The sequence below is a fragment of the Streptomyces sp. ISL-10 genome, assembly GCF_018614575.1.
GTDB lineage: Bacteria > Actinomycetota > Actinomycetes > Streptomycetales > Streptomycetaceae > Streptomyces.
Genome location: NZ_JAGGOJ010000035.1, coordinates 56197 through 113003, shown reverse-complemented (window position 1 = coordinate 113003; position 56807 = coordinate 56197). Strand labels below are relative to the sequence as shown.

General features: G+C 72.1%; 48 protein-coding genes and 4 pseudogenes (2 of these 52 only partly in view). 34 read left to right on the top strand and 18 right to left on the bottom strand.

What is annotated here, in order from left to right:
- The 5 genes and pseudogenes from J7E88_RS31345 to J7E88_RS31325 form a co-directional block, all read left to right on the top strand.
- Positions 1-757, top strand: a pseudogene (locus J7E88_RS31345) (ABC transporter substrate-binding protein) (its annotated part extends 268 nt beyond the left edge of the window); the annotation flags it as partial.
- 73 nt (positions 758-830) lie between these two features.
- Positions 831-2117: a glycosyltransferase family 4 protein gene (locus J7E88_RS31340; protein WP_215186824.1), complete on the top strand. Its 1287-nt coding sequence runs from the start codon at positions 831-833 to the stop codon at positions 2115-2117.
- On the top strand, positions 2114-2905 hold the full coding sequence (locus J7E88_RS31335; protein WP_215186823.1) for a hypothetical protein: 792 nt from the start codon (positions 2114-2116) through the stop codon (positions 2903-2905). Before J7E88_RS31340 ends, J7E88_RS31335 begins: the two co-directional genes overlap by 4 nt.
- 72 nt (positions 2906-2977) lie before the next feature.
- Positions 2978-3955: a YafY family protein gene (locus tag J7E88_RS31330; protein WP_215186822.1), complete on the top strand. Its 978-nt coding sequence runs from the start codon at positions 2978-2980 to the stop codon at positions 3953-3955.
- A 293-nt stretch (positions 3956-4248) separates the two neighbouring features.
- A complete protein-coding gene (locus J7E88_RS31325; protein WP_215186821.1) occupies positions 4249-4464 on the top strand; it encodes an I78 family peptidase inhibitor in 216 nt (71 codons plus the stop codon).
- Between the two features lie 89 nt (positions 4465-4553).
- Here the strand turns inward: J7E88_RS31325 and J7E88_RS31320 are convergent, their stop codons facing one another.
- Entirely contained in the window at positions 4554-5558 is a 1005-nt protein-coding gene (locus J7E88_RS31320; RefSeq protein WP_215186820.1) for a phosphatase PAP2 family protein, read from the bottom strand.
- A 435-nt stretch (positions 5559-5993) separates the two neighbouring features.
- Between J7E88_RS31320 and J7E88_RS31315 the strand changes: the two genes are divergently transcribed.
- Both J7E88_RS31315 and J7E88_RS31310 read left to right on the top strand, forming a co-directional pair.
- Entirely contained in the window at positions 5994-7793 is a 1800-nt protein-coding gene (locus tag J7E88_RS31315; RefSeq protein WP_215186819.1) for an MFS transporter, read from the top strand.
- Between the two features lie 320 nt (positions 7794-8113).
- Positions 8114-9304, top strand: coding sequence for an acyl-CoA dehydrogenase family protein (locus J7E88_RS31310; RefSeq protein WP_215186818.1), 1191 nt, complete (start codon positions 8114-8116; stop codon positions 9302-9304).
- A 40-nt stretch (positions 9305-9344) separates the two neighbouring features.
- On the opposite strand, the gene J7E88_RS31305 is transcribed toward J7E88_RS31310, so the two are convergent.
- On the bottom strand, positions 9345-9779 hold the full coding sequence (locus J7E88_RS31305) for a cell division protein SepF (protein WP_215186817.1): 435 nt from the start codon (positions 9777-9779) through the stop codon (positions 9345-9347).
- A gap of 287 nt (positions 9780-10066) precedes the next feature.
- Here J7E88_RS31305 and J7E88_RS31300 point away from each other — a divergent pair, with 287 nt between their 5' ends.
- The 3 genes and pseudogenes from J7E88_RS31300 (at position 10067) to J7E88_RS31290 (ending at position 13453) form a co-directional block, all read left to right on the top strand.
- Positions 10067-11257 (top strand): DUF5685 family protein, encoded by a 1191-nt coding sequence (locus J7E88_RS31300; RefSeq protein ID WP_215186816.1) that lies wholly within the window; start codon positions 10067-10069, stop codon positions 11255-11257.
- 224 nt (positions 11258-11481) lie between these two features.
- A pseudogene (locus J7E88_RS31295) lies at positions 11482-12282 on the top strand (DUF1684 domain-containing protein); the annotation flags it as partial.
- Positions 12283-12544: 262 nt separating this feature from the next.
- Positions 12545-13453 carry a S1 family peptidase gene (locus J7E88_RS31290; RefSeq protein ID WP_215186815.1) on the top strand — a complete coding sequence of 303 codons (909 nt, stop codon included), beginning with the start codon at positions 12545-12547 and terminating at the stop codon, positions 13451-13453.
- A 122-nt stretch (positions 13454-13575) separates the two neighbouring features.
- On the opposite strand, the gene J7E88_RS31285 is transcribed toward J7E88_RS31290, so the two are convergent.
- On the bottom strand, positions 13576-14442 hold the full coding sequence (locus J7E88_RS31285) for an alpha/beta hydrolase (protein ID WP_308307674.1): 867 nt from the start codon (positions 14440-14442) through the stop codon (positions 13576-13578).
- Positions 14443-14824: 382 nt separating this feature from the next.
- Between J7E88_RS31285 and J7E88_RS31280 the strand changes: the two genes are divergently transcribed.
- The gene (locus tag J7E88_RS31280) at positions 14825-15910 is read left to right on the top strand and encodes a S1 family peptidase (RefSeq protein ID WP_215186814.1); all 1086 of its coding nucleotides are present in this window, start codon (positions 14825-14827) and stop codon (positions 15908-15910) included.
- A 444-nt stretch (positions 15911-16354) separates the two neighbouring features.
- On the opposite strand, the gene J7E88_RS31275 is transcribed toward J7E88_RS31280, so the two are convergent.
- On the bottom strand, positions 16355-16558 hold the full coding sequence (locus J7E88_RS31275) for a hypothetical protein (RefSeq protein WP_374196346.1): 204 nt from the start codon (positions 16556-16558) through the stop codon (positions 16355-16357).
- Between the two features lie 11 nt (positions 16559-16569).
- A complete protein-coding gene (locus J7E88_RS31270; RefSeq protein ID WP_215186870.1) occupies positions 16570-16755 on the bottom strand; it encodes a hypothetical protein in 186 nt (61 codons plus the stop codon).
- A gap of 130 nt (positions 16756-16885) precedes the next feature.
- Here J7E88_RS31270 and J7E88_RS31265 point away from each other — a divergent pair, with 130 nt between their 5' ends.
- The 3 genes from J7E88_RS31265 (at position 16886) to J7E88_RS31255 (ending at position 22371) form a co-directional block, all read left to right on the top strand.
- Positions 16886-20380, top strand: coding sequence for a DNA polymerase III subunit alpha (locus J7E88_RS31265; protein ID WP_215186813.1), 3495 nt, complete (start codon positions 16886-16888; stop codon positions 20378-20380).
- Positions 20377-21357, top strand: a complete 981-nt coding sequence (locus tag J7E88_RS31260; protein ID WP_215186861.1) for a hypothetical protein — start codon at positions 20377-20379, stop codon at positions 21355-21357. The genes J7E88_RS31265 and J7E88_RS31260 overlap by 4 nt, the downstream gene beginning before the upstream one ends.
- A gap of 144 nt (positions 21358-21501) precedes the next feature.
- Positions 21502-22371 carry a triacylglycerol lipase gene (locus tag J7E88_RS31255; protein ID WP_215186812.1) on the top strand — a complete coding sequence of 290 codons (870 nt, stop codon included), beginning with the start codon at positions 21502-21504 and terminating at the stop codon, positions 22369-22371.
- A gap of 72 nt (positions 22372-22443) precedes the next feature.
- Here the strand turns inward: J7E88_RS31255 and J7E88_RS31250 are convergent, their stop codons facing one another.
- The gene (locus J7E88_RS31250) at positions 22444-23463 is read right to left on the bottom strand and encodes a lytic polysaccharide monooxygenase (protein ID WP_215186811.1); all 1020 of its coding nucleotides are present in this window, start codon (positions 23461-23463) and stop codon (positions 22444-22446) included.
- 804 nt (positions 23464-24267) lie between these two features.
- Here J7E88_RS31250 and J7E88_RS31245 point away from each other — a divergent pair.
- Both J7E88_RS31245 and J7E88_RS31240 read left to right on the top strand, forming a co-directional pair.
- Positions 24268-24465: a hypothetical protein gene (locus J7E88_RS31245; RefSeq protein WP_215186810.1), complete on the top strand. Its 198-nt coding sequence runs from the start codon at positions 24268-24270 to the stop codon at positions 24463-24465.
- Between the two features lie 418 nt (positions 24466-24883).
- Positions 24884-25078 (top strand): annotated as a pseudogene (locus tag J7E88_RS31240) (VOC family protein); the annotation flags it as partial.
- Between the two features lie 169 nt (positions 25079-25247).
- Here the strand turns inward: J7E88_RS31240 and J7E88_RS31235 are convergent.
- Positions 25248-25934, bottom strand: a complete 687-nt coding sequence (locus J7E88_RS31235) for a response regulator (RefSeq protein ID WP_215186809.1) — start codon at positions 25932-25934, stop codon at positions 25248-25250.
- A gap of 131 nt (positions 25935-26065) precedes the next feature.
- Here J7E88_RS31235 and J7E88_RS31230 point away from each other — a divergent pair, with 131 nt between their 5' ends.
- The 5 genes and pseudogenes from J7E88_RS31230 (at position 26066) to J7E88_RS31210 (ending at position 30650) form a co-directional block, all read left to right on the top strand.
- The gene (locus J7E88_RS31230; protein WP_215186808.1) at positions 26066-27049 is read left to right on the top strand and encodes a tripartite tricarboxylate transporter substrate binding protein; all 984 of its coding nucleotides are present in this window, start codon (positions 26066-26068) and stop codon (positions 27047-27049) included.
- Positions 27046-27573, top strand: coding sequence for a tripartite tricarboxylate transporter TctB family protein (locus tag J7E88_RS31225; RefSeq protein ID WP_215186807.1), 528 nt, complete (start codon positions 27046-27048; stop codon positions 27571-27573). Before J7E88_RS31230 ends, J7E88_RS31225 begins: the two co-directional genes overlap by 4 nt.
- Positions 27573-29069 (top strand): tripartite tricarboxylate transporter permease, encoded by a 1497-nt coding sequence (locus J7E88_RS31220; protein WP_215186806.1) that lies wholly within the window; start codon positions 27573-27575, stop codon positions 29067-29069. The genes J7E88_RS31225 and J7E88_RS31220 overlap by 1 nt, the downstream gene beginning before the upstream one ends.
- A pseudogene (locus J7E88_RS31215) lies at positions 29066-29501 on the top strand (GNAT family N-acetyltransferase). Before J7E88_RS31220 ends, J7E88_RS31215 begins: the two are co-directional and overlap by 4 nt.
- A 51-nt stretch (positions 29502-29552) precedes the next feature.
- Entirely contained in the window at positions 29553-30650 is a 1098-nt protein-coding gene (locus J7E88_RS31210) for a methyltransferase domain-containing protein (protein WP_215186805.1), read from the top strand.
- Here the strand turns inward: J7E88_RS31210 and J7E88_RS31205 are convergent.
- Positions 30631-31113, bottom strand: coding sequence for a DUF402 domain-containing protein (locus J7E88_RS31205; protein WP_215186804.1), 483 nt, complete (start codon positions 31111-31113; stop codon positions 30631-30633). The genes J7E88_RS31210 and J7E88_RS31205 overlap by 20 nt on opposite strands.
- Positions 31094-32014, bottom strand: a complete 921-nt coding sequence (locus tag J7E88_RS31200) for a GNAT family N-acetyltransferase (RefSeq protein ID WP_215186803.1) — start codon at positions 32012-32014, stop codon at positions 31094-31096. Before J7E88_RS31200 ends, J7E88_RS31205 begins: the two co-directional genes overlap by 20 nt.
- Positions 32015-32084: 70 nt before the next feature.
- On the opposite strand from J7E88_RS31200, the gene J7E88_RS31195 reads away from it, so the two are divergent.
- Positions 32085-32465, top strand: coding sequence for a GntR family transcriptional regulator (locus J7E88_RS31195; RefSeq protein ID WP_215186802.1), 381 nt, complete (start codon positions 32085-32087; stop codon positions 32463-32465).
- A gap of 19 nt (positions 32466-32484) precedes the next feature.
- Here the strand turns inward: J7E88_RS31195 and J7E88_RS31190 are convergent, their stop codons facing one another.
- Positions 32485-33594, bottom strand: a complete 1110-nt coding sequence (locus tag J7E88_RS31190; RefSeq protein ID WP_215186801.1) for a DUF5925 domain-containing protein — start codon at positions 33592-33594, stop codon at positions 32485-32487.
- A gap of 488 nt (positions 33595-34082) precedes the next feature.
- Here J7E88_RS31190 and J7E88_RS31185 point away from each other — a divergent pair, with 488 nt between their 5' ends.
- Positions 34083-34892 carry an SGNH/GDSL hydrolase family protein gene (locus tag J7E88_RS31185; RefSeq protein ID WP_215186800.1) on the top strand — a complete coding sequence of 270 codons (810 nt, stop codon included), beginning with the start codon at positions 34083-34085 and terminating at the stop codon, positions 34890-34892.
- A gap of 169 nt (positions 34893-35061) precedes the next feature.
- On the opposite strand, the gene J7E88_RS31180 is transcribed toward J7E88_RS31185, so the two are convergent.
- The gene (locus J7E88_RS31180) at positions 35062-36054 is read right to left on the bottom strand and encodes a serine/threonine-protein kinase (RefSeq protein WP_215186799.1); all 993 of its coding nucleotides are present in this window, start codon (positions 36052-36054) and stop codon (positions 35062-35064) included.
- Positions 36055-36337: 283 nt separating this feature from the next.
- Here J7E88_RS31180 and J7E88_RS31175 point away from each other — a divergent pair, with 283 nt between their 5' ends.
- Positions 36338-36601 carry a hypothetical protein gene (locus J7E88_RS31175; protein ID WP_215186798.1) on the top strand — a complete coding sequence of 88 codons (264 nt, stop codon included), beginning with the start codon at positions 36338-36340 and terminating at the stop codon, positions 36599-36601.
- 37 nt (positions 36602-36638) lie between these two features.
- On the opposite strand, the gene J7E88_RS31170 is transcribed toward J7E88_RS31175, so the two are convergent.
- The 4 genes from J7E88_RS31170 to hmgA all read right to left on the bottom strand — a co-directional run bounded on the left by J7E88_RS31170 (position 36639) and on the right by hmgA (position 41432).
- Positions 36639-37835, bottom strand: a complete 1197-nt coding sequence (locus J7E88_RS31170; RefSeq protein WP_215186797.1) for a CaiB/BaiF CoA-transferase family protein — start codon at positions 37833-37835, stop codon at positions 36639-36641.
- 250 nt (positions 37836-38085) lie between these two features.
- Positions 38086-39306 carry a type ISP restriction/modification enzyme gene (locus tag J7E88_RS31165; RefSeq protein WP_215186796.1) on the bottom strand — a complete coding sequence of 407 codons (1221 nt, stop codon included), beginning with the start codon at positions 39304-39306 and terminating at the stop codon, positions 38086-38088.
- A gap of 14 nt (positions 39307-39320) precedes the next feature.
- Complete coding sequence (locus J7E88_RS31160) at positions 39321-40073, bottom strand: GntR family transcriptional regulator (protein WP_215186795.1); 753 nt, start codon at positions 40071-40073, stop codon at positions 39321-39323.
- A gap of 24 nt (positions 40074-40097) precedes the next feature.
- Positions 40098-41432, bottom strand: a complete 1335-nt coding sequence (gene hmgA, locus J7E88_RS31155; RefSeq protein ID WP_215186794.1) for a homogentisate 1,2-dioxygenase — start codon at positions 41430-41432, stop codon at positions 40098-40100.
- 100 nt (positions 41433-41532) lie between these two features.
- Here hmgA and J7E88_RS31150 point away from each other — a divergent pair, with 100 nt between their 5' ends.
- From J7E88_RS31150 to J7E88_RS31120, 7 genes are all read left to right on the top strand, one after another.
- Positions 41533-42165, top strand: coding sequence for a TetR/AcrR family transcriptional regulator (locus J7E88_RS31150; protein WP_215186860.1), 633 nt, complete (start codon positions 41533-41535; stop codon positions 42163-42165).
- Positions 42166-42401: 236 nt separating this feature from the next.
- Positions 42402-44648: a molybdopterin oxidoreductase family protein gene (locus J7E88_RS31145; protein WP_215186793.1), complete on the top strand. Its 2247-nt coding sequence runs from the start codon at positions 42402-42404 to the stop codon at positions 44646-44648.
- Positions 44649-44766: 118 nt separating this feature from the next.
- Positions 44767-46182, top strand: coding sequence for a CitMHS family transporter (locus J7E88_RS31140; RefSeq protein WP_215186792.1), 1416 nt, complete (start codon positions 44767-44769; stop codon positions 46180-46182).
- A gap of 1 nt (position 46183) precedes the next feature.
- A complete protein-coding gene (locus J7E88_RS31135) occupies positions 46184-47425 on the top strand; it encodes an MFS transporter (protein WP_215186791.1) in 1242 nt (413 codons plus the stop codon).
- 962 nt (positions 47426-48387) lie between these two features.
- Positions 48388-49782 (top strand): aldehyde dehydrogenase family protein, encoded by a 1395-nt coding sequence (locus tag J7E88_RS31130; RefSeq protein WP_215186790.1) that lies wholly within the window; start codon positions 48388-48390, stop codon positions 49780-49782.
- Positions 49783-49799: 17 nt separating this feature from the next.
- Positions 49800-50879, top strand: a complete 1080-nt coding sequence (locus tag J7E88_RS31125; RefSeq protein ID WP_215186789.1) for a zinc-binding dehydrogenase — start codon at positions 49800-49802, stop codon at positions 50877-50879.
- A gap of 379 nt (positions 50880-51258) precedes the next feature.
- A complete protein-coding gene (locus tag J7E88_RS31120) occupies positions 51259-52623 on the top strand; it encodes an MFS transporter (RefSeq protein WP_215186788.1) in 1365 nt (454 codons plus the stop codon).
- Here the strand turns inward: J7E88_RS31120 and J7E88_RS31115 are convergent.
- The 3 genes from J7E88_RS31115 to J7E88_RS31105 form a co-directional block, all read right to left on the bottom strand.
- Positions 52544-53530 (bottom strand): DMT family transporter, encoded by a 987-nt coding sequence (locus tag J7E88_RS31115; protein ID WP_215186787.1) that lies wholly within the window; start codon positions 53528-53530, stop codon positions 52544-52546. The genes J7E88_RS31120 and J7E88_RS31115 overlap by 80 nt on opposite strands.
- Before the next feature lie 61 nt (positions 53531-53591).
- Positions 53592-54302 (bottom strand): helix-turn-helix transcriptional regulator, encoded by a 711-nt coding sequence (locus J7E88_RS31110; protein ID WP_215186786.1) that lies wholly within the window; start codon positions 54300-54302, stop codon positions 53592-53594.
- Positions 54303-54316: 14 nt separating this feature from the next.
- Positions 54317-54973, bottom strand: a complete 657-nt coding sequence (locus J7E88_RS31105) for a TetR/AcrR family transcriptional regulator (RefSeq protein WP_215186785.1) — start codon at positions 54971-54973, stop codon at positions 54317-54319.
- 64 nt (positions 54974-55037) lie between these two features.
- On the opposite strand from J7E88_RS31105, the gene J7E88_RS31100 reads away from it, so the two are divergent.
- From J7E88_RS31100 to J7E88_RS31090, 3 genes are all read left to right on the top strand, one after another.
- Positions 55038-56189 (top strand): acyl-CoA dehydrogenase family protein, encoded by a 1152-nt coding sequence (locus J7E88_RS31100; RefSeq protein ID WP_215186784.1) that lies wholly within the window; start codon positions 55038-55040, stop codon positions 56187-56189.
- A gap of 83 nt (positions 56190-56272) precedes the next feature.
- Entirely contained in the window at positions 56273-56560 is a 288-nt protein-coding gene (locus tag J7E88_RS31095; RefSeq protein ID WP_215186783.1) for a YiaA/YiaB family inner membrane protein, read from the top strand.
- A 55-nt stretch (positions 56561-56615) separates the two neighbouring features.
- On the top strand, positions 56616-56807 hold the beginning of the coding sequence (locus J7E88_RS31090) for a TetR/AcrR family transcriptional regulator (RefSeq protein WP_215186782.1). 435 nt of this gene lie beyond the right edge of the window; 192 of the gene's 627 nt are visible here — the first part of the coding sequence; it begins with the start codon at positions 56616-56618; its stop codon lies beyond the right edge, outside the window.

The window sequence follows — 56807 nt, the reverse complement described above, 5'->3', positions numbered from 1 at the left end:
TCTACCGCTACTTCAAGCGCGCCCAAGGCACCCGTACCGCTGCCGTCGTCTCCTACAACCAGGCCGCGTCCGCCGCGTACGCCCGCCTCCTGGAACACGGCCTGGAGAAGGAGGGCTACGCGTGGTGCCCGAGCAGGTCGACTTCGCGCTGCCCAACTTCCGTGCGGTGGCCGCCGACATCGGCCGCAGTCGCGCGGACGTCGTCTTCGACGCCATGGACACACACGGCAACGCCCAGCTGTGCAAGGCCATGGACGACATCGGCGTGCACGTCACCGCCAAGGTGACCAACGTCCAGAACTTGTCCTCCTTCGTGGCCCGCCACTACAAGGACGCGCCCCCGGTGCCGCAACGCGCTGTGGGTGACCGGTTCGAGCCGCAACTACGAGGACACCGGCCACCCGCCGTACGGGAGTTCCGCGACGCGATACGACGGACCGTCAAGAAGGGGACCCCGCTTTCCCCAAGGGCAGCTGGAGGGCTGGGCCGCGGCGATGTGGTTCACCGACGCAGCCCGCTCCTGCTCCGCGGCCCTGACCAGGGACTGCGTGGAGCGCGCTACCTGCAACGGCCCGAGCCGTACACGGCCCGCGGGCTGCTGCTCCCCGTCTCGTTCGAGCGCCTGGCCGAGCCGCCGGCGAGCCGCCGCGCGTGCCTGTCCGTCGCGCGCCGGCAGGACGGCCGGGGGTGGATCACGCAGGGCGGGGACATGACCCGGAACTGCTTCACCGTGCCCCAGCTCCCGTACCGCCCCTGACCGGCCAGTACAGTTCTGACGGGGCGCCCTCAGGACCGGGGGAGCGAAGCACATCAGGGGGACGCGGCGACGCATGCGTATTTCATTTCTGCTCCACAACGCCTATGGCATCGGGGGAACCATCCGGACGACGTTCAACCTCGCCCGGACGCTCGCGGAACGGCACGAAGTCGAGATCGTCTCCGTCTTCCGCCACCGCGACGAGCCCACCATGGGCGCTCCGGAGGGCGTGACGATGAAGCACCTCGTCGACCTGCGCAAGAAGAGCCCCGGCTACGACGGTGACGACCCGCTCGCCGCGCGGCCCGCGAAGGTCTTCCCGCGCGGCGACGGGCGGCACAAGCAGTACAGCCGCCTCACCGACCTCCGGATCGGGGCCCATCTGCAGTCGCTGGACGCCGACGTCGTCGTCGGCACGAGACCAGGCCTCAATGTGCACATCGCCCGCCAGGCCCCGCGCGGCATCGTGCGGATCGGCCAGGAGCATCTGACGCTGGACAGCCACGGCTACCGGCTGCGCCGGGAGATCGCCCACCGCTACGCGGTCCTCGATGCGGTCACCACGGTCACCGACGCCGACGCACGCGCCTACCGCGAGCAGCTGGACCTGCCCGGCGTCCGTATCGAGGCGGTGCCCAACAGCGTGCCGGCGCCGCAGGTGGCGCCCGCGGACTCGACCGCCAGATGGGTCGTGGCGGCCGGCCGGCTCACCCGCGTCAAGCGCTACGACGTGCTCATCGAGGCCTTCGCCCAGGTGGTCGCCGCCCGGCCCGACTGGCGGCTGCGGATCTACGGCAGCGGCGACGCGACCGGCAACGAGAAGAAGGCCCTGCGTGCCCTGATCGACAAGCGCGGCCTGCACAACCACGTCTTCCTCATGGGTACGGCCAACCCGTTGGAGGCCGAGTGGGTCAAGGGCTCCGTGGCCGCTGTCACCTCGACCCTGGAGTCCTTCGGCATGACCATCGTGGAGGCCATGCGCTGCGGCCTCCCCGTCGTCTCGACCGACTGCCCCCACGGGCCGCGCGAGATCATCGAGGACGGCGTCGACGGCCGGCTCGTGCCGGTCGGCGACGTGGACGCGATCGCGGCCGCGCTGCTCGGGCTGATCGAGGACGACGAGCTGCGCCGGCGCACCGGGCAGGCGGCGCTGGCCGCCTCCGCACGGTTCGACCCGGCCCGTATCGCCGAGCGGCACGAGGCGCTGTTCGCCGACCTCGCGGCCCGGGACGTGCGGCACAAGGGGGGCGGCTCGCTGCGCGAAGCGCTGCACCGCGGCAGGAGCGCGCTCTATGACGGGGCTTATGGGCTGCGTTATGTTGCCGCGGACGTGATCCGCCGAGGGAAGAAGAGCACATGAGCACGTCCACCACGGCAGGCGGGCGGCGGACCCCGCGGGCGCACTGCGTCGCCGACGCCTCGGGAGCCGTCGTCTTCGAGGTTGTCGGAGCCGGCGCCGCGCTCGTCCTGCGGCGGGCAGGAGCCGGCAGCGCTGGTCAGGAGGTCCGGCTGCCCCTGACCGACGCCGGCGACGGCACGGCGAAGGCGGTACTGGAGGCCGGGACCGAGCTCGCCGAGGGCCGCTGGGAGGTCTTCACCGCGTCCGGGGAGGCCGTCGAGCCCGGTGTGCGGGACCTGCGGGCCCTGGTCGACCTGACGCCCGAGGCCGACCGGATAGCCGTACGGGTCCCGTATCCCACGGCGGCGGGCGGCCTCGCGGTCCGCTGCTGGCTCCGCGCCCCGCACGCCGAGGCGGGTGACATCGGTCTCCCGCCGGGGCGGGGCTCGATGTCCGTGGAGGGGCTCCTGTACGGCACGGAGCTGGGGGACGGCGCCGTGGCGGAGGCCCGCCTCAGCTCGGGCGGCCGGGTGCACGCGGTTCCCGTGACGGGCGAGGGCCGTGCCTTCGGCTTCACCCTTCCCTATGCCTCCATCGCCGACTCCGCGGGCGGCAAGGAGCAGCTGTGGGAGCTGTGGCTGCGTCCCACCGCGGACGCCGAGGGCATCCGGGTCTCCCGGATCCTCGACGACGTCTGGGACAAGAAGGGCATCTTCGTCTACCCGAAGCAGCGCACGGACAGCGGTCTGGCCGGGCCCTGCTACACGGGCGACAACGACCTCTGCGTACGCGTCACGGCGACGGACTGATCCGCTCGCTCATCCCCGCGCTGCCCGGCCTGCGGACAGAAGCTGTCCGCAACGGCTGGCAGACTCGGGCCCATGGTGGAGACCTCGGCACGACTCCTGCGCCTTCTCTCGCTGTTGCAGGCCCATCGCGAATGGTCGGGGGCCGCTCTCGCCGAACGGCTCGGCGTCACCCCGCGCACCGTGCGCCGTGACGTCGACAGGCTGCGGGAGCTCGGCTATCCGGTCAACGCGAGTCCCGGCACGGGCGGCGGCTATCAGCTCGGCGCGGGCGCCGAACTGCCGCCACTGCTGCTCGACGACGATGAGGCGGTGGCCGTCGCCGTCGGGCTGCGCACGGCGGCCGGCCAGGGCATCGAGGGCATCGGTGAGACCTCCGTACGCGCGCTCGCCAAACTGGAGCAGGTGCTGCCGGGCAGGCTGCGCCGCCGGGTGAGCGCACTCAACGCCTTCACCGTGCCGATGCTGCGGACGCCCCAGACACAGCTCGACCCGTCGGTGCTGACCGAGCTCGCGAACGCCTGTCGCGACAGCGAGCGGCTTCGGTTCGAATACCTCGACCACGCCGGCACCGCGACCCGCCGCACCGTCGAGCCGCACCGGCTGGTGTGCACCGAGCGTCGCTGGTACCTCGTGGCCTGGGACGTGGACCGGGCCGACTGGCGGACGTTCCGCGCGGACCGGATCACGCCCAAGCCCCCGCACGGCCCGCGCTTCGCCCCGCGCACGCCACCGGCCGACGACCTGGCCGGCTACGTCTCCCAAGGCGTCTCCACCACCGCCTACGCGGCCCGCGCGGTGATCAGACTCCATACCTCCGCCGAGCAGGCGGCGCGGACCATCGGGCCCTCCGACGGGGTGCTGGAGGCGATCGACGCGTCCCACTGCCTGCTGCGCACCGGGGCAGCCGGTCTGGACGTGCTGGTGATCCACGTGATGCTGATGGGCGTGGACTTCGAGGTGGTCGAGCCGCCCGAGCTGACCGACCGCATCAGGGACGTACGCGACCGTCTCTCTCGTGCGCTGGCATCGGGACCGATCGCGCCGGGGTAACGGATGAGGGGATTTGGTAAGGAAGCGGTGAATTCACCGTCTGCGTGAATTCGGCCCGCCGGCCGCTCAGGTAATTCCGCAGCCGAAATCGGGCATGATCGCCAAGGCTCCCCGTCGCATTATTCGGCGAACACCCTCACAGCACCCGTTCGGGTGAACGGGCTCACGCGGAACTCCACCGGAACGGTGTCGAGATCCTGTGACAGAAGCGTGACCGGTGAGGTACACGGGGCTGCTGGGGTGATCGAGTTCCCCGCTTCCGTCACCGTCCGCTGCCGCCTACGGTGGAGTGCATGGCACCCATACCGACACCTCCCGAGCAGCCCGACGACGCGCCGGATTCCTATGTCGGCCTCGGCGCGCAGGCCGCCGAGCAGCAAGCCCGTGAGCGTGGCTGGACGACTGTGAGGGCCCTGCCGCCCGGATCGATCATCACGATGGAGTACATGGCGGGCCGCCTCAACTTCGAGGTGCGCGACGGCACCGTCATCCGCTGCTGGAAGGGCTGAAGCGGCGCACGGCCGGCAAGGACCCACGTACGGCGAAAGGCCCCGGCACGTTGTGTGCCGGGGCCTTCTTCGTTGATCGATGCCGCTGCTCAGCCGCCCGTGACGGTCCGCGAGTGCGGCGGGCGTCTGCTGCCCGACGGGGTGACGGGCGAGCGCTCGGAGCGCACCGCGTGCGGGCGCTGGGGGTGTGTCGCCGTCGGGTACGCCGTCGTCCTCGTGCCGGCCGGCGGACCGGGCCGGGCGCCACCGACCATGGCAACCGGCTCCCGTGACGGATCGTCCGCCGTGGGCGCGTGCACCCGCGGCGGGAACACCGCGGGCCTCGGGCCCCCGGCAGCGACCGGGCGGGAGGGGGACAGTGTCCGGCGCGCACGCCACTGGTCGCGGAGCGCCAGGATGAACCGCTCGGCGCGGGCGATGACCGGCTCGCACCAGGGCAGCCCCAGCAGGATCAGCAGTCCGGCGGCCCAGCCGAGCAGGACGTCGCTCAGCCAGTGCGTACCGAGGTAGACGGTGGTCAGTCCGACACCGAGGGAGACCACGGCCGACAGGGCCGACAGATACCGGCGGGCCCTCGGCGTGGTGGCCAGATACGCCAGAATGCCCCAGGTCACCACGGCGTTGGCGGTATGTCCGGAAGGAAATATATCGCCGCCGGCGAAGAGTTCGGCCGAGCCGATCTGCGTCGCGTAGTGAGGGCCGAGCCGGCCGAGTCCGATCTTGACCGCGCCCACGGTGGCGTTCAGCAGCAGCAGAGCCGCGCCGAGCGCCAGCAGGGGCCTGAGGGTGTGCTGACGCCAGGAGCGCCAGCCCAGCCACGCCGCGACCATGACGGCCGTCGGGCCGCGCTGGCCGAGTACGACGAAGTAATCGAGAAACGCGTGCTGTTCGGGCCATTGCTCGTACGGACGGAAGAGCATGAGCTTCCAGTCCAGGGCCACGAGCCAGGTCGATGCCAGCACGGCGACGACGATGGCCACATAGAACGCGGACGTCCCGCCGAAGAGCGCGAGACGTGTGCGGCTCATCCGCGGGATCTCTATCTTCGGCGGTTCCGGCTCCCGGTCCAGCCGGGCAAAGATGTCGGTACGCACCCAATCGACGTTACAGCGAGTGAGTGCCGCGTCAGGTCGATCCACTCCTTTCGTGATGCCTATGTGATGTGGAGTTTGTCTCAGATCCTCTTCTATTCAAGGCCCGTCAGGAAAAACCGCTGACCTTGTTCCCTATTTATCGGACGGTCTTCCCGGGGTGATTCCTGGAGGGCATCGGGAAATGGTTCACCGGGGCACCGCGTGGAATTTTCGTGCCGTTCAGGAGTGCTCGGGATCCGCCCGTGCCGGTGGCCGGAGTGGCGTACGCCACACCGGCCGTGAGCGCGGGTGAGAGATCGGCCACGCGCACCCCGCTGGAACTCGCGTACGCTGGCGCTCACTCGCCCGTCGATGCCGGGCCGCCTGCGGGGACCTGCCAGCAGCACCGTCCCCGGCCGGTCCACCGAGCGCGAGGCTTCACTGGGAGGTTCGTACATGTCCGTGACGACCACGGCCGGGGCACGCCTGCGCGCCGCCGGCGGCGGTGCCAACCGCTGGGTCGTCCTGCTGGTCCTGTGCGTCAGCCTGCTGTTCGTCGCCCTGGACGCGACCGTCCTGCACGTCGCCGTCCCCGCCGTCACGGAGGACCTGCGGCCGAGCGGTGTCGAGCTGCTGTGGATCGTGGACGCCTATCCCCTCGTCTGCGCCTCGCTGCTGATCATGTTCGGCACGCTGGGCGACCGGGTCGGACGCAGACGGCTGCTGCTCATCGGCTACGCGCTCTTCGCGCTCGCCTCCGCCGTCGCCGCCTTCGCGCCCACCCCCGAAGTGCTGGTCGGCGCCCGTGCCCTGCTCGGCGTCGGCGGCGCGATGATCATGCCCGCGACGCTCTCCATCCTGCGCGCCGTCTTCCCCGACCGGCGCGAGCGTGCCACGGCCATCGGCATCTGGACGGCGGTCGCCGCCGTCGGCGCCGCGACCGGACCGGTGCTCGGCGGCTTCCTCGTCGAGAACTTCTGGTGGGGCTCCGTCTTCCTCATCAACATCCCGCTGATGGCGTTCATCCTGCCCGTCGGCCGCTGGCTCCTGCCCGAGTCGCGCGGCGGACACGACGGTCCGTGGGACGTGCTCGGCGCGCTGACGGCCGCGGCTGGTGTCCTCGGGGTGGTCCTCGGGGTCAAGCGGCTCGGCGCCGGCGCCGAACTGCTGGACATCAGGGCCGTCGGACCGCTGCTCGTCGGCGCCGTGCTCCTGGTGACGTTCGTGCGGCGGCAGAAGCGGCGTGAGCATCCGCTCATCGACATGCGCATGTTCGCCCGGGCCGCGTTCTCCACGTCCGTCGGCTGCATAGTCCTCGCGATGCTGGCGCTGGTCGGCCTGGAACTGATCGCCGTCCAGTACCTCCAGCTGGTCCTCGGGCTCAGCCCGCTGGAGACGGGGCTGCGGCTGCTGCCGCTGACCTTCGCCGCGATGGCCGCGGGCGCCACCGGCTCCTACACCCTGCGCCGCACAGGGCCGCGCCGGATGGTGGGCTGGGGCTTCGTCCTGACCGCCGCGGCCGTGCTGCTGCTGGTCCTGATGGGGCAGCAGGACCGGCCGCTGCTGCTCACCGTGGGCTTCGTCCTGCTCGGCTTCGGCCTGCAGACCACGCTGTTCGCCGCGTACGAGTCGATGCTCAGCGAGGCGCCGCCCGAGCAGGCGGGGGGAGCGGCCGCCATCGGTGAGACCTCCTATCAGCTCGGCGCGGGCATGGGCATCGCGCTGCTCGGCAGCGTGATGAACGCGGCGTACGGGCCCGCCGTCGCCTCTGTGGCGGGTGTGCCCGCGTCCGCGAGCTCCGCCGCCGCGCACTCGCTGGGCGAGGCATACCAGGAGGCCGATCGCCTCGGCGGCCCCGTCGGTGACCTGCTGCGCACCGCCGCCCGTCACTCCTTCGTCCACGGCCTGCACGTCGCGTTGCTGGTCAGCGCGGGCCTGCTGCTCCTCGGCGCGGTCGCCGCGCTGCGACTGCCGAGGGCGATGGACTGCGCGGCCCCCCGCCCTGACGCGCCCGCCCGCCCCGACGCGGCCCCCCGCCCCGACGCGGCGATCCCGTCGTGCCGCGAGCCGTCGTCCCGCGCCGGACGCGACGAGGCGCGCCACGAGAACGCCGGCGAACGACTGCCGGCCGCGGCAGCCGTCCGCGCCGGAACCGGCGAGCTCCGCTCCACGGCGGGCATCCCGGGGAGCCGCGGGCCGGGAGGACCGCTGACCACCCGGTCTGCGCCGCAGGACGACGTCGCCGGACACGTCTGAGCGGGTGGCCCCGATTCCGGGGCTGCCCAACCGGCCCCGCCGCGGGGTGACGTCGGCGAGCGTGGCTGAGCGGGTGGCCCCGGCCCCGGGTCCACCCGGGCCCCGCCCGCGTCGGTCGCAGTGCGCGCCGGCCCGGGCACGGGAGCGCCCTCGCGCACCGGTCGCCGTGCGCCGCCGCCCGGCAGCCGTCGGGTCTGGACGCGCGGCACACTGAGCCGTAACGTCGGGCCAAGCCGTAACTAGCGCTGCTAGTTTTCGAAACGGCCCGTCATCAGTGTTCCGCAGCGCCGAGCTGCCGGAGAGCCGTCGGAGGCCACCTCATGTCCGCATCCTCGAAGCTCCCGCCCTTCGACCCGGCCGATCCGCTCGGCGTCGACGACCTGCTCGACGCCGAGGACCTCGCCATCCGCGACACCGTCCGCGCCTGGGCCGCCGACCGCGTCATGCCGCACATCTCCGACTGGTACGAGCGCGGTGAGCTGCCCGGTATCCGCGAGCTGGCCCGCGAACTCGGTTCCATCGGCGCGCTCGGCATGTCCCTCGACGGCTACGGCTGCGCGGGGGCGACCGCCGTTCAGTACGGACTGGCCTGCCTGGAGCTGGAGGCCGCCGACTCCGGCATCCGCTCCCTCGTTTCCGTGCAGGGGTCGCTGGCCATGTACGCGATCCACCGCTTCGGCTCCCAGGAGCAGAAGGAGCGCTGGCTGCCGGGCATGGCCGCGGGCGAGATCATCGGCTGCTTCGGCCTCACCGAGCCCGACCACGGCTCCGACCCCGCCGCCATGCGCACCTACGCCAAGCGCGACGGCTCGGACTGGGTGCTCACCGGCCGCAAGATGTGGATCACGAACGGCTCTGTCGCCGGCGTCGCGGTCGTGTGGGCGCAGACGGACGAGGGCATCCGCGGCTTCGTCGTGCCCACCGACAGCACCGGATTCTCCGCCCCCGAGATCAAGCACAAGTGGTCTCTGCGCGCGAGCGTGACCAGCGAACTGGTCATGGACGACGTACGGCTGCCCGCCGACGCGGTGCTGCCCGAGGTCGCCGGTCTGCGCGGACCGCTCAGTTGTCTGAGCCACGCCCGCTACGGGATCGTGTGGGGTGCGATGGGCGCCGCGCGCTCCAGCTTCGAGGCGGCGGTGGCGTACGCGAAGACGCGCGAACAGTTCGGCCGGCCGATCGGCGGCTTCCAGCTCACCCAGGCCAAGCTCGCCGACATGGCCGTAGAGCTGCACAAGGGCATTCTGCTCGCCCACCACCTCGGCAGGCGGATGGACGCCGGGAAGCTGCGGCCGGAGCAGGTCAGTTTCGGAAAGCTCAACAACGTGCGCGAGGCGATCGAGATCTGCCGCACCGCACGTACCATCCTCGGCGCGAACGGGATCTCCCTGGAGTACCCCGTCATGCGGCACGCCACCAACCTCGAGTCGGTGCTCACCTACGAGGGCACCGTCGAGATGCACCAGCTCGTGCTGGGCAAGGCGCTCACCGGCCTCGACGCGTTCCGGTAGGCCCGCTGCCGGCCCAGGTGCCGACCGGCGAGGGCCCTGCTCAGCTCTGGTTGAAAAAGCCGTCCTGCGAACGGCCCGCGGGATCCCCGCTGACGATCTGTGTGTCGGCGGGGGTCAGCAGGAAGACCCGCGTCGCCACGCGCTCGATGGAGCCGCGCAGGCCGAAGGCGAGGCCCGCGGCGAAGTCGACGACGCGCTTGGCGTCGGTCGGCTCCATCGCCGTGAGGTTCACGATGACGGGAACGCCGTCGCGGAACAGCTCACCGATGCCCCGGGCGTCCCGGAACCCGTCAGGGGAGACCGTGGCGATCCGGCGGCCCTCCTGCTGCGCGGATTCGGAGGCCACACGCACCCGGGGGTCGGTGACCCATGCGTCACCCGTCTCCGCGCCCTCGGCGTACTCGTCGTCGTAGTAACGCCCGTCGTTGTCCTCGACGAGTCCCAGCCAGGCGCTCGCCTTGCGTACCGAACCCATGGACGCCTCCTTCCGTGCTGCAGTGGTCTCACTGCGGTCTGTCGTTCCGCACCCCTATGGTCGTCCATCATGCGGATCGCGCGCCAAGTGGATAGCCGCCGCGCAGAGGATTCGTGACGGTACTGGTGCAGAAGATGTGGCGATTCGTCAAGGTTCTTGCTGCACAGGCGGCATGAGGGGATCAAAATACAAAAGTCGGACCAGACGGGTGACCTTGGGGACGTACGGGTGAACGGCCCGTCGGTACGATTGCCCCCGATCTGTCGAACGACTCACGGGGGACCCACTTGTTCGGAATAGTCAGGCCGTGCTCGCACCGGCTCGGTGACGCACTGAAGACCGAGTGGATGGCGCACTTGTGCGGGCTGTGCCTGGCGCTTCGCGCCGACCACGGCCAGTTCGCCCGCATCGTGACGAACTACGACGGCCTGATCGTCTCCGTTCTGACGGAGGCTCAGAGCGAACGCACCCCCGCACAGCGGCGCACCGCGGGGCCCTGCCCGCTGCGTGCCATGCGCACCGCGCCTGTCGCCCGGGGCGAGGGCGCGAAGCTGGCCGCGGCCGTCTCGCTCGTCCTCGCCTCTGCGAAGGTGCGCGACCACGTCGCCGACAGGGACGGCGTGTTGGCCCGCAGGCCGGTCGCCGCAGCCGCCCGCCGCGTCGCCGCGGGCTGGGACAGGGCCGGCGCGCGCTCCGGTGCCGCCCTCGGGTTCGACACGGCGCTCCTCGTCGACGCCGTCGACCGGCAGACCGGGATCGAGGCGTTGGCCGGGCCCGGTACCTCCCTGCTCACCGTCACCGAGCCGACCGAGACCGCGACCGCCGCCGCGTTCGCGCACACCGCGGTGCTCGCCGGCCGCCCCGAGAACACGGCCCCGCTCGCCGAGGCCGGGCGGCTCTTCGGGCGGCTCGCGCATCTGCTGGACGCCGTGGAGGACAAGGAGACTGACGCGGCGTCGGGCGCCTGGAACCCTCTCACCGAGACCGGCACCTCCCTCGCCGAGGCGCGCCGCCTCGCCGACGACGCGGTGCACGGGATCAGGCTCGCGCTGAAGGACGTCCGCTTCGTGGACGACCGGTTGGTGCATGTGCTGCTCGCGCATGAGCTGCGCAACTCCGTTGACCGGTCCTTCGGCACGACGACCTGCTCGCACCAGCCGGGTCCGTACGCGCCGGGTACCGGCAATCCGTACGCCCCCGGCCCCGGCGGTCCGGGCGGACCCGGTGGTCCGCTGCCGCCCGAGCCGCCGCGGCGCGACCGCCGGGGGCTCATCGCCGGCTGCCTGGTGTGGGCCGGGCTGGCCTGCACCTGCCAGATGTGCTGTGGCACGTTCGAGGACCCGTGGAGCCGGGAGCGGCGCGGCGGGCTGTGCAGCCAGTGCGACTGCAGCAGTTGCGGCGACTGCTGCAGCTGCTGTGACTGCTGCAGTAGCTGCGGAGACAGCTGCTGCTGCGACGGGTGCGGCTGCGACTGCTGAACGCCCCCGCCGGCCCGCCGACGGGATAATCGGCAGCGGGCCGGCCCCCGGTCAGCCGGCCCGTCGAGACCTGCCGCCGGCGGATGCCGGCCGCGCGCTCCAGGAGCGCGGGTCTTCCGTACGCGGTACGCGGGCCCGACCTGCGCGCACACCTGGGGCCGACCGAGCCGGCGTGGCAGGGCTGACCGCATGAGCACGGACGGGCGGAACCGGCACGACGAGCGGCGCGAGCGGATTGGCACACCTGGGCACGAACGCCGTGTGGCCATGGTCCGCGGACCGTACGGTCCGCTGTCCCTCACGGGCGCCCTCTCCCCGCCTTCGGCGGAGGTGCTCCCATGCTCGCCGACCACCCGGAGGGGCGAATTCCGGCCGTCCCGGGGACATGGCTGGAGGACGGGGCGAGGTGGTGGGTGACCGCCGGGCCCGAGGACGGTCTCACCCTCGACGGACAGCCGTTCACCGGCACCGTCCGGCTCACCGCCGACCACACGCCCATCCCCGACTCCCGGGTCGGGCACGCTGGACGCCGACTGGTCGTCATGCGCCGCGAAGGCCGTACCCGACTTCGCCCCGACGCACCGACGCACCGGCGCGCAAGGCGTTCCAGGGGATCGAGGCGTCCGCGTACGACCCGTGGTGGGGGGCTGCCCGGACGCTTCCGGCCGTACGAGGAGCACACCGGCGTCCGGGTCGAGAACGCGGACGGACGCGAGCGCGGCCTCGGCATCGGCGGCGAGTTCCTCTTCGAACTCGGCGGCCCCGTGCGCCCTCAAGGCGGCGATCGAGGCGGACGGTTCGCTGTGGGCGGTCTTCGCCGACGCGACCAGCGGGGAGAGCAGCTATCGCTTCCGCTTCCTGCGGCCCGCCGCCCCCGGGCCGGACCTCATCGTCGACATCGACCTCAACCGCGCGCTGCTGCCCCCGTGCTCCTTCGCCGACCACTTCCTCTGCCCTTCCCGCCGCCGGGCAACACCCTGCCCGTCGCGGTCGCCGCCGGGGAACGGAACCTCGTCGGTGCCTGACCCGTCTCAAAGGGCGACCCGAGCACAGCAGAGCAGGGCCGGCCCCGGCACATCCCAGCCGTCGGGGCCGGCCGTCGTGCATGCGCACGGCGGCCGAAACCTGCCCTTGTGCGGTTGGTTGACGCCGCTAATACTCCCGATCAGCGCTTGTCAGGGGCATGGCTTGTCCGGCTTGCGAACGGGCCGCCGTGCTTCATGACTGCGCCTCACCGGGCCCCACCCCCACGAAAAGGGCCCCCTTTCCCCTCGGGAGGAACGACAAGTGAGGATCAAGCGCACCATCCCCCGCACCCCCACCGGCAGACGCACCCGCCTGCTCGCCGTGTCCACCGGCCTGATCGCGGCCGCGGCACTGGCTCTTCCCACCGCCACCGCCAGCGCCGACCAGGCGCAGACCTACAGCGCGACCCAGCTCTCCGCCGCGAGCGACGCCGTGCTCGAAGCCGATGTGGCCGGTACCGCCTGGCACATCGACAAAGCGACGAACACGCTTGTCGTCACCGCCGACAGCACCGTCTCCCAGGCCGAGATCGCCAGGATCAAGCGTGAGGCAGGGAGCAACGCCGGCGCCCTGCGCATCGAGCGCACCCCCGGCACCTTCTCCAAACTCATCTCGGGCGGCGACGCCATCTACGCCTCCAGCTGGCGCTGCTCCCTCGGGTTCAACGTCCGCAGCAGCAGCGGCACCTACTACCTGCTGACCGCCGGCCACTGCACCGACGGCGCGGGCACCTGGTACACGAACTCCTCGCGGACCACCACCATCGGCCCCACGGCCGGGTCCAGCTTCCCCGGCAACGACTACGGCATCGTCCGCTACTCCAACACCTCGCTGTCCCACCCGGGCACCGTCGGCAGCGTCGACATCACCAGCGCGGCCAACGCCACCGTCGGGATGTCCGTCACCCGCCGCGGTTCCACCACGGGCACCCACAGCGGCAGCGTGACGGGCCTCAACGCCACCGTCAACTACGGCGGCGGTGACATCGTCTACGGCATGATCCGCACCAACGTCTGCGCCGAACCGGGCGACAGCGGCGGTCCGCTCTACTCCGGCAGCCGGGCCATCGGCCTGACCTCCGGCGGCAGCGGCAACTGCTCCACGGGCGGCACGACCTTCTTCCAGCCGGTCACCGAAGCGCTCAGCGCCTACGGAGTCAGCGTCTACTGACGCGGGTGGTCCTGCCCCCGCCGGACGCGCGCCCCTGCCCGGACCCCCGGGCGGGGGCTTCCACGCGGGGAGGAACGGTGCCATGCACGTTCGGCCCGGCCTTTCCGCCGGCCCGGCGCTCCTCACCCCTCCCGCAGCCACTCCAGGGCCCGGCCGAGTGCGTACTGCGCCGTGAAGTGCCCGGCACCCGGCTCCAGCACGGCCGTGCAGCGGGGGATGCGTCCGACGAGCCAGTGGAAGTGGCCGACCGGCGAGAAGACGTCCTCCGCGCCGTGCCACAACAGCACCCTGCGCTCGATCACTTCGGGGTCGAACCCCCACGGCGTCGCCAGCGCGAGCGTGTCGTCGAACCAGCCGTACGCCGAGACCCGCACGCTCTCACGGTAGTTGGCGAGCAGCACGGCACGGACCCGCTCGTCGGCGAGTACCGGCTCGTCGGCCTTCGAGAGCGCGCCGCGCAGTTGGTCGAGCAGTCGTACGGGGTCCGCCCGGATCTCGTCGGCGAGGGCCGTCAACAGCCGTTCCAGCGCCGCCGGGTCGGTGGTGGCGAGCGTGTACTCGTCCACGTTCATCGGCGTCATGCCCGCGAACCAGCTCAGCCCGTCCGCGTCCCGCGGTGCGGGGCTGACCAGCGCCGCTGCCCCCGTCACCCGCTCCGGCAGCAGTGCCGCACAGGCCAAGGCGTGCGGCGCGCCCCCCGAGCGGCCGACGACCGCGAACGTGCCGATGCCGAGTGCGTCGGCGACCGCCGCCGCGTCGCCGGCCGCGTCCGCCACCCGGCGGCCCTCGCGGCGGTCGGAATCCCCGTAGCCCGGACGGTCGTAGGCGAAGAGGCGCACCTGGGGATGGCGCTCGGTGACATCGCGCAGCGCGGTGCCGACGCGACTTCCGGGAGTGCCGTGGTGCAGCAGCACCGGTGTGCCGTCCGGCGCGCCCCACTCCTCCGCCACCAGAGTGCGGCCGTCGTCCGTCCTCACATCGATGCGCACACTGTCCCCTTCGCGGCGGATGCCCGTCGGCCGACGGGCGTCGCGTCCCAGTATCCGCCGCTGCGGCCACGGCGGGGAGTCCGGGGTGCGGTGATGTCGGTCCCGCGGGTGGCGCCGTGTCCGGAATGCGGTGGATCGAGCCGGGCGCGTGAACGTGGCCGAGGGGTGGGCGTCCGGCGGCCGGCGCGTCTTCACGGCCGGTGCACCGAGCCGAAGGGTGGCGGCGTTCCTGTGAAGAGGCTGTGAACGCACGCGAGTTGTCGTGTGTCCGTCCAAGGGTCGGCCTTGTGTGCGAGTGCGACGCCTCGGAATAGTGGGCGATCCATCCTCCGTGTCCGGGCACCCCACTTGTCCGGGCGCGGCCCCCACAGGAGGTCATGTCTTGAAGCACCGGCGCATACCCAGGAGAAAAGTCGCCGTGGCGGGCGGGGCGGTAGTCGCCCTGGTCGCCGCGGGCGTCACGTTCCAGAGTGCGAACGCCAGTGACAGCACAGAGCAGTTCACCGTGAAGTCCCTCAGCGCACCGGCGGCGGGGACGCTCGCCCTCTCGCTGACGACGGATCTGGGCGCCGACGGCGCCGGCGCGTACTACGACGCCGACACCAAGGCCCTCGTGGTCAACGTCGTCTCCGAGGACGCGGCGCAGACCGTGCGCGAAGCGGGCGGCAAGGCCCGGATCGTCGAGAACACCCTGGCCGAACTGACCGGCGCCCGGCAGACGCTGGCCGACAGGGCGAGCATCCCGGGCACCTCCTGGGCGACCGACCCGGTCACCAACAAGCTGGTCGTCACGGCGGACCGTACGGTCAAGGGCGCCGAACTGACAAAGCTGCAGGACGTCGTGAAGGGTCTCGGTGCCAAGGCCGAACTCAAGCGGAGCGCGGGCGAGTTCAAGCCCTTCATCGCCGGCGGCGACGCGATCCACTCGGGCGGCGGCCGCTGCTCCCTGGGCTTCAACGTCGTCAAGGACGGCGCGCCGCACTTCATCACCGCCGGGCACTGCGGCCAGTCCGGCAGCGAGTGGTCGGACTCGGCGGGCGGGGCGGCCATCGGCACGATGGTCGACTCGCAGTTCCCGGGCAACGACTTCGCGCTGGTGAAGTACAACGGAGACACCGCGCACCCGAGCGAGGTCAACCTCTACAACGGCAGCGCGCAGGCCATCACCAAGGCGGGTGACGCGACCGTCGGCATGCAGGTGCAGCGCAGCGGCTCCACGACCCGGGTCCACGACGGTGAGGTCACCGCGCTCGATGCGACCGTGAACTACGGCAACGGCGACGTCGTCGAGGGCCTCATCCAGACCACGGTCTGTGCCGAGCCCGGCGACAGTGGCGGCTCGCTCTTCTCGGGCGACACGGCGGTCGGCCTGACGTCGGGCGGCAGCGGGGACTGCTCGTCGGGCGGCGAGACGTTCTTCCAGCCGGTGACGGAGGCGCTGTCGACGTTCGGCGCGGAGATCGGCTGACCGTCGCTCCATCGAGGGCCCGGCCCCCACGCCCCTGCGGGCGCGGGGGCCGGCTCTGTTCGGGGGGCCCGCGCGTGCTGGGTGATGGCGGTTGGGTTCGTTTCGGGACCCCGCCCGTGCCCTGCTCCTCAATCGCCGTCGGGGGTGGATGTGCCCCCGCGCCTCAGGCCCGACGGAGGCAGATGGCGCCGGGCCTGGTGGGCAGCAGTCTGCGAGCCGGGTGCGGAGGACGGCCCCGCACGGCGCGGGCCGGGTGCGTGAGGATGCCGTGCCGGGCGGAGGACGGGGCCCCGCGCAGCCCGGTTACGTGCGGACGGCGGGGCGGCGGTACCGCCCACCCGCCCACGCCGACGAACCCGCGTCGGGCTCGCCGCGCCGTTTCTCCTGAAGTGAGCGATCGAGCGCGCGGCGACGTGCCCGTGCCCGGTGGCAGTGCCGGGCCGATCACCTGCCGGAACGGCGGCAGCGGCGGATACGGACCGGTGCCGCCCACGCTTGGGTGGCCGAGGACGACCGGCAGGATCGCCAGGCCGATGCCGACGGCCTGGCCAGGCCCCACCGCGCGAGCGTGATCCCCCCGACCGCGAAGACCAGCAGGGTGCCCAGGCCCCACAGCACCCCCACGCTGCCCGGCAGCGCGTCCAGCATCGGCCCCGCGATCACCGTGGCCCCGGGGCTGCGACGGCCATTGCGGGCTGGAGCGCCGGCACCCCGATGACCAGCAGCGCGGCCCGCATGTTCCCCGCGTCCTTGATCTCGCCGAGGAAGCCGGTGCCGGGGGCCCTCGCCGGGGTTCGTCGTATGCCTGTGCCATGGCCCAGCGCTCGGCAGGATTCGGTGTTCACGCAGGTGGGACGGGCCGCATGGCTGAGGGACGGCGCGGTGGGGCGCCGCCGACATCTGTCGTACGGGTGTTCGAAATTTGGTCTATGGTGGAGACAGGGGAGGTGAGACGGGCTGATCCAGGAGGTGCGGGTGCCAGGGTTCACGCATCTGCACACCGTTTCCGGGTTCTCCGTGAGGTACGGGGCCTCCCACCCGGAGCGGCTTGCCGAGTGCGCTGCCGAGCGGGGCATGGACGCCCTCGCGCTGACGGACCGCGACACCCTCGCGGGGACGGTCCGCTTCGCCGAGGCATGCTCCGGCGCGGGCGTGCGGCCGCTGTTCGGCGTCGACCTCGCGGTGGGGGAGCGTGAGCACAGGGAGGGCCCTGCCGAGCGCCGTCGCACACCGGTCCGCGGAGGTGCGTTCATCGACGAATCCGCACCCCGGACCGTTTTTCTCGCGCGTTCCCGACAGGGCTGGGCCGACCTGTGCCGGATGATCACCGCCGCCCACGCGGCCGACCGGGAGAGCCCGCTGCTGCCGTGGCCGGACAACCACGGTGAGGGGCTGACCGTGCTCCTCGGCCCGTCCTCCGAGGTCGGCCGCGCACTCGCCGCGGGCCGCCCCGACCGTGCCGCGGGGCTGCTCGTCCCCTGGCGGGAGCGGTACGGCGACCGGCTGTGCCTGGAGGTCGTCCACCACGGCCGCACCGGCACCGGACCCGGCTCGCTGCGACAGGCCGCCCGCACTCTCGGCCTCGCCGCCGAACAGGACGTACGGGCCGTCCTGACCAACGCCGTCCGCTACGCGGACCCCGGCCTGGGACCGGTCGCCGACGTCCTCGACTCGGCCCGCCGGCTCATGCCCGTGGACCCGCGCAAAGGACTCGACAGTGGCGAGCGCTGGCTCAAGGACCCGGCCGCCATGGCCCAGGCCGCCGAGCGGGTCGCCGAGGCCGCGGGCTTCCGGCGCGACACCGCGCACCGGCTGCTCACCATGACCGAGGAGACGGCCGCGGCCTGTCTGGTCGATCCCGAGGAGGATCTGGGGATGGGCACCGTGCACTTCCCCGAGCCCCGCCTCGTCGGCGCGGAGCACCGCACCGCGCAGCGGGTGCTCGCCTCGCGCGCGGCGGCCGGCATGCTGCTGCACGGATACGACAGCCGGCGCGACTACTGGGAGCGGATGCACCACGAACTGGACATCATCGCCCACCACGGATTCGCCTCCTACTTCCTGACCGTCGCCCAAGTGGTCGACGACGTGAAGAAGATGGGCGTCCGGGTCGCCGCGCGCGGCTCGGGGGCCGGGTCCCTCGTCAACCACCTCATCGGCATCGCGCACGCCGACCCGGTCGAGCACGGGCTGCTGATGGAGCGCTTCCTGTCCAAGCGCCGGCGGGTGCTGCCCGACATCGACATCGACGTCGAGTCCGCCCGCCGGCTCGACGTGTACCGCGCGATCATCGGACGCTTCGGCGAGGAGCGGGTCGCGACCGTCGCCATGCCCGAGACCTACCGGGTGCGCCATGCCGTGCGCGACGTGGGCGCGGCCCTGTCCATGGATCCGTCCGAGATCGACCGGATCGCCAAGTCCTTCCCGCACATCCGGGCCCGCGACGCCCGCGCGGCGCTCGACGAACTGCCCGAACTCCAGCCGGTTGCCATGGAGTTGAAGCAGCATGGACGGCTGTGGGAGCTGGTCGAGGCGCTGGACGCGCTGCCGCGCGGCGTCGCCATGCACCCGTGCGGAGTGTTGCTCTCCGACTCCTCGCTGCTCGCCCGCACCCCCGTGGTGCCCACGAGCGGCGAGGGCTTCCCCATGTCGCAGTTCGACAAGGACGACGTGGAGAGGCTCGGGCTGCTCAAACTCGACGTCCTCGGTGTGCGGATGCAGTCGGCGATGGCGCACGCGGTGGCCGAGGTGCGCCGGGTCACGGGGGAGAAGGTCGACCTCGACTCCGTACCGCCCGGGGATCCGGACACCTACCGGCTCATCAGATCAACCGAGACGCTGGGCTGCTTCCAGATCGAGTCCCCGGGCCAGCGCGACCTGGTCGGACGTCTGCAGCCGGAGAACTTCCACGACCTGGTCGTGGACATCTCGCTGTTCCGGCCGGGGCCGGTCGCGGCCGACATGGTCCGGCCGTTCATCGAGGCCCGGCACGGTCGTGCGCCCGTCCGCTATCCGCATCCCGATCTTCAGGGGCCGCTGAAGGACACGTACGGGGTGGTCGTCTTCCACGAGCAGATCATCGAGATCGTGAACATCATGACCGGCTGCGGCCGGGACGAGGCCGACCGGGTGCGGCGAGGGCTCTCCGACCCGCAGTCGCAGGGCAGGATCAGGGTCTGGTTCGCCCAGCGCGCCGAGGCGAGGGGGTACGAGCCCGAAGTGATCGCCCGCACCTGGGAGATCGTCGAGGCCTTCGGCTCGTACGGCTTCTGCAAGGCGCACGCGGTCGCCTTCGCGGTGCCCACGTACCAGTCGGCCTGGCTCAAGGCGCACCATCCGGCGGCCTTCTACGCCGGGCTGCTCACGCACGACCCCGGGATGTATCCGAAGCGGCTGCTGCTGGCGGACGCGCGGCGGCGCGGGGTGCCGGTGCTGCCGTTGGACGTGAACCGGTCGGGGGCCGCCCATCGAATCGAACTGGTGTCCGGTGGCGAGGTTTCCGGGCCGTCCGGCGAGGGTTCGGGTAGGTCCGGCAACGATTCCGGGAATCAGGGCAGGGGTTTTGGGAGATGGGGCCTGCGGCTCGCCCTCGCGGACGTCCACGGCATCAGCGAGGCCGAGAAGAGTCGTATCGAGGCCGGGCAGCCCTACTCCTCGCTGCTGGACTTCTGGCAGCGGGCGCACCCGAGCCGGCCCGTCGCCGAACGGCTCGCCCAGGTCGGCGCCCTCGACGCCTTCGGCGCCAACCGTCGCGACCTGCTGCTGCACATCGCCGAACTCCACCGTGTCCAGCGCGGATCGGCGTCGTACGGCGGCCAGCTCCCGCTCGCCCAGGGGCGCAGGACCGCCCCCGTGGGCCTGCCCGACCTCGGCGACGCGGAACGCCTCAGTGCCGAGCTGGGCGTACTCGGCATGGACGCCTCCCGTCATCTGATGGAGGATCACCATGCCTTCCTGGCCGAGCTGGGCGTGCTCTCGGCGCAGCGGCTGCGCGGTGCGCGGCACGGCCAGACGGTGCTTGTCGCAGGTGCCAAGGCGGCCACCCAGACGCCGCCGATCCGGTCCGGCAAGCGGGTCATCTTCACCACGCTCGACGACGGCACCGGCCTTGTCGACCTGGCCTTCTTCGACGACAGTCACGCCGCCTGCGCCCACACCGTCTTCCACTCCTGGCTGCTGCTGGTGCGCGGAGTGGTGCAGCGGCGTGGACCGCGCAGTATCAGTGTGGTGGGCGCTGCGGCCTGGAACCTGGCCGAACTGGCGGAGCTGCGCCGCACCGGCGGCCTGGACGCGGTCGCGACCCGGCTGGCGGCTCCGCCCGCGCAGTCGGACGGCGATGCCGACAGCGGCCGCCGGATCCACCTGCCGACGGGCTACGAGATGAATCCGTGGGCCGACCTGCGGCCCGCCGGTGACGCGGCCGCCGGCGGAAGGAAGCTGTGGCACCAGAGCCCGGGGAGCGCCGGATGATCCTCTATGTGCGCTTCCTGCTGGAGCCGGCGCCGGACAGGGCCGGAGCCGAGACGGTGCTGCCCGCGCTGCTCGGTGTGGCCGAGAACATCAGCCCGGTCGTCCAGGCGCTGCCGCCCGACGCCGCGCTCGTCGACGTCCGGGGCGCGGAACGGTACTTCGGCCGGGACACGGCCGAGCTCGCCTCGCTGCTGCGGGTGCGCGTGCTGGCGCACTGCGGGGTGGACTGCGTCATCGGCGCCGGCCCGGGACCGATGCTCGCCCGGATGGCGGCGCGCGAGGCCGCGCCCGGTACGACCCTGGTGGTGACGGAGGACGAGGCCGCCGCGTTCCTGGCGGACAAGCCGGTCGCCGCGCTCGACGGCGTGGGGCGCGCGACGGCCCGCACCCTGTGCGCCTACGGCCTCGACACCGCCGGACGCGTCGCCGGCGCACCGTTCGCCGTGATCCAGCGGATCCTGGGCGCGCGGGCCGGTCGTGAGGTGTGGGAGCGGGCGCGCGGCATCGACCGTACGACGGTCGTCCCGAACGCCCTCGCCGGCTCGATCGCCGCCGAACGGAGTTTCCCCCTCGACGAGTTGGACCAGACGCAGCACCGCAGGGCGCTGCTCTCGCTCGCCGAGGAGCTCGGGGCGCGGATGCGCGGTGAGCACGAGGTGTGCCGTTCCCTGTCCCTCACCGTGCGCTATGCCGACCGGTCCACGACCACCCGCAGCCGCACCCTGCGGGAGCCGACCGCCCATTCCGCCGCACTCGTCGACACCGCGTACGCCCTGCACGCATCGCTCGGGCTGCAGCGGGCGCGGGTGCGCGGGCTGTCGCTGCGGGCCGAGGGTCTGATGCCCGCCGAACAGGCCGCCCGGCAGCTGACGTTCGACCCGGCCGACGAACGGGCGCGCAGGATCGAGGCCGTGGCGGACCGGGCCCGCGCCAGGTTCGGGCCGGGGGCGGTCGTGCCGGGGTCACTGGCGGCGTAGCGGGCGGCCGCCGCCTCGTATTGACGAAAAGTCAGTCTTTACCGGCACGTCACTTCCCCGTGTGGTTACCCGTTCGTAAGTTGTTGTGTGCACGGCAAGCAATTCAGCCATCGCAACTCCCTTGAGCCGCAAGGAGACCGATCGATGCTGCCTTGGAAACGTGCGCTCCGACCACTGTCAGCCTTCATGCTGGCGGTCGCCGTCGCCCTGGTCCCCGCCGCCACCGCAACTGCCGCATCAACCGCCACGGCCCCCACACGTGGCTGGAACGACTACACCTGCAACCCCTCCGCCGCCCATCCCCGCCCGGTCGTCCTCGTCCACGGAACCCTCGGCAACTCCATCGACAACTGGCTCGCTCTGGCCCCGTATCTGGTCAAGCGCGGCTACTGCGTCTACTCCCTCGACTACGGGCAGCTCCCCGGCGTGCCCTTCTTCCACGGCCTCGGCCCCATCGACAAGTCGGCGCAGCAGCTCGACGCCTACGTCGACCGGGTCCTCGCCGCGACCGGCGCCTTGGAGGCCGACATCGTCGGGCACTCCCAGGGCGGCATGATGCCCCGCTACTACCTCAAGTACCTGGGCGGCGCCGACAAGGTGAACGCCCTCGTCGGCATCGCGCCGAGCAACCACGGCACCACCCTGGGCGGGCTCACCAGCCTCCTGCCGTACTTCCCCGGCGCCGCCGACCTTCTGAGCGAGCACACGCCCGCCCTCGCCGACCAGATCGCCGGATCCGCCTTCCTCACCAAGCTCAACGCGGGCGGCGACACCGTGCCCGGCGTGCGCTACACGGTCATCGCCACCCGCTACGACCAGGTCGTCACGCCGTACGCGTCGCAGTATCTCAGCGGGCCGGACGTCCGCAACGTAACTCTCCAGGACCTCTGTCCCTTCGACCTGTCCGAGCACGTCGCGATCGGCTTGTTCGACCTGATCGCGTTCCATGAGGTGACGAACGCGCTCGACCCGGCGCACGCCAAACCGACCACCTGTGCCTCCGTCTTCGCCTGATTCACGGACAAGGCTGCCGTCCGCTCGGGGGAGCGGACGGCAGCCTTTGGTGTCGTGTCGTGTCGCGTCGCGTCAGCGGCTGTGGCGGCCGCCCGCCGCGGCCGGCCTGCGGCGGCCCAGACCGAACAGCACCGCCGCGCCGACCGCCAGCGCGGCCGCACCGCCGATCGCGAGGGGCGCGGTGCTGCTGTTGCCACCGGTCTCCGCGAGGTTGTCCTCGGAGGTCTCCGGAGCGGCGGCGGACGGCGTGCCCGCACCCTTCGCATCGGGGGCGTTGCCCGCGGGATCGGGCGACGGAGCCGCATCGGGCCGCTCGGCGGGCGCGGCCGCTCCCGCGCCCTCCGTGTGGTCGTCACCGCCGTGGCCGCCGTGGTCCACCGTCGACTTGTCCGCACCGTCCTCGATCTCCCGGTCCGAGGGAGCGGAGGCGGTCGGCGCCGGGGCTCCGCCGCCGTTGTCCTCGCCGAACACCACGTCGGAGCAGGTGTAGAAGGCCTCGGGGGAGTCCGAGCGCTGCCAGATCGAGTAGACCAGGTGCCGGCCCGACCGGTTCGGCACGACGCTGTCGAAGACGTACGCGCCGTTCTCCAGCTTCGGGTTCGTGACCTTCGCGAACGGCTTCTCCTCCAGATCCGACCACTTCAGCGGCTTCGTCGGGTCGTAGCCGTCCTTGGTCAGATACAGCTCGAAGGTGCCCTTGTGCGGGGCGGTCGCCTTATACCGGAACGTGTGGTTCCCCGAGGCGAGCGGCGAGGACGGCCAGTCGGCGCGGGGCAGGTCGAGCCCCTTGTACTTGTCACGTCCGGCGCTGCACAGTTCGCCGTCCGGGATCAGTTGCCGGTGGTTGCCGGCGGCGTTGGCGATGTTGACTTCGTTCCAGTCGTAGAACGCCTGCGTGCCGCTCGCCGCGACCGCCGCCTTGCACGCCTGCGACGTGGGACTCTCCGGCCCCTCGGCGAAACAGGCGGACACCCGGCTGACCGGATCCGTCATCGACCCGTGGGCAGCGGCCGGAACGGCGGCCAGACCGGCCAGCGCGACCGGCGTGAGACCGAGTGCGGCGACCGTGACGGCCTTGCGGCGAGCGGTCATGGTGACGTTCTCCTTCGAATGGCGGCGGCGGGGCGGGGCCCGGTTCGAGCGGGCGGTGCGGCCCCCCGTAGGACTACGGCGCCGACTGCTCGAACCGGCCCCGGCGATCAGCAAACTAGCCCCTGGGCAGCGCGAAATCGCCTGCTGGAAGCGGGAGATGGCGATCCTTATGCTGGCTTTAAGGTGACGCTAAGAAAGCGCTCAGAAAGACGGCCGCTCGCACTTGTCTGACCACTGAGAGCGAGCGCGTCTCGTCCGTGTTCGTCCATGGAGAGCCACCTCGCGTCGCCTGGGGTGGCTCCCCCTGCCGGCTCGCGTGGCTCCCCGCATGGCTCCCGCTGGCCCCGGTGCGGTCGGGACGGACAGGCTCGGCCAGCAGGGTCCAACGCGGGATCTGGCACGCAACTGGCACGACACCTCTCCTGGGCCCCCGCGATCGAGGGACGAACAAGGTCCAGGCTCCCGGTTCAGTACCGGTGACCTGGGCCTGTGTCGTGCATCAAGTGAGATGGGCGTGGACGGTTTCCAATCGCCGACATCTGCTTCCCAAGTTCCACGGAGACCGCCGCCATAGATGCCCAGACGCTGACCGACAACCCCGCTGGCGGCTGCTCGATGCCGTTGCCGTTCACCGCTGTTGATGTCAGTTGTGGATGTCAGCAAGCCCCGTGGCGTTGCTGCATACCCCAAAGAGAGTGGGCCAGGCGACGCACCAATCCGAGCGGTATAGCACTCGCCGCTTTTTGGATTGCGGCGCTGGAGGCCGGACGAGATCCTTGGTGCATGAGTCCTGGATTACGTCGCATGGCTGGCGCAGCAAGCGTGCTGGTCGGCATCGCTGTTGCAGTCTGGCTGGTCTTCGGTCCTCCCCAAGACTGGGAGGGCGGCATGAGGTGGCTACGACACGGTCTGGCCTTGGGTTCCCTGGGAATGATCGTCTTCGCCGCCCGGCTGATGTTTCCTGACACTCAGGACGGCACGGCGGACACGGTGTCTGACTAGGTCGGCGGATCGGCTTCGGGCGGGAGCTGCCATGGGCGAGAGATCGGGGCCCGTAAACTTGCCGCGACTCGGGCAGTCTGTGGACCCGTCCGGTCATCACTCAGGGCGCTGAGGCCATGGACGCGATCTTCGGTGATGTGGACGCTGGCGAGACGTGACGCCAAAGGGCAGCCGCTGAGGCACGGTGGCTCCCCGATTGGCTCCCGGTGAGCCCCCAGACTCCCCACCTGACGGCACTGCGCTGTGGCGCAGGAGCAGACAGCCCGTCAGGCGGCTTACGGTGACGCTCAGAGAGCGCTCAGAAAAGGCGTGCCGCCCGAGCGGGGTCGGCCGTTTGCCGTGGTGCCGCTCGCGTGCGCGGCCCCGCACCCGCCGTAGCGTGGGACCGCACTGACCGTCACGATGCCGGGAGCGAGCGATGGCCGGGGAGATCTCCTTCTTCGAACTGGGCGTGGGCGACTCGGAGCGGGCCCGGGCGTTCTACGGGGGGCTGTTCGGGTGGGCCTTCGAGGCCGGGACGACGGAGGGCGGCGGGTACTCCATCCGTACGGCCGGTGTGCCCGGTGGCGTGCACGGCGGGGATCCGGGCGCGAGCCCCTACGTGTTCTTCCGCGTCGACGACATGCGAGCGGCGATCGCACGGGTCCGGGAGCTGGGCGGCACGGTCGAGGAGGCCGACATCGGCGGTGACGAGGAGACGGTGGCGCGGTTCGGCCGCTTCCAGCTGTGCCAGGACGACCAGGGCTCACCCTTCGCCTCCACCAGCCCCCGGCGGCGTCCGGTCAGCCCACCCGGCGGTAGCGGCGTTCCGGGCGGCCCGTGCCGCCGTAGCGCAGCGTCACCTCCGCGCGGCCCGTTTCCGCGAAGTACTCCAGGTAGCGGCGGGCGCTCACACGGGACAGGGAGCCCGCTTCGGCGCACTCCGAGGCCGACAGGTCGCCCGGATGATCGCGCAGGATGCGTTCGACCAGTTCCGCCGTGTGCGGGGCGAGGCCCTTCGGCAGCTCGCGCGACCCCGGCGGGCGTGTGCCGAAGATCTGGTCCACGTCCTCCTGGCGTGCCTCGTCCAGCCGCTCCAGCCGGGACCGAAGTGAGGCCACGTGCCGCAGCTGCTCCTGGAGCGCCGCCTGGTTGAAGGGCTTGATCAGGTAGTGCAGCGCCCCCGCCCGCAGTGCGGAACGCACCACCGCCGCGTCCCGGGCGGCCGTGATGAACAGTGCGTCCGCGCTCACCCGGTCGGGGTCGCATGCCTCCGCGGCCCGCAGCTCGCGCAGCACACGGATCCCGTCCATGTCGGGCAGATACACGTCGAGCAGGACGAGATCGGGCCGCAGCCGTTCCGCGGCACGCAACGCCTCCGCACCGCTGTGGGCCACTCCGGCGACCGTGAAGCCCTCCGTCGCGGACACATAGCGGCTGTGCAGTTTGGCGACCATGAAGTCGTCGTCCACCACCAGCACCTTGGTCACGCCGACACGCTAGGCCGCTACCACAAGGACCACAACGTCCGTTGATTCCGGAAGAGAGACAGCTTCTTAACGCGCAGGCAACATGTGGCCCACCTCACAGCACCCACTCACCGCTCATGAGAGGCCCTCCCGTGCGATTGCGCACCTCCATCGCCCTGCTCGGGGCCGCGCTTCTGGTGTTCGCCGTGCCGCCGCTGCTCTCCACGGACGGCGGAAACGACACCGGCACGCAGATCCCCGGCCTGCGCTTCATGGTCCCCAACACCCCCGGCGGCGGCTACGACATCACCGCCCGCACCGCCGCCAAGAACGCCGAGGACGCCGGGCTCACCCACGGCGTCGAGGTCTTCAACCTCCCCGGAGCCGGTGGCACCGTGGGGCTGACCCGCCTCGTCGGCGAGCACGGCAACGGCAAGCTCGCCATGTCCATGGGCCTCGGCGTCGTCGGCGCCGTCCACACGAACAAGGCGCCCAAGACCCTCGCCGACACCACACCGATCGCCCGGCTCACCGAGGAGCAGGACATCGTCGTGGTCGCGAAGGACTCCCCGTACAAGACGATCGGCCAGCTGATCGATGCGTGGCGGAAGAACCCGGGCAAGCTCGCCGTCGGCGGCGGCTCCTCGCCGGGCGGACCCGACCATCTCGCGCCCATGCTGATGGCTCGGGCCGCCGGGATCGAGCCCAAGTCCGTCAACTACATCCCCTTCGACGGCGGCGGCGAACTGCTCGCCTCGATCCTCGGCAACAAGGTCGCCTTCGGCGTCTCCGGCGTGGGTGAGTACCTGGACCAGATCAAGTCCGGAGAGCTGCGGCTGCTGGCCGTCACCGGGCCGTTGCGGGTCCCTGGTCTCGACGCCCCCACCCTGCGCGAGGCCGGCCTCGACACCGACTTCACCAACTGGCGCGGCATCGTCGCCCCGCCCGGACTGAGCGACGCCGAACGCGACAAACTCATCCGTCTCGTCACCGAGCTGCACGACTCGGAGCAGTGGCAGGAGTCCATGAAGAAGAACGGCTGGGACGACGCCTTCCTCACCGGCGACCTCTTCGGTGAGTTCCTCGACGAGCAGGACAAAGAGGTCGATTCGGTGCTGAAGGAGCTGGGGCTGTGAGCGCCGACGCCACCCGTACCGCCGAGGGCCGCCGCACCTGGCTGCGCGAGCACTCCGAGCTCGGCGTGAGCCTGCTGCTCCTCGTCATCGGCGTACTCGTCCTGACCGACGCGCTGACCATGAACGTCGACATCGCCCAGCGCGGACCCGTGGGGCCGAAGACCGTCCCCGTCGCCGTCGGCATCGGCCTCCTCCTGGTCGCCGTCCTCCTCGCGGTGGACGTCCTGCGCGGCGGCCGCGGCGAGGCCGAGGGCGGCGAGGACATCGACCTGAGCGAGCCCGGCGACTGGCGCACGGTCCTGCTCCTCGGCGGTGTCTTCCTCGCCTTCGCCGCGCTCATCGGCCCGCTGGGCTTCCCCGTCGCCGGGGCGCTGTTGTTCTGGGGCGCGGCCTTCGCACTCGGCAGCAGGCACCACGACCGTGACCCGCTGATCGCCGCGGCCTTGTCCGTGGTCACCTACTTCGTGTTCAACAACCTGCTCGGCGTCCCGCTGCCCGGCGGCCCGCTGATGGGAGTGCTCTGATGGATTCGCTGAACTCCCTTCTCGACGGCTTCGGCACCGCGCTGACCCCGGTCAACCTGCTCTGGGCCGCGATCGGCGTGCTGCTCGGCACCGCGATCGGCGTCCTGCCCGGCATCGGTCCGGCGATGGCGGTGGCGCTGCTGCTGCCGGTGACGTACGGACTGGAGCCGACCGGCGCGTTCATCATGTTCGCCGGCATCTACTACGGGGCGATGTTCGGCGGCTCCACCACGTCCATCCTGCTCAACACACCGGGGGAGAGCGCGGCCGTCGTCGCCGCCCTGGAAGGCAATCCGATGGCCAAGGCCGGGCGGGGCGCCCAGGCGCTCGCCGCGGCCGCCGTCGGTCACTTCGCCGGCGGCATGATCGGCACCGTCCTGCTCGTGGCGCTCGCGCCCACGGTCGCCGACCTCGCCGTGGACATCGGCGCACCCGACTACTTCGCCATCATGGTGCTGGCCTTCATCGCGGTCACCTCGGTGCTCGGCTCCTCCCGCATCCGCGGACTGGCCTCCCTGCTGATCGGCCTCACCATCGGCCTCGTCGGCCTGGACCAGATGACCGGCCAGCAGCGCCTCACCTTCGGCTCGCTGCAACTCGCGGACGGCATCGACGTCGTCATCGTCGCCGTCGGCCTCTTCGCGATCGGCGAGGCCCTGTGGGTCGCCGCCCATCTGCGCCGCACCACGGGCGAGCCCATCCCCGTGGGCCGGCCGTGGCTCGCCCGGTCCGATGTGCGGCGCACCTGGAAGGCGTGGCTGCGCGGACCGGTCATCGGCTTCCCGTTCGGCGCGATACCGGCCGGCGGCGCGGAGATCCCGACCTTCCTGTCGTACGTCACCGAGAAGCGGCTGTCCAAGCACAAGGACGAGTTCGGCCGCGGCGCCATCGAGGGCGTCGCGGGCCCCGAGTCGGCGGCCTCGGCGTCGGCCGCGGGCACGCTCGTGTCGATGCTGACGCTCGGTCTGCCGACGACCGCCGTCGCCGCGGTGATGCTGGCCGCCTTCCAGCAGTACGGCATCCAGCCGGGACCGCTGCTCTTCGAACGCGAACCCGACCTGGTGTGGGGCCTGATCGCCTCCCTCTTCGTCGGCATGGTGCTGCTGCTCGCCCTCAACCTGCCGCTCGCACCGGTCTGGGCGAAGCTGCTGCGCATCCCGCGGCCGTACCTCTACGCGGGCATCCTGTTCTTCGCCGCGGTCGGCGCGTACGCGGTCGGCGGCGAGGCACTCGACCTGGTGATCCTGCTCGTCATCGGCCTCATCGGGTTCGGCATGCGCCGCTACGGACTGCCCGTGCTGCCCGCGGTGATCGGCGTCATCCTCGGCCCGGCCGCGGAACAACAACTGCGCCGCGCCCTGCAGATCAGCGACGGCAGCGTCACCGGACTGGTCAACACCCCCTTTTCCGTGACCGTGTACGCGGTGATCGGGCTCCTGCTGGTGTGGCCGCTGCTGAAGAAGGTGATCGTCCGCCGCCGTAGCGTGTCGGCCTGACCGACGACATCCGCCCCGCCGCCGACGACGTGCCCGCGGTCAAGGCCGTCACCGACGCGGCCTACCACCACCGCATCGAACGGATCGGTGTCGTGCCGGTCCCGATGGAGGCGGCCCACGTGGCGGGCGGGGCGGGTCTTCGTCATCGGTGATCCGGTCCGGGGTGTCATCGTCCTCGTCCCGGAGGCCGGTCACCTCTTCCTGGACTCCATCGCCGTTCACCCCGACGCCTGGGGGACCGGGCTCGGCCGGCGGCTCCTCGGCTTCGCCGAGGAGTACGCACGAGAGCTGGGGCTGCCAGAGATCCAGCTCTGCACCAACGCGAAGATGTGGGAGAACCAGAAGCTGTACGAGCGCTACGGCTACGAACTGGTGGAGCGCCGGGTCGAGGGGCAGTACGACCGCTTCCACTACCGCAAGCCGCTGACCTGAACTGGAGTCCGCCAGGGGCCCGTTGTCAGTGGCGGCTGCGACGATCGGACCATGACGACGAACGACTGGAACGCCCTGGCCGGCACGTTCGATCAGGAGCCCGACCACGGCCTGGCGGACCCGGAGGTCCGGCGCGCATGGGCCGACAGGCTCGCGCGGTGGCTGCCGCCACACCCGTCCGACGTGCTCGACCTCGGCTGCGGCACCGGCAGCCTCTCCCTCCTCGCCACCGAACAGGGCCATCGGGTGACCGGCGTCGACCTCGCGCCCGAGATGGTGGCCAGAGCGCGGGCCAAGCTCGCCGGCACCGGTGCCGAGGTCCTGCTCGGCCCGGCGGACCTGCCCCCGGTCGGCGAGCGCCGGTTCGACGTCGTCCTCGCCCGGCACGTCGTGTGGCTGCTGCCCGATCCCGAGGCCGTCCTGCGCCACTGGGCCTCGCTCCTGCGCCCGGGCGGCCGGCTCGTCCTCGTCGAGGGCGTCTGGGGAGGTGACGGGCTGCCGGCCGCGCGCGTCACCGCGGTCCTCGCACCGCTGGCCGACCGGATCCACCACGAGCGCCTCTCGGACGACCCCGCCCTGTGGGGCAGGCAGGTCGACGACGAGCGCTATGCGCTGGTGGCGTGCACGGCCCCGCCCCGCCGGCACACCGAGGTGATCGACGTGCACCTGGTGCTGCGCCGCGGGGACGAGGTGCTGCTCGCCCGCCGCGCGGGCACGGGCTACGGCGACGGCCTGTGGAACGGGCCGTCGGGTCACGTCGAGGACGGTGAGGACGTGCGCGCCGCCATGGTGCGCGAGGCGGCCGAGGAGGTCGGTGTCGAGCTGATGCCCGGCGATCTGCGCGCCGCCCTGGTGATGCAGCACCGCGGCCCGGGCGGAGCGCCGCGCACCGGGTGGTTCTTCGAAGCGGACCACGGCACTGGCGGAGAGCCGTACAACCGCGAGCCGGACAAGTGCTCCGAGATCGCCTGGCACCGACTGGACGCGCTGCCCGACGACATGGTGGCCTACTGCCGGGCGGGGCTGGAGGCCTACCGCCGGGGCGACCGCTTCGTCGTCCACTGGCACGCGGACGGCGACCCGATCGCCCACGCGGTGGGCGGCCCGGACCGGTCGGTGGTGCTTCCGCTCAGCCGAGGAGCTCGCTGAAGCGGCTTGCGCGGGCGAGGGCTTCGAGCGTGTCGAGGGCGCGCTCGGCCTCGTCCGCCGCCCGCGGGTCCCGCTCGCGCAGGCCGCTCGCGGCGAACTCGTCCTCGTCCAGCCGCAGGACCGTGCCTCCGTCGGCGGACACCCACAGATCGAGGTCCAGGTCCTCGACGACCACCTCGGTGCCGTCGACCACGGCAGGCCGTGTGATGTCGCAGTACCAGCCCTTGAGCACGCCGTCGCCGGCGCGGACCTCCTTCACCGCGTACCACCGGTCGCGCCAGTAGTGCTCGGTGAACACATCACCCGGCTCGAACCGCACGAAGCCGAAGTCGCGCACGCCGGGAGCCGCCCACGGCGCGCGGACGGTGAGCCGGGCGCCGTCGTCGAAGAGGGGCTCGGCCGGGTAGCGGATCTTCGTCGCGCCCGCCTTGACCAGCCGGACCTCAACCGAGCTCGCGGACATGGCGCACCTCCGTCACAAAGACCTCGTAGCCGAACCACCGGTTGATCGCGAGCATCGGGCCGTTGTCCGCGTCGTTGTTGGTGAACGCGTCCGTGAAACCGGCCTCCCTCGCCCGGCGCAGCGAGTCCGTCTTGGCGAGCTTGGCCAGGCCCCTGCCGCGGTGGGCGCGCATCGTGCCCGTCATCCCGCTGGCGTAGCGCGTGCCACGGTCCGTCAGGGCCGCGGTGAAGGCGGCGACCTCGCCGTCCACGACGACGACGGTCGTCAGGCGGCGGTCCAGCAGCGGATCGTTCCAGGTGTGCGCGATCCAGTCCTCGTAGTCGGTGAAGTCCGTGCTGATGTCACCGGGCTCGTCCGCCGTCGTCTCGGCATCCGCGAGGAACAGCGGCCGGGGGTCGTCCTCGTAGTCCGCGGCCGTGCGCAGCTCGACACCAGGCGGCAGCGCAGGCAGCTCCGGCAGGGTGCCGTGCGCCAGATCGAGCCGCTGGAAGTGCGCGGTGCGGGTCGGGCGGTAACCCCGCTTCCCGGCGAACGCCAGGGACTCGGGGTCGTCCATCGCCCATGCGTAGACGGACGTCGCGCCGTGTGCGCCGAGATGCTCCTCCGCCGTGCGCAGCAGCAGCCCGCCGGCGCCGTGACCGCGGTGGTCCGGGTGCACATGCGGGGTGACGTACGACTGCCCCGGGTCGGACGAGTCGTAGGCGATGCCGGCGTGTGCGGTGCCGATGATCTCGCCCTCCCGCTCGGCGACCAACAGCCGGTACTTCTTCGCCGGGTTGGCGTTCTTCACGCCGGACAGGAGCGACTCGGGAGTCGTCACCTCGCACGGCAGCGCGGCACGCCGGACGAGGGTCACCGCCTCGGCGTCCTCGGCACGGAAATCACGAACGGTCACAGTCATGGTGAGGCACGGTACGTGGGTGCGCGAGTGTGCCGCCTCCCCATTACCGGGAGTGGGGGACAATCATGGCGTGACGCTGAACATCACCATCGACGCGGAAGGCGCGGACGCGCCGTACGAGCAGGTGCGCGCCCAGATCTCCGAGCAGGCCCGCTCGGGCGTGCTGCCGGTGGGCTTCCGGCTGCCGACCGTCCGTGGCCTCGCCGAGGAACTGGGTCTCGCCGCCAACACCGTGGCCAAGGCGTACCGGGCGCTCGAGAGCGACGGCGTGATCGAGACACGCGGCCGCAACGGCACGTTCGTGGCGGCGGCGGGCGACGCGGCAGCGCGCCAGGCCGCCGCGGCGGCGGCCTCGTACGCGGACCGGGCCCGCCGCCTGGGCCTCTCCGAGGAGGCGGCCCGCGCCGCCGTGGCGGACGCACTGCGCGCGGCGTACGGCGCGGGGGAGTAGGCGCGCCCCGGCCCGTCCGCTACAGGTACAGCCCCGCGTCCACCCCCGAGGACTGTGCAGGCACCGAGGTCGGGGACGTGCCGCGGCGCAGGGCGAACAGTTCCGCCAGCGTCGCGCCCTCGCGGCCCACGACGTCCTCCCGGCCGTCGGCTTCGTCGCCCAGCCAGGACAGTGCCTCGTCGCGCGTCAGCGGGCCCACCTCGATCCTGGCCAGGCACCGGCCCGGGCGGACCACGGCCGGGTGGAGGCGCTCCAGGTCCTCGTTGGTCGTGACGCCGACCAGGACGTTGCGGCCCTGGCCCAGCAGACCGTCCGTCAGGTTGAGCAGCCGTGACAGCGCCTGGCCCGCCGTGTGCCGGGCCTCCCCGCGGATCAGCTCGTCGCAGTCCTCCAGCAGGAGCAGCCGCCAGCGGCCCTTGGCCGTGCCCTCGTCCTCGCCGATGGCGATGTCCATCAGGTAGCCCACGTCGTTGAACAGCCGCTCCGGATCCAGCACGCAGTCCACCTGGCACCAGTCGCGCCAGGAGCGGGCCAGGGTGCGCAGCGCCGACGTCTTGCCCGTGCCGGGCGGGCCGTGGAGCAGCAGCAGCCGGCCGGCGATGTCGTCGGGGGTGACCTTCATCAGCCGGTCCATCGCGTCGGCCACCGGCGCCGTGTAGTTGGGCCGGATCTCCTCCCATGTGCCCGCGGAGATCTGACGCGTCGTCCGGTGCGGACCGCGTCGCGGCGAGACGTACCAGAAACCCATGGTCACGTTCTCCGGCTGCGGTTCGGGCTCGTCGGTCGCGCCGTCGGTGGCCTCCTTGAGCACCTTCTCGGCCAGCTCGGAGCTGACGGCGGTCACCGTGACGTCCGCGCCCCGGCTCCAGCGCGAGATCAGCAGTGTCCAGCCCTCGCCCTCGGCGAGCGTGGCGCTGCGGTCGTCGTCGCGGGCCGACCGCAGCACCGACGCCGAGAGCGGCAGCAGTGTGGCGCTCGGCTTGACGCGGTCGATCGTCGAACTGTACGAGTACGGCTGCTCGCCCGCCGCGAAGCGGCCGAGGAACAGCGCATCGACGACATCCGACGGTGAGTCGCTGTCGTCGACGTTGAGCCGGATCGGCAGGGCATCGTACGGGTTGGCAGACATGGGCCCCATGATCCGGCACGGTCCCTGGCGCCGCACGGTGTTTTGCCACGGTGTTTCGGCCGGTGCGGCGCCGGGTGCTTCACCGGCTGAGCCTGGCCGTGATTCGGGGAGTCCTGGCCGGGGCGGCCGGGTGCTTCACCGGCTGAGACTGCCTGGGATCCGCCGGGTGTACCGGTGGGCCGCCCGCATGCGGGCGGCTGGAAGAGCGTCCGGGCACGCAGGGGGACGTCGCCCATACGGCCGTGACGAAGCGGCGCTCCGTGCAGGGTGCTTGAGTCGGCATCGCTGTCCGTTGAGGCGCGCATCGCCGCTCGTCGAGCCGGCATCGCCGCCCGTGCGGCGTACGGCTCCCGGGGCACTCACCCCCTCGCTTCGGACGGCGCCTCAGGCCAATGACCCGTCAGTAACATCTTTGGCATGGACACTTCCTGTCAAGTCGGTCCGCTGCTACGAAAGTTGAGGCAGAGATCCTGCTCAAGGGAGGTTCCATGAAACTGTCCCGAGTCGCGGCATTCTCATCCTCACTCCTCCTCGGCGCCGTTCTCGCTCTCACGGGAGCGGGCCAGGCGCAGGCCGATTCCACCGCCCAGTCAGTCGACTACGTGGCACTCGGCGACTCCTACTCCTCCGGTGTGGGAGCGGGCAGTTACGACAGCTCAAGTGGCAACTGCAAGCGCAGCACCCGCGCCTACCCCAAACTGTGGGCCGCCGCCAACTCGCCCTCGTCCTTCGCGTTCACCGCCTGCTCGGGCGCGCGTACCGGTGATGTGACCTCCGGTCAGCTCGGGCCGCTCAGCGCGGCGACCGATCTCGTCTCGATCTCGGTCGGCGGCAACGACGCCGGCTTCGCCGACGTGATGACCACCTGCGTCCTCAGCTCCGACGCCGAATGCCTGGCACGGATCGAGGAGGCCAAGCGCTACGTCGACACGACCCTGCCCGGCAAGCTCGACCAGGTGTACTCGGCGATCAGGGCCAAGGCGCCCGCCGCCCGGGTGGTCGTCCTCGGCTATCCGCGCTTCTACAAGCTCAACGGCAGTTGCACGGCCGGAATGAGTGAGACCAAGCGGTCCGCCATCAACGGGGCGGCCGACCATCTCAACACGGCGACCGCCAAGCGCGCGGCCGACAACGGGTACACCTTCGCGAGCGTCGTCTCCGCCTTCACCGGGCACGAGATCTGCTCCGGAGCCGCCTGGCTGCACAGCGTCAACTGGTTCAACATGAGCGACTCCTACCACCCGACGGCGTCCGGACAGTCCGGCGGCTATCTGCCGGTCTTCACGTCCCACGCCTGACCGGACGCCCGTCCGGCGGGACCGGACGGTCGTTCTTCCCCCACGGCGCCGAAGGTCCTGACCGGCCACCAACCGGGCAGGGCCTGCGCGTTCGTTGGCCGGGCAGGGTCTGTGTGTTCACTCCGCCGGCCGCGCCGCGCATTCACTCCGCCGGCCCCGCGCCGGGCATTCATCCCGCCAGTACCGCCCAGACCAGTGCCGCGACCGCCACGAGGAGCGCCACCACGCCTGCCACCAGCACCGCCGCGGCTCGGCGCGGCTCGTCGGCGAACGCCGAAGGTCCGCCGTCGGCGTGCCGTGCGGGCGCGTCGACGGCGGACGTCGGCGCACCGCCGGAACGGCCCGCTCCACCGGCGGGTGCGTCACCGTCGCTGCCGGACCGGCTCGCGGAAGGCCCCGACGGCGTCGCGGCCGTGGCGCGCGGCGCTCCGCCCGCGCTGGCCAGCCGCAGCCTGTGCTCGGCCTCCTCGGCAGGCATCCGCTCCGCCGCGTCCCGCCGCAGCAGCCCAGAGATCACCGGCGCCAGAGCGCCCGCCCGCTCCGACGGCCGGATCTCCCCGTCCGCGCCCGGGGTGCGGCCCTCGACCGTCGTGTACAGCAGCGCGCCGAGCGACCACAGGTCCGCATCGGTGCCCGGCTCGCCGGCCGGGACGGACTGCGAGGCACTCGCCGCCGCCGCGAAGCCGGTGAGCATCACCCGGCCGTCGTTGGCGATCAGGACGTTGGCCGCCCGTACGTCGTGGTGCACCACGCCCACCGCGTGCGCGGCGCGCAGGGCGGCCACGGCCTCGGCCCCGAGGTGCGCGGCCCGGGCGGGCGGCATCGGCCCTTCCGCCTCCAGTACGTCCGACAGGGCGATACCGCGCACGAGCTCCATCACGATCCAGGGGCGGCCGTCGTCGGTGGCCACGTCGTGGACGGCGACCACGTTGCGGTGCGAGACGCGGCCCGCGGTCCGGGCGGCCCGCTCCAGCCGTCCGTACAGCTCTCGCGTCGCCGTGGCGTCGATACCGGCCGGGGCGCGGACCTCCTTGACCGCCACCTCACGTCCCAGCAGTTCGTCGCGCGCCAGCCACACCACGCCCGTACGGCCCTCCCCGAGCGGCCCGATCAGGCGGTAGCGCTGCGCAATCAGCCGGCCGGTCCCCGGCGGTCCGCTCATGCCGTGCCCCCTGTCCGCGATCGGCGCCCAACACGGTGAAAACCACTCGAATTTAGCCCAACTGCCGGACGCATGACACTGATTGATCGGCCATCAGTTCCGGCCGGGTCCACCTGGCCGGAAAATGCCGATCCAACTCCCCCTGGAATCAGTCGCATTCGGAGAGTAATCGTCAACCCCCGTCCGAGTGCGGTGAATCATGCCGGCGGGATACACGGGTGTCCCGCCGGGGAGATAGGGTTAATGTGCCCGGGCCGGGTGTCTTGTACGGGTGGGGAGTGACATGGATCAGATAACAGTTCGCAGCAGGGCTCGTGTGCCTGCCATCACGTGCGGAAGCGTCGAGACCAGTTCGCGTCTCGACCGCCACCTCTCGGTGCTCGGCGGCCCCGCCGTCCCGCAGCGCGAGGCCGCCGAGGCGACCCTGTTGATGCGCGAGCTGACCTCGCGCGACGTGCGGCACAGCCGCGCGAGCAAGAGCGCGCGCGTCTCGCTGTTCGCTCCGCTGCGGCGGCTGCGGCGCTCCCTTTTCGGCAGCCGCGGCTGACCGACCCCGCCCGACCCACCTCTTTCGCGCGGCCCGCTCAGGCGACCACACCGTCCCGGCGCAGCGCCGCTGCGGCCTCATCCGTCATCCCCAGGGCCCGCAGCAGCGCGTCGGTGTGCTCGCCGAGTGAAGGGATCGCCCCCATCCGTGCCGGTGCCCCGCCCGGCAGCGTGATCGGGGGCAGCAGCGCCCGCAGCGGTCCGGCAGGCGAGTCGACCTCGCGCCAGCGGTCGCGGGCCGCCAGCTGCGGATGATCTGCCACGTCCGTCACGGTGTTCAGGCGCGCGCAGGCGATGCCGGCGGCCTCCAGCCGGTCGATCGCCTCCCGTGTCGGCAGCCTCCCCAGGGCCTCGGCCACCGCCGCGTCCGTCCGCTTCCGGTTCGCCGTCCGCGCGGTGTTGGTGGCGAAGCCCGGATCGAGCGCCAACTCGGGCCGCTCCAGCACCTGTTCGGCGAGCCTGCGCCACTCGCGGTCGTTCTGGACCGACAGGAGCACCTGGCTGCCGTCGGCGGTGTCGTACGCGTCGTAGGGGGAGATGACGGCGTGCGCGACACCCGTGCGCGCCGGTGCTTCACCTCCATGCATCCCGTGGTGCAGCGGATGCCCCATCCATTCGGCCAGCGACTCCAGCATCGAGATCTCGACCGGACCGCCGCGGCCCGTCGTACCGCGCCGCAGCAGCGCCGCCAGCACGCCCGAGAAGGCGTACATCGCGGCGGCGATGTCGGCCGCCGGGACGCCCGCCTTCACCGGCTCGGCCTTCGTCCCCGTCACCGAGACCAGACCGGCCTCGCACTGCACGAGCATGTCGTACGCCCGCTTGTGGGCGTAGGGGCCGCCGGAGCCGTAGCCGGAGATGTCGACGGCGATCAGCCGGGGGTGCCGTGCGCACAGGGCGGCGGCGTCCAGGCCGAGCCGGGCCGCCGCGCCCTGGGCGAGGTTCTGCACGAACACATCGGCGTCCGCGACGAGCCGGTGCACGATGTCCAGTCCGCGAGGGTCCTTGAGATCGACGGCGATGGACTCCTTGCCGCGGTTGCACCAGACGAAGTGCGAGGCGAGCCCGCGGGCCGCGGTGTCATAGCCGCGGGCGAAGTCACCGCCCTCCGGGCGCTCCACCTTGATCACGCGGGCGCCGAGGTCGGCGAGCTGGCGCGTGGCGAACGGCGCCGAGACGGCCTGTTCGACGGCGACGACCGTGATGCCGTCCAGGGGCAGTGGCTGTTGGCTCATAGGCCGTGTCTAATATGCAGCCACCATCTTTGTCACCCCGGGGGATCATGAAAACGGTCCGGTGACTTCGACGTCGTGTCCCCTTGACGAACCGTCCCGGTCCTAACAGCCCTTTCCGGCCCTGGCCGACCGACCCGGTCCTCACGAGCGCTTTCCGGCAGTGCCAGACGAGCCCTTCCGGTCCAGCCGTTGGGTGATCGACTCGTTCACCTGACCGGCCGGGCAGGCGAAGGGGCGCGGTGGAGACGGGTCACAGCAGGGCGAACTGACCCTCCGGGCCCTCCTCCGCATGGTCCAGCACCGACGCCGGCCGCCGCGCCGCTCCCGGCGGCGGCAGCACACCCGCTGCCCGCAGCTCCGCCGCCCCGATCCGCTTCCCTTCGGCCAACCGCTCCCGCTCCGGCTCCAGTTCAGCCAGCAGGGCCAACACCGTGATCAGCTCCAGGAGCTCGGACGTCCACTCCTGCGGCCAGGCCGCCGGCCGCACCGCTTCGAGCGAGCCGGGCTCGCCCGCCGCCGTACGCCGTGCGAACCACTGCTCCAGTACCCGGACGCCGCCTGCCTCGAAGTCCCACGCCCCCCGCGGCACCGGCGCGACACGGCCGCTGTCCCCGACGGTCAGCGCCTCCTCGGCGGCGTCGTACGCCAGCCCGACCGGCCGGGCGGGCAGGGCCGCCCGCACATAGGGGCGTCGACCGCCCGGCAGCCTGGGGCGTTCCCCGCCGTGCGCGCCGCGCAACTGGATCCGCAGCGCCCGCCGGCCCAGCTCCACCCCCGCCGCCCAGGCCGCGGGCTCGGCGGGCAGCGGGACGACGCACCCCGCGGAGGTGACGTGGGCCGTCGCCAGGGCCCAGCAGACGAGCTCCTGCGCGCCCACCCCGGTCCCGTACCGGTCCGTGAGCAGATCCAGCAGACCCGGTGCGACGTTCGGCTCCCGCGCACCCGGCCTGCGGTACAAGGGACGGATCCGGCCGGGGCGGCCCGCCGGTGAGCGCCCGTCCGGCAGCAGCGCGGACACGACCAGTGCGGGACCCGACGCCTTCGGCACATGACCCTGCTCGACGACGAAGAGCTGCCGTTCGTCGCGCACTCGCCACAACTCGGGCCGGGCGGCGTCGATCAGCCGGTTGTCCGGTATCAGCCACTGCTCGTCGAACGCGCCGTGCAGCACGCGCACCGGCTCAGGACAGCGACCGGTCTCGCGGGCGATCCGCCCGGTCCCGGTCGCCTGCCCCGGCAGCTGCGCGACCGCGCTGTGCGGCGTACGCGCCCGGGTGGGCCCGAACAGTGCCTCGCGCCCGGCGTCGCCCGCCCGTACGAGAGCGTCCCAGCGGGCGCGCAGCGACGCGGCGTCCGGCGCCATCACCCAGCCCCGCCCCAGCCGCAGCGGCGCCACGGACCAGGGCATGAGGTCGTCGAGCAGCGGCGCGTCCCCGGTCACGTCCTCGGTGAGAGCAATCACCGTCCGCATGCTAGTGAAACGCCTCAGTCCGCGGCATCCACGGTCACCGAGAAGGAGAACCGGTCCCCGCGGTAGCGGATCCGGGCCACGTCCACGACCCGGCCGTCCTCGTCGTACGTCACGCCCGTGTAGTGCAGGATCGGGCTGAGCAGCGGGACCCGGAGCAGCTCTGCCGTCGGCGGGTCCGCGAGCCGCGCCTCCACCGTGTCCGTGATCCTGCTGATCCGGATGCCCAGCACATCCCGCAGCACCTTCGTCATCGGCCAGCGCTCCAGGTCCGCGCAGTCCACACGCCTCGCGAGGTCCGGGTGCAACGCGTTCTCCGCCCAGTTGGTGGGCTCGCCGTTGTCGCCGTCGTGCCGCAGCCGCCGGAACACCACGACCTCGTCCGTGTCCGGGAAATACTCGGCCAGGTCGCCGGGCACCGGCTGCGGTCCGTGGCCGAGGACCGTCGTGCGCTCGCCCGACTGCTGGGCCACGATCGCGTCGATCGAGCCCAGCAGCCGCCGCGGCGCGCTCCGCCGCGCCCCCGGCTCGATGAAGGTGCCCCGCCGCCGGTGGCGGCTGATCAGACCCTCCTCCTCCAGCTCCTTGAGCGCCTGGCGCATGGTGAGCACGCTCACCCCGTAGTGCTGGGCGAGCTGTTCCTCGGTGGGGAGCCGCAGCGACGCCTCGGGCGCACGGCCCAGTATCGAGGCGCGCAGCGACTGCGAGACCTGGTACCACAGCGGCAGCTTGCGGTTCAGGACGAGCGAGTCCGGGGCGAAGGAGGTCACGGCATCTCCGTACACGGCATCTCTTTACTGGGGCCGGAAGTGGCGCTCAAGACCCTGCCACACGGTGTCATAGCCCTTCTGCAGGTGGTCGGCGTTCGCCGCCTGCCCGGTGGTGATCACCGGCCAGCGGGTCTCGAACATGAAGGCAAGGCCGTTGTCGACCTTCTGCGGCGTGAGCTCGACCGCGCTCGCCCGGTCGAAGGTCTCCCGGTCGGGGCCGTGCGCCGACATCATGTTGTGTAGCGAGCCGCCGCCGGGGACGAAGCCCCCTTCGCCGGCTGCCTTGGCGTCGTAGGCGCCCTCGATCAGGCCCATGTACTCGCTCATCACATTGCGGTGGAAGTACGGCGGGCGGAACGTGTCCTCGCCGACCAGCCAGCGGGGTGCGAAGACCACGAAGTCGACACCGGCGAGGCCGGGGGTGTCGGAAGGCGAGGTGAGCACCGTGAAGATCGACGGGTCGGGGTGGTCGTAGGAGATCGAGCCGATGACGTTGAAACGGTGCAGGTCGTAGACGTACGGGACATGGTTGCCGTGCCAGGCGACGACGTCGAGCGGCGAGTGGTCGTACGTCGCGGTCCACAGGTTTCCGCAGAACTTGTTGACCACCTCGACCGGGCCATCGACGTCCTCGTACGCGGCGGCCGGCGCGTGGAAGTCGCGGGCGTTGGCGAGGCCGTTGGCACCGATCAGGCCGAGGTCGGGCAGCTGGAACGGCTGTCCGTAGTTCTCGCAGACATAGCCGCGGGCGCTCTCGTCGAGCAGTTCCACGCGGAAGCGGACACCGCGGGGGACGAGCGCGATCTCGCCGGGCCGTGCGGGCAGCAGACCGAACTCCGTCACCAGCAGCAGCCCGCCGCGCTCAGGCACGATGAGCAGCTCGCCGTCGGCGTCGCTGAACACCCGCTCCATGGAGGCGTTCGCGTGGTAGAGGTGCACGGCCATTCCCGTGCGCTGCGTCACGTCGCCGTTGCCGCCGAGCGTCCACAGGCCCGCCAGCCAGTCCGTGCCGGGCGCCGGATCCGGCAGCGGGTTCCACCGCAGCCGGTTGGGATCGGGCGTCTCGCTGAACGGGGCCGTGCGGAGCCGGCCGTTGTCGGTGCGGACGTACGCGGGGTGTGCGGCGGAGGGGCGGATGCGGTACAGCCAGGAGCGGCGGTTGTGGGCGCGGGGCTCGGTGAAAGCCGTGCCGCTGAGCTGTTCCGCGTAGAGGCCGAGCGGGGCGCGCTGCGGTGAGTTCCGCCCGTGGGGGAGGGCGCCGGCCACCGACTCCGAGCTGTGCTCGTTGCCGAAGCCGGACAGGAAGGACTCCTCCGTGAGTCCGTCCACTAGTTTGCGCCTCTGGTCGATACCGCTCATCGCCCGCTCCTGGTGCCGAGGGATTTCCGTTCCCGTTCGCATTCCTATGGACAACCGTAGGATTGCAGTGACCTCCCCGTCAACGGCACCGGACGGCATCATGGACCGCGTGTCCCAGCTTCCTCTGCGCCGTACGCCCGTGCAGCAGCGCAGCGCCGAGCGGCTCGCGCGCATCCTGGACGCCTGTGCCGAACTCCTCGACGTCTGCGGTTACGAGGAGCTGTCCACCCGGACGGTGGCGCAGCGGGCGGGCGTGCCGATCGGCTCCGTCTACCGCTTCTTCGGCAACAAACGCGCGCTCGTGGAGGCGCTCGGGCACCGCAATCTCGATCGGTACACCGAGCGGATCGCCGTCCGGCTCGCCCCCCTGGCGGCGGGGGACTGGCGCGGCGCGGTCGACGTCATGCTCGACGAGTACCTGGCGATGAAGCGCACCGTCCCCGGCTTCGCCCTGATCGACTTCGGCGGCCAGGTCCCGGTCGGTGCGCCCGTCGCCGGCCCCAACGACGAGGTCGCGGACCGTCTGGTCCACCTCTTCTCCGTCCATCAGGGGCGTACGCCGGACGCGGACCTGCGGCGCGCGGTCCTGGTCGCGGTCGAGGCGGCGGACGCGTTGCTGCAACTGGCCTTCCGCGCAGGGGAGTCGGGAGACGAAGGGATCGTGGAGGAGACGCGGCGGCTGCTGCGGGCGTATCTCGCCCAGGTGCTGGACGCGCCTGCGGCACGGCCGTGAGAGGTGTCCGGCAAGGCGTGGGGGCGGGGGGAGCCCGCGAGCCTCGCACGGCATGAGCGACGGGAAGCCCACGAGCCTCGCACGGCGTGCGGGCGGCAGGAGCCGACGAGCCTCGAACGGCGTGAGAGTCAGGAAGCCCAGGTTTCCGACCCGGCAAGACCCTCCCGCACGTGCATACCGGTCGGTATGCTCAGGGATCGTAAGCGCGTCACCGCTGCCGCCTCCGGGGAGGACCCGTGTTCCGTACCGCACCTGACAGCAGTGCGACCTCGCCGCCGACGGCCGGCGACCGCACCGCACTGCGCATCTGCCCCCTGTGCGAGGCCACGTGCGGGCTCACCCTCACCATCGAGGGGACCCGCGTCACGCGTGCGCGCGGCGACCGTGACGACGTCTTCAGCGAGGGCTTCATCTGCCCCAAGGGAGCCTCGTTCGGCGAGCTCGACGCCGACCCCGACCGGCTGCGCACTCCGCTCGTCCGCGAGAACGGCAGGTTGCGCGAAGCCTCCTGGGAGGAGGCGTTCGGCCTCGTCGCCTCCCGCATCCGCCCGCTCGTCGAGGAGCACGGGCCGAACGCCGTCGGCGTCGTCCTCGGCAACCCCAATGTGCACACCATGGCCGGCGGCCTCTACCCGCCCGTCCTGCTGTCCACCCTGCGCACCCGCAACATCTTCAGCGCCTCCACCCTCGACCAGATGCCCAAGCACGTCTCCAGCGGACTGCTCTACGGCAGCGCTGTCGCCATCCCCGTCCCCGACCTGGACCGCACCGGCCACCTGCTTCTCCTCGGCGCCAACCCGCTCGAGTCCAACGGCAGCCTGTGCACCGCTCCCGACTTCCCCGGCAAGCTCAAGGCCCTGCGCCGCCGCGGCGGCACGCTCACCGTCGTCGACCCGCGCCGCACCCGCACCGCCCGGCTCGCCGACCGCCACGTCGCGATCCGGCCGGGTACCGACGCGCTGCTTCTGGCCGCCCTGGTCCAGGTGCTGTTCGAGGAGCGGCTGACCGATCTCGGCGCCCTCGCGGAGCATGTGGAGCAGCTCGGCGAAGTCGAGGCCGTGACAAGGGACTTCACCCCCGAAGCCGTGGCCGCCGCCTGCGACATGGACGCCGAGGAGATCCGTACGATCGCCCGCGAACTCGCCGCCGCCCCGAGCGCCGCCGTCTACGGGCGCATCGGCAGCTGCACCGTGGAGCACGGCACCCTCGCGAGCTGGCTCGTCGACGTCCTCAACATCCTCACCGGCAATCTCGACCGGCCCGGCGGCGCCCTCTTCCCCCTCTCCGCCACGGACAAGGCCCCGCGCCCGGCCGCCCCGGGAAAGGGCTTCGCGCTCGGCCGCTGGTCGAGCCGTGTCGGCGGACACCCCGAGGCCAAGGGCGAACTTCCCATCGCCGCACTTGCCGAGGAGATCGAGACGCCGGGTGACGGGCGGATCCGCGCCCTCCTCGTCATCGCCGCCAACCCGGTGCTCTCCGCCCCCGACGGCGACCGTCTCGACCGGGCGCTGAGCGACCTGGACTTCATGGTCAGCATCGACCCCTACCTGAACGAGACCTCACGCCACGCGGATGTGGTGCTGCCCCCGCCGCCCCCGTCCCAGAGCGCACACTTCGACTTCGCCTTCAACGCCCTCGCCGTACGCAACCAGGTCCGCTACACCCCCGCCGCCGTCCCCCTGGAGCCAGGGCTGATGGACGAGTGCGAGATCCATGCCCGGCTCCTCCTCGCGGTCGGCGGCATGCACGGCGCCGAGCCGTCAGCCGTCGACGACATGGTGATCCAGGGCTCCCTCGCCAAGGCCGTCGCCGACCCGCACTCGCCCGTCCACGGACAGGACCCGGCGCAACTCGCCGCCGAACTCACCGGCAGCAGCGGAGCCGAGCGCCGCCTGGACATGATGCTGCGCCTCGGCCCGTACGAACTCACCCTCGCCAAACTCCTGGAGAACCCGCACGGCATCGACCTCGGCCCCCTCCAGCCGCGCATCCCGCAGGTACTCAGGACCCGCAGCGGGCGCATAGAACTGCTGCCCGCGCCGATCGCCGCCGATCTGCCCAGGCTCCGCAGCGCCCTCGACGGGCGTCCCGAGGGGCTCGTCCTGGTCGGCCGCCGCCATCTGCGCTCCAACAACAGCTGGCTGCACAATGTGCCGGCACTGGGCGGCGGGTCCAACCGCTGCACCCTCCACGTCCACCCCGACGACGCGGCCCGCCTCGGCCTCACGGACGGCGCGACCGTCGCGATCACGGCGGACGGCGGTCGGGTGGAGGCGCCAGTGGAGATCACCGACGACATTCGCCCGGGCGTGGTGAGCCTGCCGCACGGCTGGGGTCACGACCGGCCGGGAACCCGGCTCTCGGTGGCCGCCGCCCGGCCCGGCGTCAACGTCAACCAGCTGCTCGACGGCTCCCGGCTGGACCCCCTGTCGGGCACGGCGGTGCTCAACGGATTCCCCGTGGAACTAACACTCATCCGCTGACCTGGGGTTTTGCTCGTATTGCTCACAGGTCAACACCTTGTTAACAGCTTTTGACGACACCTAACGTCATCCGAACCGCCGCCCCGGCGGAGTTCAAGGATGAACGTTAGGTGTCCCCATGCTGACAATCCTCGGCTTCGCCATGATCGCGACCTTCCTGGTCCTGATCATGATGAAGAAGATGTCGCCGATAGCGGCGCTGGTCCTCATCCCCGCACTTTTCTGCGTCATCGTCGGAAAGGGTGCGCATCTCGGGGACTACGTCCTCGAGGGCGTCGGCAATCTCGCGCCCACGGCCGCGATGCTGATGTTCGCCATTGTCTATTTCGGCGTCATGATCGACGTCGGCCTGTTCGACCCGATCGTCCGCGGCATCCTGCGCTTCTGCAAGGCGGACCCGCTGCGCATCGTGATCGGTACGGCGCTCCTGGCCGCCATCGTCTCCCTCGACGGTGACGGCTCGACGACCTTCATGATCACGGTCTCGGCGATGTATCCGCTCTACAAGCGCCTGAAGATGAGCCTGGTCGTCATGACCGGTATCGCGGCCACGGCGAACGGCGTCATGAACACCCTGCCCTGGGGCGGTCCCACCGCCCGGGCGGCGACCGCGCTCAAGCTGGACGCGGGCGACATCTTCGTCCCGATGATCCCCGCCCTCGGCGTCGGTCTCCTGTTCGTCATGGTCCTCGCGTACGTCCTCGGCCGGCGCGAGCGCAAGCGCCTCGGCTACCTCTCTCTCGACGAGGTCCTTCAGCCGCGTACCGAGACCGTGCTGGTGAAGGCCGGCGGCGACGGCGCGCAGCCTGCGGCGGGTCAGGGCTCCGGGGCGGGCGCGGGTTCACCCGACGCGGCTCGTGGTGACAAAGGCTCCGGCTCCGCCGATGAGGGCTTCCAGGGGCTCGACCCCCACCGCGCCACCCTGCGCCCGAAGCTCTACTGGTTCAACGCCGGGCTCACCCTCGTCCTCCTCACCTCCATGATCATGGAGCTGCTGCCCATCCCCGTCCTCTTCCTGCTCGGCGCAGCACTCGCCCTCACGGTCAACTTCCCCAGCATGACCGACCAGAAGGCCCGTATCGCCGCCCACGCCGACAACGTCCTCAACGTCGCCGGCATGGTCTTCGCCGCCGCCGTCTTCACCGGAGTCCTCACCGGCACCGGCATGGTGGAGCACATGGCCGACTGGCTCGTCGGCGCGATCCCCGAGGGCATGGGTCCGCACATGGCCGTCGTCACGGGCCTGTTGAGCCTCCCGCTGACGTACTTCATGTCCAACGACGGTTTCTACTTCGGCGTCCTGCCCGTCCTCGCCGAGGCCGGCGCGGCCCATGGCGTCTCCCCGCTGGAGATCGCCCGCGCCTCCCTCGTCGGCCAGGCCCTGCACATGTCGAGCCCGCTGGTGCCCGCCGTGTACGTTCTCGTCGGCATGGCCAAGGTCGAGTTCGGCGACCACACCCGCTTCACGGTCAAGTGGGCCGCGCTCACCTCCCTGGTGGTCCTCGGCGCGGGGATCCTCTTCGGAATCATCTGAGGTGGCACCGTCCCGGAGCTGGCTGCTGCGCCTCGTCATCGCGTTCTCCCTGGCCCAGGGCGCGGTGTCGATGGCGCGGCCGGCCGTTTCCTACCGGGCCCTGTCCCTGGGCGCGGACGAGCGAGCCATCGGCGTGATCGCCGGTGTCCACGCACTGCTTCCCCTGTTCGCCGCCGTACCGCTGGGGCGCAGGACGGACCACGGGCGGTGCGCACCCCTGCTGCCCGTCGGCGTCGTCCTCATCTCCGGGGGCTGCGCCCTCAGCGGCACGGCGGACTCGCTCGCGGCGATGGCCGCATGGAGCGGCGTGATGGGGCTCGGTCACCTCTCCTTCGTCATCGGGGCCCAGTCGATCGTCGCCCGGCAGTCCGCGCCCGCCGAACAGGACCGCAGTTTCGGCCACTTCACCATCGGCGCCTCGCTCGGCCAGCTCGTCGGACCGGTCGGTGCGGGTGCGCTGATCGGCGCCGACGTCGCCCGTACGAGCGGACTCGCGCTGCTCGCGGCGGCGGCCGTGGCCGCCGCGTCCCTCACCTCGCTGTGGCGCATCGAGCACCGCACGCCGCCCCGGCCGCGCGCCGAGCGGACGACGGTGCCCGTACGGGGCATCCTGCGCGCCCGCGGCGTACCCGCCGGGATCTTCATCAGCCTGGCGGTGCTCTCGGCGACGGACGTCCTCACCGCCTATCTGCCGGTGATCGGCGAACACCGGGGCATCGCGCCCGCCGTTGTCGGTGTGCTGCTCGGCCTGCGGGCCGCGGCCACCATCGCCTGTCGGCTGGTGATGACCCCGATGATCCGCCTCATGGGCCGTACGGCTCTGCTGACCACGACCTGCCTCGCCGGCGGGCTGCTGTGCGGCGGCATCGCGCTGCCCGTTCCGCTGTGGGCGCTCGCCGCCATGCGGATCCTGCTGGGCTTCTGCCTCGGTGCCGGCCAGCCCCTGTCGATGACGACGGTCGTGCAGGCGGCCCCCGCCGAGGCGCGCTCGACAGCGCTCGCGCTGCGCCTGACCGGGAACCGTCTCGGCCAGGTGGCCGCGCCGGCAGGCGCCGGCCTGCTCGCGGGAGTGGCGGGCGCGGCCGCGCCGTTCGCGGTGATCGGCGCGCTGCTGGTCCTGTCGGCGGCGGTGTCCGCCCGCCGCCACCCACCCGAACACGCCGCTCCGGCGCCTGAGGCGGCAGTCTCCGCCCCTGTCCCGTCGCCCCTGCCCCGGGCCGACCACCGTGGCGCGGACGCGTAGCGACCTGCGGGGGCGATTTCGCGCGGGTGGCGTGTCGCCCGGTCTGGTGCCGGGGGCCGGCTGCTGGGTGGGTTGTCCGACCGCGGGTCGGAGGCTCGCCGGGGTCTCGGCTGCCCGGCCGAAACCCCGGCTGCCGAGCGAGGCTGTCCAGACCGGACGCTCGCCCGGTCCGCTCGCGCGGCGGGCCCGCCCGGGCCGGGGCTTCGGATGCCTGGGGGTCCGCATGGGCCGGGCGAGCCGGGGACGCCCACCTCACCGACGTTCGATAGGTGTGATCGGCGCGCCCCCCTCAGCGGGGACGCGCGGTCCGCCGTCCGATGCCGCACCGCTCGCGTGACCTGCGGACGCCGTCCGCACAGGAACTGCCGCACGCTCCCGTCCGCCGGCGCCCGCCATCCCGCGGTGATCGCGCGTGGCCCTGGGCCCCGCCCGGGGCCACCTGCTGGGTGGGCTGCCCACCGCAGGTCGAACGCTCGCCGGGCCCCGGCCGTCCGCCGCCCCGGTGCCGAAACCCCGGCTGCCGAGCGAGGCTGTCCAGACCGGACGCTCGCCCAGTGCGCTCGCCCGGTCCGTTCGCGCGGCGGTCCGTGCGAGCTGGGGCTTCGGGCATCTGAGGGCTGGGCGAGCCGGGGCCTCGTCGCCCTGGCGGGCCCGCCCGGGCCGGGGCTTCGGATGCCTGGGGGGTCCGCATGGGCCGGGCGAGCCGGAGACGCCCACCTCACCGACGTTCGATGGGTGTGATCCGCGCGCCCCCCTCAGCGGGGATGCGCGGTCCGCCGTCCGATGCCGCACCGCCGCGTGACCTGCGGACGCCGTCCGCACAGGCAAGTCACGCTCTCGTCCCGCCTGCGCCCGCCATGTCTCCCGTTACTCTCCACCACGCCCCCGGGTGCCCTCTGGCGTCTGAAAACTAACAGCGCTAGTTTGGGCCCCGGATCGACCGCGAAGCGTGGAGGAGAGCGATGAAGGCCCACGACGGCATGTACATCGGCGGCCAGTGGCGGCCCGCCGCCGGCACGGACACCATCGCGGTGGTGAACCCCGCGGACGAGCAGGTGATCGCCCACGTACCGGCCGGCACCCCCGAGGACGTCGACGCCGCCGTACGGGCGGCCCGCGCGGCGCTGCCGGCCTGGGCGGCCACGCCGCCCGCCGAACGCGCCGCCCTGCTCACGGCCCTGCGCGACGAACTGGCACGCCGCCAGGACCTGATCGCGCAGACGGTCACCGCCGAACTCGGGGCGCCGCCGGGGCTCGCCCGGGCCGTGCACACGGGCATGCCGCTGATGGTCGCGGGCTCGTACGCCGACCTCGCCGCCACGTACTCCTTCGAGGAGAGGATCGGCAACTCCACCGTCCTCATGGAGCCGGTCGGCGTCGTCGCCGCGATCACGCCCTGGAACTATCCGCTGCACCAGGTCATCGCCAAGGTGGCCCCCGCGCTCGCCGCCGGCTGCACCGTCGTCCTCAAGCCCGCCGAGGACACTCCGCTGACCGCGCAGCTCTTCGCCGAGGCCGTCCACGACGCGGGCGTACCCGCCGGGGTCTTCAACCTCGTCACCGGCCTCGGGCCGGTCGCGGGCCAGGCGCTCGCCGCCCACGAGGACGTCGATCTCGTGTCCTTCACCGGCTCCACGGCCGTGGGCAGGCAGATCGGCGCGACCGCCGGCGCCGCGATCAAGCGCGTCGCCCTGGAGCTCGGCGGCAAGTCCGCGAACGTCATCCTGCCCGGTGCGGACCTGGCGAAGGCCGTGGCCGTGGGCATCGCCAACGTGATGTCCAACTCCGGCCAGACATGCAGCGCGTGGACCCGGATGCTGGTGCACAGGGACCAGTACGACGAGGCCGTCGCGCTGGCCGCCGCCGCGGTCGCCGCGTACGTGCCCGGCGACCGGATCGGCCCGCTCGTCAATGCCGGGCAGCAGCAGCGGGTCCGCGGGTACATCGAGAAGGGCATCGCCGAGGGGGCCCGCGTCGTCGCCGGCGGCCCGGACGCGCCGCTGGAGACCGGCTACTACGTCCGTCCGACCGTGTTCGCGGATGTGACGCCCGGCATGACGATCGCCCAGGAGGAGATCTTCGGCCCGGTCGTCTCGATCCTGAAGTACGAGGACGAGGAAGACGCGCTGGCCATCGCCAACGGCACCGTCTACGGTCTGGCCGGCGCGGTCTGGGCGGCGCAGGACGAGGCGGCCGTCGCCTTCGCCCGCCGTATGGACACCGGGCAGGTCGACATCAACGGCGGCCGGTTCAACCCGCTGGCGCCCTTCGGCGGTTACAAGCAGTCCGGCGTCGGCCGCGAGCTCGGTCCGCACGGCCTCGCCGAGTACCTCCAGACCAAGTCCCTCCAGTTCTGAGCCGGGAGACAACCATCGTGGTCCGCGCCGCAGTCCTGTCCGCTGTCGGTTCTCCCCTGGAGGTCACCGAAATTTCGTTGCCCGAGGCAGGCCCCGGCCAGGTCCGGGTCCGCCTCGCCGCCGCCGGGGTGTGCCACTCCGACCTGTCCCTGTCCAACGGCACCATGCGCGTGCCCGTCCCAGCCGTCCTCGGTCACGAGGGCGCCGGCACCGTCGTCTCCGTCGGCGAGGGCGTCACCCATGTCGCCCCGGGCGACGGCGTCGTCCTCAACTGGGCGCCGTCGTGCGGAATTTGTCACGCCTGCTCGATCGGGGAGGTCTGGCTGTGCGCCGACGCCCTGACGGGCGCCGGCCGTGTCCACGCCGTCACGGCGGACGGCACCGAGCTCCATCCCGGCCTGAACGTGGCCGCCTTCGCCGAGGAGACCGTGGTCGCGGCGAACTGCGTGCTGCCGGCGCCCGACGGCGTCTCCCTGACCGACGCGGCACTCCTCGGCTGCGCGGTGCTCACCGGATACGGGGCCGTCCACCACTCCGCCCGCGTCCGCGAGGGCGAGTCGGTCGTCGTTCTCGGCGTCGGCGGGGTGGGCCTCGCCACGCTCCAGTCGGCCCGGATCGCGGGCGCGGGCACGGTCATCGCGGTCGACGTCTCCCCCGAGAAGGAGGATCTGGCCCGCCGGGCGGGCGCCACGGAGTATGTCGTCGCGTCCGACACCACCGCGAAGGAGATCCGCCGGCTCACCGGCGGGCACGGCGCGGACGTCGCGATCGAGTGCGTGGGCCGCGCCGCGACGATCCGGACCGCCTGGGACTCGACCCGCCGCGGCGGCCGCACCACGGTCGTCGGCATCGGCGGCAAGGACCAGCAGGTCACGTTCAACGCCCTGGAGATATTCCACTGGGGCCGCACCCTGTCGGGTTGCGTCTACGGCAACTCCGACCCGGAGCGGGACCTCCCGGTCCTGGCCGCCCACATCCGCGACGGTGGGCTCGACCTGGGGGCGCTGGTGACGGACCGCATCGGGCTGGAGGACATCCCGGCGGCCTTCGCGGCAATGCGCGAGGGCCGGGGCGGCCGCGCCCTGGTGGTGTTCTGACCTTTCCCCTGACCGGGGGCTCCGCCCCGGACCCGTGTCGCGCTTCGCGGGGTGTCCTCGACCTTCGGACGAGCCGCAGAGCAGCCCCGCCGGGGCCACTTCCCGTGGATCCGCCGGGGGGACCCCACCCGCGGCCGCCGGGCCGTAGGGGAGTTCGAGGCGCAGGGGTTCGGGGGTAGCGCCCCCGGCCGGGGGCAGGGGCGGGGAGGGGAAAGTCCAGCCCGGAGGGCCATCGCGCCCCCGGGCCCTTCGGGCTGCCCGCTCCCGCAGTACCCCGCGGCCCACCCCGGGAAATCCCCGCTGCGCAACCCGTTGACTCCATACCCACCGGTCGGTACGTTCCCCGCACTCCTCGTCCCCGCACCTCTGGAGTGCACGCATGGACACCGCACCTCCGTCCCCCGCCGCCCCGGCCACCGGATCGGCGCCGAACCGCCGGCGCGTCGCCACCGCAGCGGCCCTCGCCTCCGCCGTCGAGTGGTACGACTACTTCGTCTTCGGCATCGCCGCCGCCCTCGTCCTCGGCGATCTCTACTTCCCCGCGGGCAGCTCCTCCGCCGGCGTCCTGGCCGCCTTCGCGACGTTCGCCGTCGGCTTCCTCGCACGCCCCATCGGCGGCATCATCGCCGGGCAGCTCGGCGACAAGCGCGGGCGCAAGCCCATGCTGGTCCTCGCGCTGACCCTGATGGGCGTCGCCACCGCCGGGATCGGGCTGCTCCCCACGTACGAGACCATCGGCATCGCCGCACCCGTCATCCTGGTGCTCCTGCGAGTCGCCCAGGGCATCGCCGTCGGCGCGCAGTGGGGCGGCGCCATGCTGATGGCGACCGAGTACGCCCCCGAGGGCAAGCGCGGTCTGTACGGCAGCCTCGTCCAGCTCGGTGTCCCGATCGGCGTCGTCACCGCCAACACCGTCTTCCTGGTGGCCGGTTCCCTCACCAGCGAGAGCACCTTCGCCTCCTGGGGCTGGCGCGTCCCGTTCTTCGTCGGCTTCCTCGTCCTCGGCCTCGCCTGGTACATCCACACCCGCGTCGAGGAGACACCCGCGTTCCGCGAGGCAGAGCGAGCTCTGGCGGCGCAGGAGAAGTCCGAACGGCGCTCGCCGCTGCGCACCATCCTGCGCAGCCACCTCGGCACCGTCTTCCTGGCCGGCGGCTCCTTCGCCGTCAACACCGCGACCTTCTACATCATCATCACCGGCGTGCTCGACTACGCGACCCGCGAACTCGAGATGAAGCGCAGCGCGGTCCTCGCCGTCTCGCTCTGCGTCAGCCTCACCCAGCTCGTGCTGATACCCGCGGCGGCCTCGCTGTCCGACCGCATCGGACGGCTGCGCATCTACGCGGCGGGCGCGATCGGCCTGCTGCTCTGGGCGGTTCCGCTGTTCCTGCTCATCGACACGGGTTCGCTGCTGTGGCTCGGCGTCGGCACGTTCGTCACCAGCTGCTTCCTCAGCATCATGTACGGGCCCCAGGCCGCCCTGTTCGCCGAGCTGTTCACCGCGGAGATGCGCTACACCGGCGCCTCGCTCGGCTACCAGATCGCCGCGGTGTTCGGCGGCGGCCTGGCGCCGTTCATGATGGTGCTGCTGCTGGAGGCCACCGGCACGTCGATGGCCGTCTCCGCCTACATCATCGGTCTCGCCGTGATCGCGCTGTTCTCGATCAAGGTTCTCGCCACCCGGGCCGCGAAGGCGGCCGCGTCGGCGGAGCCTGCCGTGAAGGAACCCGCGCCTGCCGAATGACATCCTCGCCCCCGGCCGCGGATCCGTTCCGCGGCCGGGACCGCGACACCGCCACACCCGCCAGACACAGCGCACCGCCCGCCAGCGTCAGCGGCGCCGGCACCTCCTCCAGCGCCAGCCAGGACATCAGCACCACCAGGGCAGGCACGGCGTACGTGGTGGCGCCCATCCGTCCCGCGGTCGTACGCGCCAGGGCATAGGCCCAGGTCGTGAAGGCGAGCGCCGTCGGGAACACACCCAGATAGACCATGTTCAGCGTGGCGGGCAGCGGGGCGTGCGCCGCCTGGTCCACCAGTTGGCCCGCGAACGGCAGGCACGCGACCGTTCCCACCAGGCACCCGAAAGTCGTCACCTGCAACGCGCTCGCGTGCACCAGCGCCGGCTTCTGCGCCACGACTCCGCCCGCGTAGCCCACCGCCGCCAGCAGGCACAGCAGGACGCCCAGCGTGGACGCGGTGCCCTCACCCGACATCGACAGGCCCACCGTGACCGCCCCCGCGAACGACACGGCCATCCCCGTGAGCAGGCGCGGCGGCAGGGCCTCGCCCAGCAGTCGCGCGCCGAGCAGCGCGATGAGGACGGGCCCGATGTTGACCACCATCGCGGCCGTGCCCGCGTCGACCTCCTGCTCGCCCCAGTTGAGCACCACCATGTACACGCCGAACCAGAGCAGCCCGGACACCGCGATCCCGGGCCAGGCCGCCCGCGGCGGCAGGCCCTCGCGGCGGACCAGCAGGACGCAGCCCAGCGCGAGGGACCCCGCGAGCAGGCGGCCGAGCGCGAGTGCGCCGGGGGAGTAGGCCTCGCCCGCGCTGCGGATGGACACGAAGGCGGAGGCCCACAGCGCGACGGTGACGCCCGCGGCCACCAGAGCGGGCCACCGGGAGTTGCGTATCGGGTTCGTCATGGGCCGACCGTACGGCCCGGATCCTTCGGCGCTCACCGCAATATCGTCCGCGCCCAGGCCCTCACCGCAGCAGCCCCGGCTCGATGCCGAGCAGACGGTCGAGGGCCCGCTCCCCATCCCCGGTCACCTTCACCGCCCGCTCCGAGCCGATCCGTACGCACCAGCCCGCGTCCAGCGCGTGGCGACACAGCCGCGCACCCGCGAGTCCGGCGAGGTGTGGCTTGCGCTCCGTCCAGTCCAGGCAGCCGCGGACCAGAGGTCGCCGCCCGGTGCGCTCCAGTGACACCCCGAGATCGTCGAACCATCGCGCGCCCCGTTCGGTGAGGGCGAATCCGGCGTCCTGGCTGAGCAGGCCCCGTACGGTCATGGCCCGGGTGATCGTGATGCCGAGCCTCCCTGCGAGATGGTCGTAGCAGGTGCGGCCGCGTGCCATGGCGGCGGCGACGCCCGCCTCGCGCAGACCGCGCGGCGGCCGTGCGGGCCCCGCGGGGGTGGCGTACGCGGCCAGCTCCTCGACGAGATGCGCCACGCGGTCCCCGGCGAGCCGCACGTAGCGGTGCCTGCCCTGGCGCTCCTCGGTGAGCACCCCGCCGGCGACCAGCCTGCCGAGATGCTCGCTCGCTGTCGACGGGGCGACCCCGGCATGCCGGGCCAGCTCTCCCGCGGTCCAGGCCCGCCCGTCGAGCAGCGCGAGGCAGATCCCGGCACGGGTCTCGTCGGCGAGCAGCGCGGCGAACTCGGCGAGGTCGCGGGAGGAGGTCATGGGGGTCATGGCCCCAGGATGCGTCAGCGACGGTTCGGCGGCGGCCGAAGTGTCTCGTACTGGAGCGCGAGACCGTCGAGCAGGGCGCTCAGACCGGTCTCGAACGCTCCCTCGTCGACCTTCTCCTGGCGGTCGGCCAGCAGGTGGGCCTGGCCCAGGTGCGGGTAGTCGGCCGGGTCGTACGCCGCCGCGTCGTCGACGAAGCCCCGGGCGAAGGACCCGAGTGCCGAGCCGGTGATGAAGTACCGCATCAGCGCGCCGATGTGCGTGGCCTGGGCAGGGGGCCAGCCCGCGCGGACCATCGCGCCGAAGACGGCGTCGGCGACCCTGAGTCCCGCCGGGCGGCGGCGGGGGCCGTGGGCGAGCAGGGGAACCGTGTGGGGGTGGGCGGTCAGCGCGGCACGGTAGGAGACCGCGTAGTCGTGCAGTGCGGTGCGCCAGTCGCGGGGGTCGTCCTCCGCGAACATCGACAGATCGACCTGGGCGCTGACCGCGTCGGCGACGGCGTCGAGGATCTCGTCCTTGTTGCGGAAGTGGTTGTACAGCGAGGGGCCGCTCACGCCGAGTTCGGCCGCGAGGCGCCGGGTGGAGACCGCGTCGAGTCCCTCGGCGTCCACGAGCGCGCTCGCCGTCTCGACGATGAGTTCTCTGCTGAGGAGGGGCTTGCGCGGTCGGGCCATGCGGCACATAGTAGGGCTGCGAAAGAGAAACTAGCAGTGATAGTTAAAGTAGGGGTGGCCGCAGATGAACCTGGAACTCGGCGAGGAACAGACGGCCGTACGGCAGCTCGCCAGGGACTTCGTCGCCCGCGAGATCACCCCGCACGTCGTCGCGTGGGACCGCGCCGAGAGCGTCGACCGGGGAATCGTGAAAAAACTCGGCGCGCTCGGCTTCCTCGGGCTCACCGTCGACGAGGAGTACGGCGGCTCCGGCGGCGACCACCTCGCGTACTGCCTGGTCACCGAGGAGCTGGGCCGTGGTGACTCCTCCGTGCGCGGCATCGTCTCCGTCTCGCTCGGCCTGGTCGCCAAGACCGTCGCCGCATACGGCACCGAGGAGCAGAAACGGCACTGGCTGCCCCGCCTGACCGCGGGCGAGGCCATCGGCTGCTTCGGCCTCACCGAGCCCGGCACCGGCTCGGACGCCGGGAACCTGAGCACCCGGGCCGTACGCGACGGCGGCGACTACGTGATCAACGGCGCCAAGATGTTCATCACCAACGGCACCTGGGCCGATGTGGTGCTGCTCTTCGCCCGCACCAACGAAGCTCCCGGCCACCGGGGCGTGTCCGCCTTCCTGGTCCCCACCGACACGCCCGGACTGACCCGCCGCACGATCCACGGGAAGCTCGGACTGCGCGGCCAGGCCACCGCCGAGCTGGTCCTCGACGGCGTCCGGGTGCCTGCCGGCGCCCTGCTCGGGCCCGAGGGCGAGGGCTTCTCCATCGCCATGTCCGCGCTCGCCAAGGGCCGGATGTCGGTGGCCGCGGGCTGCGTCGGCATCGCGCAGGCCGCGCTGGACGCTGCGGTCGGGTATGCGGGCGAGCGCGAGCAGTTCGGCAAGCCCATCGCCCATTACCAGCTGGTCCAGGAACTGATCAGCGACATCGCCGTCGACGTGGACGCCGCCCGGCTCCTGACCTGGCGGGTCGCCGACCTCGTCGACCGCGGCGAGAACTTCGCCACCGCCGCCTCCAAGGCCAAGCTCTTCGCCTCCGAGGCCGCCGTCCGTGCCGCCAACAACGCCCTCCAGGTCTTCGGCGGCTACGGCTACATCGACGAGTACCCGGTCGGCAAACTGCTGCGCGACGCCCGGGTGATGACGCTGTACGAGGGCACCAGCCAGATCCAGAAGCTGATCATCGGCCGCGCGCTGACCGGCGTCTCCGCCTTCTGAGCCGGGCCGCGGACGGTGGCTGAGTACGCAAGGTGAGTACGAGCGCGCATGCCAGGGGCCGGCGCGGGCGCGACGCTGTGCGCATGAGTGAGACACCGGTCAAGCAGCAGAACACCGCGGCGTACTACGGCCAGGCCGTCGCTTCCTTCGCCATCGCGATCGGGGCGGTCGCCGTGGGGATCTTCAACATGGAGGCCGACGCCTGGGTGCGCGCCTTCCTCGGCATCGCCGTCCTGTACCTGACCACCTCGGCCTTCACGCTCGCCAAGGTGGTCAGGGACCGGCAGGAGGCCGGGCAGATCGTCAGCCGCGTCGACCAGGCCCGGCTGGAGAAGCTGCTCGCCGAGCACGACCCGTTCCACAAGCTCTAAGCGACCGCTCACCGTCACGGTATGGTGTTCGTCCTGACCAGGGAAGGGGCGAGCGATGACTGCGGCGGACCAGACGGCCGACGAGGACAAGCCGTGGGACGAGGTCACCCCGGAGGCGGCCCGGAAGTTGCTGGTCGCCGCGGTCGAGGCGTTCGCAGAGCGCGGCTACCACGCGACCACCACACGTGACATCGCGGGCCGGGCCGGTATGAGCCCGGCCGCGCTCTACATCCACTACAAGACCAAG

What these genes read in the sequence shown, in the direction of transcription:
- J7E88_RS31340 (WP_215186824.1), top strand. Translation starts at nt 831, where the DNA reads ATGCGTATTTCATTTCTGCTCCACAACGCCTATGGCATCGGGGGAACC.
- J7E88_RS31335 (WP_215186823.1), top strand. Translation starts at nt 2,114, where the DNA reads ATGAGCACGTCCACCACGGCAGGCGGGCGGCGGACCCCGCGGGCGCAC.
- J7E88_RS31330 (WP_215186822.1), top strand. Translation starts at nt 2,978, where the DNA reads ATGGTGGAGACCTCGGCACGACTCCTGCGCCTTCTCTCGCTGTTGCAG.
- J7E88_RS31325 (WP_215186821.1), top strand. Translation starts at nt 4,249, where the DNA reads ATGGCACCCATACCGACACCTCCCGAGCAGCCCGACGACGCGCCGGAT.
- J7E88_RS31315 (WP_215186819.1), top strand. Translation starts at nt 5,994, where the DNA reads ATGTCCGTGACGACCACGGCCGGGGCACGCCTGCGCGCCGCCGGCGGC.
- J7E88_RS31310 (WP_215186818.1), top strand. Translation starts at nt 8,114, where the DNA reads ATGTCCGCATCCTCGAAGCTCCCGCCCTTCGACCCGGCCGATCCGCTC.
- J7E88_RS31305 (WP_215186817.1), bottom strand. Translation starts at nt 9,779, where the DNA reads ATGGGTTCGGTACGCAAGGCGAGCGCCTGGCTGGGACTCGTCGAGGAC.
- J7E88_RS31275 (WP_374196346.1), bottom strand. Translation starts at nt 16,558, where the DNA reads ATGCTGGACGCGCTGCCGGGCAGCGTGGGGGTGCTGTGGGGCCTGGGC.
- J7E88_RS31260 (WP_215186861.1), top strand. Translation starts at nt 20,377, where the DNA reads ATGATCCTCTATGTGCGCTTCCTGCTGGAGCCGGCGCCGGACAGGGCC.
- J7E88_RS31255 (WP_215186812.1), top strand. Translation starts at nt 21,502, where the DNA reads ATGCTGCCTTGGAAACGTGCGCTCCGACCACTGTCAGCCTTCATGCTG.
- J7E88_RS31250 (WP_215186811.1), bottom strand. Translation starts at nt 23,463, where the DNA reads ATGACCGCTCGCCGCAAGGCCGTCACGGTCGCCGCACTCGGTCTCACG.
- J7E88_RS31245 (WP_215186810.1), top strand. Translation starts at nt 24,268, where the DNA reads ATGGCTGGCGCAGCAAGCGTGCTGGTCGGCATCGCTGTTGCAGTCTGG.
- J7E88_RS31220 (WP_215186806.1), top strand. Translation starts at nt 27,573, where the DNA reads ATGGATTCGCTGAACTCCCTTCTCGACGGCTTCGGCACCGCGCTGACC.
- J7E88_RS31210 (WP_215186805.1), top strand. Translation starts at nt 29,553, where the DNA reads ATGACGACGAACGACTGGAACGCCCTGGCCGGCACGTTCGATCAGGAG.
- J7E88_RS31205 (WP_215186804.1), bottom strand. Translation starts at nt 31,113, where the DNA reads ATGTCCGCGAGCTCGGTTGAGGTCCGGCTGGTCAAGGCGGGCGCGACG.
- J7E88_RS31200 (WP_215186803.1), bottom strand. Translation starts at nt 32,014, where the DNA reads ATGACTGTGACCGTTCGTGATTTCCGTGCCGAGGACGCCGAGGCGGTG.
- J7E88_RS31190 (WP_215186801.1), bottom strand. Translation starts at nt 33,594, where the DNA reads ATGTCTGCCAACCCGTACGATGCCCTGCCGATCCGGCTCAACGTCGAC.
- J7E88_RS31185 (WP_215186800.1), top strand. Translation starts at nt 34,083, where the DNA reads ATGAAACTGTCCCGAGTCGCGGCATTCTCATCCTCACTCCTCCTCGGC.
- J7E88_RS31180 (WP_215186799.1), bottom strand. Translation starts at nt 36,054, where the DNA reads ATGAGCGGACCGCCGGGGACCGGCCGGCTGATTGCGCAGCGCTACCGC.
- J7E88_RS31175 (WP_215186798.1), top strand. Translation starts at nt 36,338, where the DNA reads ATGGATCAGATAACAGTTCGCAGCAGGGCTCGTGTGCCTGCCATCACG.
- J7E88_RS31170 (WP_215186797.1), bottom strand. Translation starts at nt 37,835, where the DNA reads ATGAGCCAACAGCCACTGCCCCTGGACGGCATCACGGTCGTCGCCGTC.
- J7E88_RS31165 (WP_215186796.1), bottom strand. Translation starts at nt 39,306, where the DNA reads ATGCGGACGGTGATTGCTCTCACCGAGGACGTGACCGGGGACGCGCCG.
- hmgA (WP_215186794.1), bottom strand. Translation starts at nt 41,432, where the DNA reads ATGAGCGGTATCGACCAGAGGCGCAAACTAGTGGACGGACTCACGGAG.
- J7E88_RS31150 (WP_215186860.1), top strand. Translation starts at nt 41,533, where the DNA reads ATGGACCGCGTGTCCCAGCTTCCTCTGCGCCGTACGCCCGTGCAGCAG.
- J7E88_RS31140 (WP_215186792.1), top strand. Translation starts at nt 44,767, where the DNA reads ATGCTGACAATCCTCGGCTTCGCCATGATCGCGACCTTCCTGGTCCTG.
- J7E88_RS31130 (WP_215186790.1), top strand. Translation starts at nt 48,388, where the DNA reads ATGAAGGCCCACGACGGCATGTACATCGGCGGCCAGTGGCGGCCCGCC.
- J7E88_RS31120 (WP_215186788.1), top strand. Translation starts at nt 51,259, where the DNA reads ATGGACACCGCACCTCCGTCCCCCGCCGCCCCGGCCACCGGATCGGCG.
- J7E88_RS31115 (WP_215186787.1), bottom strand. Translation starts at nt 53,530, where the DNA reads ATGACGAACCCGATACGCAACTCCCGGTGGCCCGCTCTGGTGGCCGCG.
- J7E88_RS31110 (WP_215186786.1), bottom strand. Translation starts at nt 54,302, where the DNA reads ATGACCCCCATGACCTCCTCCCGCGACCTCGCCGAGTTCGCCGCGCTG.
- J7E88_RS31105 (WP_215186785.1), bottom strand. Translation starts at nt 54,973, where the DNA reads ATGGCCCGACCGCGCAAGCCCCTCCTCAGCAGAGAACTCATCGTCGAG.
- J7E88_RS31100 (WP_215186784.1), top strand. Translation starts at nt 55,038, where the DNA reads ATGAACCTGGAACTCGGCGAGGAACAGACGGCCGTACGGCAGCTCGCC.
- J7E88_RS31095 (WP_215186783.1), top strand. Translation starts at nt 56,273, where the DNA reads ATGAGTGAGACACCGGTCAAGCAGCAGAACACCGCGGCGTACTACGGC.